This is a genomic window from Aminobacter niigataensis (assembly GCF_014200015.1).
In the GTDB taxonomy this organism is placed as follows: Bacteria; Pseudomonadota; Alphaproteobacteria; order Rhizobiales; family Rhizobiaceae; genus Aminobacter; species Aminobacter niigataensis.
This window is the reverse complement of sequence record NZ_JACHOT010000013.1, coordinates 1-40,804: the sequence shown is the minus strand read 5'-3', so window position 1 is coordinate 40,804 and position 40,804 is coordinate 1. Positions and strand designations below refer to the sequence as shown.

Annotated in this window: 36 protein-coding genes and 2 pseudogenes; 13 read left to right on the top strand and 25 right to left on the bottom strand. The window is 58.5% G+C overall.

The window, feature by feature from the left end; translation table 11 throughout:
• The 3 genes from GGQ99_RS25450 to GGQ99_RS25440 form a co-directional block, all read left to right on the top strand.
• A partial coding sequence (locus tag GGQ99_RS25450) for a response regulator transcription factor (protein ID WP_183264717.1) occupies positions 1-365 on the top strand: 365 nt, incomplete at its 5' end.
• A 220-nt stretch (positions 366-585) separates the two neighbouring features.
• Entirely contained in the window at positions 586-2,301 is a 1,716-nt protein-coding gene (locus GGQ99_RS25445; RefSeq protein ID WP_183264716.1) for an ATP-binding protein, read from the top strand.
• Entirely contained in the window at positions 2,291-3,541 is a 1,251-nt protein-coding gene (locus GGQ99_RS25440; RefSeq protein WP_183264715.1) for an ABC transporter substrate-binding protein, read from the top strand. The genes GGQ99_RS25445 and GGQ99_RS25440 overlap by 11 nt, the downstream gene beginning before the upstream one ends.
• Positions 3,542-3,572: 31 nt before the next feature.
• On the opposite strand, the pseudogene GGQ99_RS25435 reads toward GGQ99_RS25440, so the two are convergent.
• Positions 3,573-3,734, bottom strand: a pseudogene (locus tag GGQ99_RS25435) (IS66 family transposase); the annotation flags it as partial.
• On the opposite strand from GGQ99_RS25435, the gene GGQ99_RS26245 reads away from it, so the two are divergent.
• The gene (locus GGQ99_RS26245; RefSeq protein WP_246389750.1) at positions 3,661-3,876 is read left to right on the top strand and encodes a hypothetical protein; all 216 of its coding nucleotides are present in this window, start codon (positions 3,661-3,663) and stop codon (positions 3,874-3,876) included. The pseudogene GGQ99_RS25435 and the gene GGQ99_RS26245 overlap by 74 nt on opposite strands.
• 70 nt (positions 3,877-3,946) lie before the next feature.
• On the opposite strand, the gene GGQ99_RS25425 is transcribed toward GGQ99_RS26245, so the two are convergent.
• Both GGQ99_RS25425 and traA read right to left on the bottom strand, forming a co-directional pair.
• Positions 3,947-4,711, bottom strand: coding sequence for a DUF6118 family protein (locus tag GGQ99_RS25425; RefSeq protein ID WP_183264714.1), 765 nt, complete (start codon positions 4,709-4,711; stop codon positions 3,947-3,949).
• A 3-nt stretch (positions 4,712-4,714) separates the two neighbouring features.
• Positions 4,715-8,536 (bottom strand): Ti-type conjugative transfer relaxase TraA, encoded by a 3,822-nt coding sequence (gene traA, locus GGQ99_RS25420; RefSeq protein ID WP_183264713.1) that lies wholly within the window; start codon positions 8,534-8,536, stop codon positions 4,715-4,717.
• 271 nt (positions 8,537-8,807) lie between these two features.
• On the opposite strand from traA, the gene GGQ99_RS25415 reads away from it, so the two are divergent.
• Both GGQ99_RS25415 and GGQ99_RS25410 read left to right on the top strand, forming a co-directional pair.
• Positions 8,808-9,110, top strand: coding sequence for a mobilization protein (locus tag GGQ99_RS25415; RefSeq protein WP_183264712.1), 303 nt, complete (start codon positions 8,808-8,810; stop codon positions 9,108-9,110).
• Entirely contained in the window at positions 9,107-10,771 is a 1,665-nt protein-coding gene (locus GGQ99_RS25410; protein ID WP_183264711.1) for a type IV secretory system conjugative DNA transfer family protein, read from the top strand. Before GGQ99_RS25415 ends, GGQ99_RS25410 begins: the two co-directional genes overlap by 4 nt.
• A gap of 161 nt (positions 10,772-10,932) precedes the next feature.
• On the opposite strand, the gene GGQ99_RS25405 is transcribed toward GGQ99_RS25410, so the two are convergent.
• The 7 genes from GGQ99_RS25405 to GGQ99_RS25375 form a co-directional block, all read right to left on the bottom strand.
• Positions 10,933-11,265, bottom strand: coding sequence for a helix-turn-helix domain-containing protein (locus GGQ99_RS25405; RefSeq protein WP_183264710.1), 333 nt, complete (start codon positions 11,263-11,265; stop codon positions 10,933-10,935).
• Positions 11,246-11,578 (bottom strand): type II toxin-antitoxin system RelE/ParE family toxin, encoded by a 333-nt coding sequence (locus GGQ99_RS25400; RefSeq protein WP_343061782.1) that lies wholly within the window; start codon positions 11,576-11,578, stop codon positions 11,246-11,248. Before GGQ99_RS25400 ends, GGQ99_RS25405 begins: the two co-directional genes overlap by 20 nt.
• A 99-nt stretch (positions 11,579-11,677) precedes the next feature.
• Positions 11,678-11,998, bottom strand: coding sequence for a chromosome partitioning protein ParB (locus GGQ99_RS25395; RefSeq protein ID WP_183264719.1), 321 nt, complete (start codon positions 11,996-11,998; stop codon positions 11,678-11,680).
• Positions 11,995-12,654, bottom strand: a complete 660-nt coding sequence (locus tag GGQ99_RS25390; protein WP_183264709.1) for a ParA family protein — start codon at positions 12,652-12,654, stop codon at positions 11,995-11,997. The genes GGQ99_RS25395 and GGQ99_RS25390 overlap by 4 nt, the downstream gene beginning before the upstream one ends.
• Positions 12,655-13,093: 439 nt before the next feature.
• Positions 13,094-13,972, bottom strand: a complete 879-nt coding sequence (locus GGQ99_RS25385) for a helix-turn-helix domain-containing protein (RefSeq protein WP_183264708.1) — start codon at positions 13,970-13,972, stop codon at positions 13,094-13,096.
• A 191-nt stretch (positions 13,973-14,163) separates the two neighbouring features.
• Positions 14,164-14,373 carry a ribbon-helix-helix protein, CopG family gene (locus GGQ99_RS25380; protein ID WP_183264707.1) on the bottom strand — a complete coding sequence of 70 codons (210 nt, stop codon included), beginning with the start codon at positions 14,371-14,373 and terminating at the stop codon, positions 14,164-14,166.
• Between the two features lie 138 nt (positions 14,374-14,511).
• Positions 14,512-15,093, bottom strand: coding sequence for a recombinase family protein (locus GGQ99_RS25375; protein ID WP_183264718.1), 582 nt, complete (start codon positions 15,091-15,093; stop codon positions 14,512-14,514).
• Positions 15,094-15,256: 163 nt separating this feature from the next.
• Between GGQ99_RS25375 and GGQ99_RS25370 the strand changes: the two genes are divergently transcribed.
• Complete coding sequence (locus GGQ99_RS25370; protein WP_183264706.1) at positions 15,257-18,223, top strand: Tn3 family transposase; 2,967 nt, start codon at positions 15,257-15,259, stop codon at positions 18,221-18,223.
• Positions 18,224-18,335: 112 nt separating this feature from the next.
• Here the strand turns inward: GGQ99_RS25370 and GGQ99_RS25365 are convergent, their stop codons facing one another.
• The 3 genes from GGQ99_RS25365 to GGQ99_RS25355 all read right to left on the bottom strand — a co-directional run bounded on the left by GGQ99_RS25365 (position 18,336) and on the right by GGQ99_RS25355 (position 20,578).
• Positions 18,336-18,902 carry a recombinase family protein gene (locus GGQ99_RS25365; RefSeq protein WP_183264705.1) on the bottom strand — a complete coding sequence of 189 codons (567 nt, stop codon included), beginning with the start codon at positions 18,900-18,902 and terminating at the stop codon, positions 18,336-18,338.
• Positions 18,903-19,035: 133 nt separating this feature from the next.
• Complete coding sequence (locus GGQ99_RS25360; protein WP_183264704.1) at positions 19,036-20,199, bottom strand: MFS transporter; 1,164 nt, start codon at positions 20,197-20,199, stop codon at positions 19,036-19,038.
• Positions 20,108-20,578 (bottom strand): MerR family transcriptional regulator, encoded by a 471-nt coding sequence (locus GGQ99_RS25355; protein ID WP_183264703.1) that lies wholly within the window; start codon positions 20,576-20,578, stop codon positions 20,108-20,110. The genes GGQ99_RS25360 and GGQ99_RS25355 overlap by 92 nt, the downstream gene beginning before the upstream one ends.
• Before the next feature lie 429 nt (positions 20,579-21,007).
• Between GGQ99_RS25355 and GGQ99_RS25350 the strand changes: the two genes are divergently transcribed.
• The 5 genes from GGQ99_RS25350 (at position 21,008) to GGQ99_RS26410 (ending at position 27,923) form a co-directional block, all read left to right on the top strand.
• The gene (locus tag GGQ99_RS25350; protein ID WP_210308013.1) at positions 21,008-21,166 is read left to right on the top strand and encodes a ribbon-helix-helix protein, CopG family; all 159 of its coding nucleotides are present in this window, start codon (positions 21,008-21,010) and stop codon (positions 21,164-21,166) included.
• A 2-nt stretch (positions 21,167-21,168) separates the two neighbouring features.
• The gene (locus GGQ99_RS25345; protein ID WP_183264701.1) at positions 21,169-24,339 is read left to right on the top strand and encodes an Eco57I restriction-modification methylase domain-containing protein; all 3,171 of its coding nucleotides are present in this window, start codon (positions 21,169-21,171) and stop codon (positions 24,337-24,339) included.
• 14 nt (positions 24,340-24,353) lie between these two features.
• Positions 24,354-24,557, top strand: coding sequence for a hypothetical protein (locus GGQ99_RS25340; protein ID WP_183264700.1), 204 nt, complete (start codon positions 24,354-24,356; stop codon positions 24,555-24,557).
• On the top strand, positions 24,547-27,060 hold the full coding sequence (locus GGQ99_RS25335; RefSeq protein ID WP_183264699.1) for an AAA family ATPase: 2,514 nt from the start codon (positions 24,547-24,549) through the stop codon (positions 27,058-27,060). The genes GGQ99_RS25340 and GGQ99_RS25335 overlap by 11 nt, the downstream gene beginning before the upstream one ends.
• Before the next feature lie 107 nt (positions 27,061-27,167).
• Complete coding sequence (locus GGQ99_RS26410; protein ID WP_343061781.1) at positions 27,168-27,923, top strand: recombinase family protein; 756 nt, start codon at positions 27,168-27,170, stop codon at positions 27,921-27,923.
• Between the two features lie 120 nt (positions 27,924-28,043).
• Here GGQ99_RS26410 and GGQ99_RS25325 read toward each other — a convergent pair whose 3' ends face one another.
• The 12 genes and pseudogenes from GGQ99_RS25325 to GGQ99_RS25275 all read right to left on the bottom strand — a co-directional run bounded on the left by GGQ99_RS25325 (position 28,044) and on the right by GGQ99_RS25275 (position 39,581).
• Positions 28,044-29,321 carry an MFS transporter gene (locus GGQ99_RS25325; RefSeq protein ID WP_183264698.1) on the bottom strand — a complete coding sequence of 426 codons (1,278 nt, stop codon included), beginning with the start codon at positions 29,319-29,321 and terminating at the stop codon, positions 28,044-28,046.
• A gap of 218 nt (positions 29,322-29,539) precedes the next feature.
• Complete coding sequence (locus GGQ99_RS25320) at positions 29,540-30,304, bottom strand: SDR family NAD(P)-dependent oxidoreductase (RefSeq protein WP_183264697.1); 765 nt, start codon at positions 30,302-30,304, stop codon at positions 29,540-29,542.
• 88 nt (positions 30,305-30,392) lie between these two features.
• A complete protein-coding gene (locus GGQ99_RS25315) occupies positions 30,393-30,854 on the bottom strand; it encodes a hypothetical protein (protein WP_183264696.1) in 462 nt (153 codons plus the stop codon).
• Positions 30,851-33,208, bottom strand: a complete 2,358-nt coding sequence (locus GGQ99_RS25310) for a N,N-dimethylformamidase beta subunit family domain-containing protein (RefSeq protein ID WP_183264695.1) — start codon at positions 33,206-33,208, stop codon at positions 30,851-30,853. Before GGQ99_RS25310 ends, GGQ99_RS25315 begins: the two co-directional genes overlap by 4 nt.
• Positions 33,209-33,237: 29 nt before the next feature.
• Entirely contained in the window at positions 33,238-33,660 is a 423-nt protein-coding gene (locus GGQ99_RS25305; RefSeq protein ID WP_183264694.1) for a N,N-dimethylformamidase alpha subunit family protein, read from the bottom strand.
• A 32-nt stretch (positions 33,661-33,692) separates the two neighbouring features.
• Entirely contained in the window at positions 33,693-34,730 is a 1,038-nt protein-coding gene (locus GGQ99_RS25300) for an oligopeptide/dipeptide ABC transporter ATP-binding protein (protein WP_183264693.1), read from the bottom strand.
• Entirely contained in the window at positions 34,727-35,857 is a 1,131-nt protein-coding gene (locus GGQ99_RS25295) for an ABC transporter ATP-binding protein (protein ID WP_343061783.1), read from the bottom strand. Before GGQ99_RS25295 ends, GGQ99_RS25300 begins: the two co-directional genes overlap by 4 nt.
• Before the next feature lie 2 nt (positions 35,858-35,859).
• Positions 35,860-36,189, bottom strand: a complete 330-nt coding sequence (locus GGQ99_RS26345; protein ID WP_183264691.1) for an ABC transporter permease subunit — start codon at positions 36,187-36,189, stop codon at positions 35,860-35,862.
• A complete protein-coding gene (locus GGQ99_RS25285) occupies positions 36,144-36,869 on the bottom strand; it encodes an ABC transporter permease (protein ID WP_183264690.1) in 726 nt (241 codons plus the stop codon). The genes GGQ99_RS26345 and GGQ99_RS25285 overlap by 46 nt, the downstream gene beginning before the upstream one ends.
• Before the next feature lie 5 nt (positions 36,870-36,874).
• Complete coding sequence (locus GGQ99_RS25280; protein ID WP_246389748.1) at positions 36,875-37,579, bottom strand: ABC transporter permease; 705 nt, start codon at positions 37,577-37,579, stop codon at positions 36,875-36,877.
• A gap of 27 nt (positions 37,580-37,606) precedes the next feature.
• A pseudogene (locus GGQ99_RS26475) lies at positions 37,607-37,888 on the bottom strand (hypothetical protein); the annotation flags it as partial.
• A gap of 28 nt (positions 37,889-37,916) precedes the next feature.
• Positions 37,917-39,581, bottom strand: a complete 1,665-nt coding sequence (locus GGQ99_RS25275; protein WP_183264688.1) for an ABC transporter substrate-binding protein — start codon at positions 39,579-39,581, stop codon at positions 37,917-37,919.
• A gap of 848 nt (positions 39,582-40,429) precedes the next feature.
• On the opposite strand from GGQ99_RS25275, the gene GGQ99_RS25270 reads away from it, so the two are divergent.
• A partial coding sequence (locus tag GGQ99_RS25270; RefSeq protein WP_183264687.1) for a response regulator occupies positions 40,430-40,804 on the top strand: 375 nt, incomplete at its 3' end.

The window sequence follows — 40,804 nt, the reverse complement described above, 5'->3', positions numbered from 1 at the left end:
TCGAAGAAGGTGTCATCGCTTATATTCCCAAAAGCGCCGGGGGCGACGAACTAGCGAAGGCGCTGACTCTCGTTGTAAACGGAGGCGTTTATTTTCCGCGCGACATCCTGCAAGGAAACCGGTTTGGCAGTGTATTGCCAACCGCGTCCGATTACGCTGCTAAACCGTCCGAGGCTTCCTCTGCTCTCACAGCAAGGGAGGAGCAAATCCTAGATCTAGTTGTGAGAGGTCGCTCGAACACCGCAATAGCCAACGAGCTTAGATTGAGTCCAAACACGGTGCGCGTCCATATCAGAAACGCCAGTCTTAAGCTAAACATCAAAGATCGCGCCAAGTTAGCGACCTATAAGTCGGCGCGCGCGTGAGGCGACCGGCGCAGTGACAGAACTCCCACTAAAGCCTCATCATGCTAGCGCTTCGGACGCTGAACTCTTATGCGAATCCTTGGATTGCGTCGGATACGCCTTTGACGTCAGCACCGCTGGCGCGCCAATTTTTGCCTGGGCGACCGGGACAGTTCAGAGGCAGTTAGCGGTTCCGCTACGCTCCTTTCTGGAGGGCTCGCTTGGTGACCAACAGACCCGGGTGAAACTCCACCTTGAAAAGCTACTTGGCGGCAATCGTTCGGAGATCGAGTTGATCTGGAAGCGGGAAGGAACTGCCTTCCGGATTCGTGATTCCGCACAACCCGCTTTCGATCGACATGGTCGGGTGGTGCGTATCGTGGGCACTGTGCGTCATCTTGGTGCCGTGATATGGGATAGCTACGCTGGCGAGAACTTCTGGAAAGAGCAAGCCTACGATCACATCGACTTCGGAATCGCGTGCTGGAACACTGCGGGTCGACTAGTCTTGGTTAATCGAAAATTCCGTGACCTTCATGGGCTCATTGCGAATTCGGTCGCCCCTGGAACTAAGATTGAAGCCCTTGTGACTATGATTGCGCGATCGGGTGAGGTCATGATTGACGGGCCTCGTCACAAGTGGGTCAACGAAACGCTAAGTGATCTCAAAAACGAGCGTTCGCGCGATCACCGCCTTGCCGACGGCAGATGGATCGAAGCCTCGACGATTCACTTTGCGGAAGGAACGATCCTGCGAGTGCACGATGTAACGCAGTTGAAGAGCAGCGAGCATTCTCTGCGCCAAGCAAAGGAAGCCGCCGAAACCGCAAATTTTAAGAAAAGTAGGTTCCTTCGTGCCGCGAATCATGATTTAAGACAACCTCTTGCGACCCTAAAGATACTTGTTTACAGCTGTTTTGGCGTAAAAGACGAAGAAAAACGTCGAGAACTTTTGCATTCCATGGATGTTACTATTGGAATCATGGATGAAATTCTTGGCTCGCTGGTTCAGATCGGGCAGCTCGATGCGGGGCGGATCGAAACCCGAATCACTCACTTTCAACTCCGACAGGTGCTGGAGCCGTTGGCGATCGAGTTCAGACCACAGGCTGAGGCTAAGGGGATCAAGATGGGCGTTGTCGCAAGCTGCGAGACAGTCCAGTCTGATCGCGCCCTGCTAGGTCGCATACTGAGCAATCTGATAGCCAACGCAATCCGCTTTACAGAGACAGGCAAGATCGTCGTCGGGGCGCGCAAACGCGATGCGATGCTGAATATCGAAATTTGGGATACCGGCTGCGGAATTGCTGAAGATCAACTTGAGATGATCTTCGAGGAGTTTCATCAGGTCGCCGAACAGAGCCACGACAGGCAGCGAGGATTGGGACTAGGCCTCAACATTGCCCACCGCCTTTCAATACTCCTGGATCACGACATCAATGTGCGCTCATGGCCGAGCCGCGGCTCGGTTTTCTCCGTTAGCGTTCCACTGGGCAGCATCTGGAAAAGTGACCTTGGTGAGCCGGAGATATCGGAACGAATCGGTGGTGAATTCCTGGACGTCAAGATGCTTGTTGTGGAGGACAATGAGCCTCTCCGCCGTACAGTGTGTGATATGCTTGACGGCTGGGGCGTTCAGGTAACCGAAGCGAGTGATAGCGAGCAGGCCATCGCCTTATTTGAACGCGGCGCTTATCACTTTGATCTGGCGTTGGTCGATTTTCGCCTGCCTAACGGTCGAGCCGGAACAGATGTCCTGAAGGAGCTTTGCGAAATTGCAGGGCGCGAAATCCCCGGTATCGTGGCGACGGCTGACAACGACCCTACGCTTATCAAGCAGATACGAGCTCAAGGTCTTCCAGTCCTGATCAAACCCATCAATCCGACGCGCCTTAGATCAGCGATGCATCATCTTCTTTACGAACACGGCCGAGATTTACTGTCACATGATCACTGAAGCTTCATCTATTCCAATAGGCAGCATGGTTCCGCTCTCGGGCGCCTCGGCGGCAGACGGGCGAGAGTTTCGCAATGGTATAATCCTCGCCATCGAAGAGATTAATGCGTTCGGCGGAATTCATGGACGGTCACTTACCCCCTTTTTTTATGATACCCGCAATCAAAGCGCCGATGAAGTCACTTCGGCAGCACGTTACCTTATAAACAAACATTCTGTCCATGCAATCATTAATGGTTACAATATTGGCTCTCAAAATGCTGAGTATGAACCTGTTGCTGACTCTGGTATAATTTATATACATCATAATACTCTTATTCAGCATCATGATACGTTTATGGGAAATCCTGAACGTTATTTTGGGTGTTTTATGAGTGATCCGGCAGATTACTGGTATGGACAAGGATTTATAAAATTTATTTCCTGGCTCCGAGACAGCGGTCGCTGGCGACCGGAATCGAATAGGCTTGCGATCATCTCCGGCTCGCGGTCCTACAGCATCGTTACCGCAAACGCGATGCGTTCGTCGGCGGCAGACTTCGGATGGTCCGTCTGTTTTGGACCAGAAATCGTTAGAACGCCAACGACGGAGTGGCAATTGGCCATCGATCGGGCGCGCGAAACGCGGCCAGCAATCCTGGCCAATACTCATTTCTATGCGAGTGACCTCGCACATTTTCAGAGGCAATTCGCTCGTAAACCCATAAATTGCCTAGTTTACCTCCAGTGGGGAGGCATGCATAAGACGTTCCTTGACATTGCAAACTCATCGGCTGAGGGCGTGATCATCGGAACGGTGGTGGGACTCGTGCATGATTCCGAAGGCATCGCGTTTAGCCACCGGTATCGGGCGCGTTTCGGGCCGAACTCGACACCTGAGGTCGGCGCACTTTCGTACAGTTCCATGCATCACTATGCATTGGCAGCGGGCATTGCAGGTGGCACCGGCGCTCCTTACGAATTCAATCAAAACAGGAAAGTTGCCCAACGCCTGAAATCCTTAATATATCGGAGTGTCCTAGGCACGATCCATTACCATCCAGACTGGCAAGCTGCGGTGCCCTATCCCGACGCAATAAGCGACCCTTCACGTGGCATGCCACATCTATTCTACCAAGTTCGGGACAATGGAACGAAATTAGGCATAATCGCACCTGAGCCTTATACCACCGGAAAATTTCAGATACCGCCATGGTATCGTTCAACCTCCACACCGGATAGTGGAGTGCGCCCCGATTGACCGCACAGGCGACGGGCTGCATTAAGCACCAATCGCGAGCATAAACCCAGAGCTGTTCGGTCTTGGTCTCTCTGCGGCCGAGATCAAGCACCGGTGCCGTGGTCTCATCGGTAAAGAGCTTGGGCGAGGCCTTCAGCTTCTCGTGGATTGGCCGCAGATGTCAAGCGGCGGGGCCAACCCAGTCGGCCAACGTTCGAGCGGTGGTCTACCGCCGGTTCTGTCGCTCCATGCTCGGTCTGAACGTGCGCGAAGCGGCGGCCCGCGTGAAAGTCGGAAAAACCGCGCTTTACGATGCGCTCAAGCAGGAAAAGTTAGGCGAGGCGGCATGTACATGAAGTTTGACGCGGAAAATGACGCTCTGTTTGTCGAATCCATTGCCGGTTGATCGGTCGGATCAAATGAAGATCATTGCGCCGGCGTAGCCAGCGGTGCCACGATGATCGTGCAGGGTTGGTCCTTCTTCGCCGTGGCGGCCAGCTCGGCGCATACCGTCAGCGCCGGTCGATTGTCTCGCACCAGGTCATTGGCCGAAATCAGAGTATTCCAGTCCCTGGGGTGTCCCGATCTCATCAACGAGACGCCTGCGTTCCAGCGATCAGCGTTCATGGCCGTGGAGGCCACGGCCATGTCAATGGAACCGGGCAGCACACGCGGGGCGAACAGCGTCAGCAGGATGCCAAGGACCAGGCCCGTCCCGCCAACGATCCACAAACGACGGTTCTGAACATGACGCTCGCGCGCACTTGCGACATATAGGGAAAGAACGCGGCCGGCGCGCTCAAGGTCGGATGCCTGGCGCTCGAACTGCTGCGCGGCGGTGCGAACAAGACTCTCGCCGCCGCGCTCCAGCGCCGCCGCATAATGCTGCGCGCCCTGCCGGAGAATGGGCGACTGCTCGACGCCCTGCACGCGCTCACCGACATAGGCGAGCTGCTGCACGATCTGCGCCAGTTCCGGCTTGTAGTCCGCTGGCGGCCCATACCGGTCAAATTCCTCAAAGGCGGCTTCGACGCCCTTGCGGATAGTTGTCATTTCCCGCGTGAGGTCGCCGGCGAAGTCTTCCACCGTCAGCCGTAGCGCGTCGAACGCGGCTACCGGGTCGCCAGCGGCCTCGTCCAGTGCTTCCGGCTCGATTCCTTCCCTGTCATCATGGTCGCCCGGTTCCGTCATGATCTACCTTTCTATGCCGATGCCCCGGCTAAGGCGCTGTCCGCGCGTGATGCTCTCTTGCAACTCATGGGCGATGGTCTGGCCCTTGCGCAAATGCTCGCCTATCCCGAGTTCCTGACGGCGATTGCGCAGAATGGAATCCACCTGCGGGTCGCGTTCCAGGCTCTTGGTCAGGCCGTTCATCTGGCTTTCGACCTTGCCGCGCACGTCGTCATGCTGCCAGCCGCGAAGTTGCTTGTGCTGCGCTCTCAAGTCCTGCCAGCGCTCAACGAACCGCTCGGCCCTGACATTCGGGTCTTGCAGCGCAGCCTTTTCGCGCTTCATCCCGTCGATTACATGCGCGACACGCTCCCGGCCGGAAAGCTCCGTCATGGCGCGCGCCGTCGCCGGGTCATTTTGCAGGGTCGAGCGCATCAAATCTTTCATGCCGGGCTGCACCTGCTCGAGCTGCTGCCCGGCCGCGCGTATTTCCTGGCGTTGCATATCAAGGACCGGCAAACCCTCGCGATGGTGCTGCGCGACCGATTCATAGGCCCGCGCGTAGCGGTCCACGGCCGCCTCAAGCGGCGACTGTCGCCGCGCCCGTTGGGCAAGCCGGGCGGGCGCCGATGGCGGCCGCAAGCCCCCATCCCTTTCCGGCTGTTGCTGCATACGCGATACCTCGCTGCGCTCCTGCGAGGGTGCAGGAGCTGCATTGAGCTTCAGGCCAGCGAACATGCCGCGCCGCTGCTTCGCGGCCTGCTGCGGCTGTTGCTGCTCGATCTGCGAGCTGTTTTCTGCGGCCCGGTCCTGCTGTGGGCGCTCGGCCGCCGCGCCGCGTGACAGTTTCAGGCCCTCGAACGGATTGCGGCGCTGTTGTCGATCGTCGGCGAGATCCTCGCGAGGATCTGCACGAAGATCCTGCGCGAGATCCACGCCCTTGTTTTTCTCTGCCGGAGAACGCAATCTGTCCGCACTCGCATCGCGAGCCTGGTCCCGGCCCTCGCCCCCAATATCCCCTATGCCTAACGAGGCCGGGACCATATTTTCGGACTGCGACAGATTTTCGCGTTCTCGCCCAACCCGGATTTGCTCCTGTGCCGGCCCCCTGTCCGGACGTAGCTCAATCTCGCTGCGGACGCCCATTTGCTCCGCGATCCCGCGCCGCTCGGCAAAGTCGCGCGTATAATCGAGCGTCGTTTCCTTCATCCCCGACCGGGAAAGGCGCTTTTCAAGCTGCTCAGGGGCCAACTCGCCGGCGTCCCGAACCTTCCATGCGTTGCGCTCGGCCATCTGGCCGTCTGGAAGGCGAACCGGCTCCGACCCGCGATGCTCAAGGCCGATCTTGTCGCCAATCTCGGGCGCGGCCTCCTTCATGGCGCGCTCAAGATCGACCCCCCAAATGGTATTCCGCTGGCCCTTGTCGTTCTCCAGCGTCACGAAATAGCTCTGGCTGTTGCCTTCCTTATGCTCATAGGGCGCGGCCCCATGCTCGACCAGGCGGCCCGAAGCCAACGTTTGGCCGGCCTGCCGATCGCTGAACTCGTCCTGCGCCGCATAGAGCTGCGCCCCGTCGCGATGCCGGGTCATGGCGACATAGGTCAGATGCCGGTCCATCGTCCCCGACGCCAGCACATAGGAACGATCGACCGTCGCGCCCTGATTTTTGTGAATCGTCGTCGCATAGCCGTGGTCGATCGCCTGATAATCGTTCATCGGCACGGAAACGCTGTCGCCCCGGTCCAGCGTGGCCATGATTCTGCCCGGCTCGACATGATCGACCGTCGCCAACATCCCGTTTTTGACGCCAAGGTCGCGGCTGTTTTCGAGGAATACGATGCGGTCGCCCGTCGCAAAGTCACGCTTACCGTCATTAGTTTGGAAGGTCAGCGCCAGACCAGGACCTTCACGCTCCTGCCCTTCTCGTTCATGCGCCACATCGCCCGGCGTGCTGTCGGCCTCTCTGACGCGCGCCAGCTCGCCCCGGTCCTGTAGCTCGGTCCTGATCGCGTCATTGATCGCCCGAACATCGGCCCGGCGATGCGCCATCGCAACGCGGGTTCCCTCCGGCCGCTCGTCGCGGTCGGCAAGATAATCGCGCACGATCAGGCCGCGCGCGTCCTCGCCGGTTTCGGTAAAGCTGATATTGCCATGATCCCGATAGGCCGCCAGTCCCTCGGCCGTCCGGTGCGTGGCGAAGTCAACGGAAGCCTCCCGCTGCCAGTCCACGCGCTGCCGGCGTATCTCGGAAAGCTCGGCATGGCCGATTTCCTCCGCGATCGCCCGGAACGGTGCGCCGGCCCCGATCGCCTGCAACTGCTCATGGTCGCCGACTAGGACGATCTTCGCCCCGCGCGCCTCGGCCTCGCCAACGAAGCGGGCGAGTTGGCGGCTCCCGACCATGCCCGCCTCGTCGATCACGAACACATCGCCGCGGCCGATCGTGCCGCAGTCGTTTTGCCAACCCAAATCCCATGACGCCAGCGTCCGGCTCTGGATGCCGGAAGATTCCTCCAACCCCTCGGCCGCCTTCCCCGACAAGGCTGCGCCGTGGACCGTGTAACCCTCGGCCTCCCACGCCTCGCGCGCTGCGGCGAGCATGGTGGACTTGCCCGCACCGGCATAGCCAACAACGGCCGCAATACGCTCCCGGCCGGTGATATGCTCGATCGCCCGGCGCTGCTCGTCGGACAGCCGGGCGGAAGCATCGCCGGCGCTGCGCTGAATGGCGGCGTCCTGCCGCTCTATCGCCCGCTCGACATGCCGGCGATCGACGCCATGACCATGCGTGCCGTACATCCGCTGCGCGCTCTCGATCATGCCGGATTCGATCTCGACCATTTCGCGGGTCGAATACCGGGCAAGCTCAACCTGCCCCCTTGGCTCGCCCGTTGCTGCCGGGTCCCCCACTACGTGGGCGCGCTCGGGCTGCAACTCGACCAGCGCCGGCGAGGCCATGACGGCCGCAAAGGCGTTCCGGAACTCCTGCGGATCGTCGTTGATGTAGCGATGCAGCGCCCGCGCAACGTCGTGCCGGTCGAATACGCTCTTTTCCCCGGTGATGAGGGTTAGAACCTGCTCGGGCTTCTCCCGGATCAGCTCGGCATTGCGCCGGGCCGCATCCTCGTCCAGCCGCAACCGTGACACGTCGAGGCCGCGCCGCTCCATCTGCGTGGCATGGACGCCCATATGATCGGTCGGCGCGATCTCTAGCCCGCGCTCCATGTGCGAACGATGGTCGATGCGAATATCCAGCCCGGCCATCGCAAGCCGCTCGTTGGCGATCCCTTCCCACCGCTGGCGAAGGTCACGGAGCTGCATATCGGTCGTCGGCAGGTCGTGCGCCAGCAGCCATTTGTTTTCGCGTTCAAGATAGGTCTTGTCGCCTAGACCGTCCTCCGTCACCTGCCGCGTAGTCATAAGAATATGGGCATGGTGATTGCGAACGTCGCTCGCCTCGTGCGGCGCGTGAATGGCGAAGTCCACGGCCGCGCCGTATCGGTCGGCCAGCTCCTGCGCCATCTCCCGCGCCGCCTCTAGCCGCTGTTCGGCCGATAGCTCATGCGGCAAGGCAATCTCGAACTCACGGGCAACGCGGGCATCCTTGCGCTTCTCGGCAAACTCGGCGGCGTTCCACAAGGTTGACCGATCCCGCGCCCAATCGGCGTTGACGCCTTGGGGCAAGACGATTTCCGCATGTTCCACGCCCTGCTTTGCCGTGTAGTCGTGCGTGATCCCGTCACGCTCGTTGGTCAGCTTCTCCCCGGCGCGATAAGCCATTGAGGCGACGGCGCTACGGCCGCTCGCCCGCGAAACTGGCTTCATGCTCAAATGGTAGATCGCCAACCCGTTGCCTCGATCCCGTTTCAGCCTTTCCTGCCAGCCTCCAAGCTGGCGGCGCGCTGAGTTACGCAGTAACTCGTAAGTGCGCCCTTATCAACTCATTCGCTCCGCTCTTTCGTCGCTCGGTATGGTGCTTGCGGCAAGCTCTGTGCTATGAACTGAGGCCGCAACTGTGCTGCAAGGTCGCTAAAAATTCAAGCGTACCGGCCAAACAACTGGAAATGACAGCCGGGAACGATAGTCTGGGCGAACGATCGGAAAAGGAGATTTGAGGATGGCACGCAAATCCATTGAAGAACGGCTAGCTCAATTGGACGCACAAAGGGCTTCGCTTAAAGCACGGTTGGGAAAGCAGGAACGCGCCAACGACACACGCCGGAAGGTGCTGCTCGGCGCGCTTGTTCTCCATCGCCTTGAGAACGGGCGTGACGATTTTTCAAGAAACCTTGGCGACTGGCTGCGCCGCGAACTGCCCGGCTTCCTCACGCGCGACGGCGACAAGGAACTGTTTGCCGATCTGCTCGGTGCATCATCGGCCGGACAAACGGCAGGGAGCACCGGGGAAGCTACATCGTGAACCGGGCGACGCTCGCATGGGGCGCTTTCAAGAACATGCTGCGCGCCGCCGCGCATGATCCTGTATGGGCGTTTGTCTCCCTGATAACTCTACCGTTCCGCATTTGGCAAACGCTGCTGCGCGTTCTGTTCATCCTTATCGTTGCGCTTTTCGTCGTTGGCATGGGTGGCCGGTTTGCGCTTAACGATCTCGGCTATGGTCCCGGCACGATTCCGTTCATTGCGCTCGATCTCGTCACGCTGCTGGTGCTGGCCGCCATCGTCTTCCGCGTCGTCACCAATCCGCTGATTATCCATTTCGGGGACATGGAAGGCGAAACCCACGGCTCGGCACGGTTCGCCACGTCAAAGGAAGTCGCTCCCCTCACCCGCGCCGATACCGGCCTGCTGATCGGCCGGGACGCCAAAACGAAAAGGTTGCTGCGCTATAACGGCCCGGCCCATCTGCTGACGATGGCACCGACCAGAACCGGCAAGGGCGTGGGAACCATCATCCCTAATCTGCTCACCGCCGACCGTTCCGTGATCTGCATCGATCCCAAAGGCGAGAATGCCAAGATCGCCGGCCGCGCCCGCGAAAAGTTCGGGCCGGTCCATGTTCTCGACCCCTTCGGTGTCACCGGCATGACCTCGGCCGCCTTCAATCCACTCGATGCCCTCGACCCGGCCGGCCTCGATGTCGCGGAAGATGCAAGCACCCTGGCCGACGCGCTCGTGTTCGATGAACCGGGCATGGCCGGCGAAGCGCATTGGAACGAGGAAGCCAAGGCGCTGATTGCCGGCCTGATCCTCCATATCGCCGCCCAGGAGCTGCGTGAACGCCGGAACCTCGCCACCCTGCGCGACTATCTCACACTCGCCCCGGAAGCCTTCGCCGCGCTCCTGAAGGACATGCAGGCATCCCCTGGAGCGGCAGGCCTGGTCGCCCGCGCCGCAAACCGTCACCTCGGCAAATCCGATCGCGAGGCGGCCGGCGTGCTGTCGGCCGCGCAGCGCCATACCCATTTCCTCGACAGCCCGCGTATGACCGCCGTCCTTGGCCGCTCCGATTTCCGCTTTGCCGATCTCAAGCGCCGCAACGTCTCCGTCTTCCTCGTCCTGCCGCCCGATCGCCTGTCCACCTATTCGCGCTGGCTGCGCCTGCTCGTCGCGCAAAGCCTCACCGACATGGCACGCGATCCGGCCAAGCCCGCCGTGCCGGTCCTATATCTGCTGGATGAGTTCGCCGCGCTCGGCCACCTGGCTCCCGTCGAGCGGGCCATGGGCCTCATGGCCGGCTACGGCGTCCAGCTCTGGCCGATCCTGCAAGATGTTCACCAGCTCCGTGCCACCTACAGGCAGCGCGCCGGCACCTTCCTGTCAAATGCCGGCGTCCTGCAAGTCTTCGGCGTCAACGATCACGACAGCGCCCACCTCGTCTCCGATCTTCTCGGACAAGAGACGGTTGTGTTCCAGACCATGAGCCGCGCCCTCGATTCCGATAAATCCGGGATTTCCTACGGCGAGCAACACACGGCCCGGCCGCTGTTGACACCCGATGAGGTTCGCAACCTGCCGCAGAATCTCGAATTGCTGTTCCTAGCCGGGCAACGGCCGATCGTCGCCGGCAAGCTCGCCTATTACGCCGATGCGGAATTCAGGGGGCTGTATGACGCTCATTGAGGCCGGGTTCTGGCAGGGAACTTTAGCCCTGCCCTCGACGTGACTCTGGCGTGATTTGCGGTCCCGACGCTGCGCGCCAGGACTTGGTCACTGACGGCCCTCCGGTCACTTCGGCGCGGGCTGATTACACATTTACATGCAATCATGATTGTTCTGCTCTATTAATGCAGCACGTCAATGCCTCGCCGGCGAATGACGTTTAACAAGGCCAGCGCCGGTCCCTTGGCCAGCGCCTCGCCACGCTCAAGCTGCGACACATAGCCGGGTGTCACATTGAGATAGCGGCCGAGTGCGGCTTGGCTAAGGTGCGCCTGCTCACGCACGGCCCGCACTTCTGCGCCCGTCATCGGCGCTTCGGTCGGAAGGGTCTTCTCGCCAAGGTGCCGCGCAGTAATCTTCTCATAGGTCGCCTCGTCCATGATCCCGAGGCGGTGCTGCGCGCCAGCCATTTCAGCGATTTCGCGGGAAAGGCGGCTAGGCTTCGTCGTCGTCATGCTCGATCTCCTTCAAATCTTCGTCCTCAATGGCTTGCCCGACCAGTTCGGCCGACGCGGCAAGCCAATTCGCGCCGATCGTGCGCAGGGCTTCCAGCTCGTCAGCATTGATGTTGTCACGGTCACTCTTGGCGAACGCATACAGAAACACAGCGCGGCCAGCGGCCCGATAGGCGACGATCATCCGAAATCCGCCGGAACGGCCCTGACCCGGCCGCGCTACGCGCTGCTTAATGAGGCCGCCGCCAAGATCGGCGTCGATCGTGCCGCGCTCGGCCCGCTCGATCGCCTCGCCCAAGCTGGGCGTCAGCAATCCGTTGCCTGCGAGCGAACCGCACAACGCCTCTGGTCAAAAAAATTCGCACGGAACCTCACTATAGCACGATAAACTATAGTGCATATTGTTATAGCTTCAATCCCCATCCTCACGGACAACCGGATAATTGTATTTGGCGAAAAGCAGATTCAGCGCCTCGGCAACAAGGCGCTCCTTTGAAATCCGCTTGCCCTTCTCGTCCCTGCTGCGAAAGTTGATTTCGTCCAGCGTCTCCCAATAGGAGGGCGGCAAGAAATGCGTTCTGGCGACTTTCTTCGCGCGTGAGGGCGCAACATAGCTCACGGGCGGCTGCGGACTTGGCGCGATGTCTTGCGGTTCTCGCGGAGCCTCCGGCGCAGATACGGGTTGTTCTGCGGTCTTGATGGCTGTGGCGAGAAGCGAAGGCTTACGGCTCATGCTTTCATCCTTTCATGCTTTCCTGTCATCATGCTTGCCTGCTCTGAAAGGAACGCAAACAGTCCGGCAACTTCCTGGGCCGCGCGGCCTTGCGGTTCCAGCTCTTGCGGCGTCTGCCCCAAGGCCGGGGCGTCCTCATAGGTTTTCAGGCGTGACATATGGATGGGCGCAACCGACATACTGAACCGGTCCGCGATCGCGGCAGCGTCATCGGCCGCCCTACCCCCGGCGTTCGGATGCACCAGATTCAGCACCACGAAGGCCAGCGGTTTGCCCGCCATGTCGAGAAGCCGCTTTAGTGGCTCCAAGGTGTCGATCGCGAATATCTGCGCCTGCGTCGGGATCAGCACAATATCGGCGTGGTTGGCCGCCTCCGTTGAGGCACTGTCCATCTTGCCGGGCGTATCGATGAACACCCAATCCATACCAAGGCCGCGATAGGCATCCAGCGAGCGCCGGATAGCACCGGGCTGAATCGACGCAACGTCCGGGCCGTCACCCTCGCGCCGGTCGAACCAGTTGACCGCGTTAGTCTGTGGATCGAGGTCGAGCAGGGCCGATTTTTTCCCGGCCAGGTGAGCCGCAACCGCCAGCGCCGTCGCGATCGTAGTCTTCCCGGTCCCGCCCTTCTGTGTGCAGAACGCTACTGTGATCATGATTGCATCCTTTCATGAAATAAGGGCTACATGCTTTCCAAAGTACATGAAAACATGTTTTCATGTAAGAACGGTTAACTACTCCGTTTCCGTCACGAGGCAAGCCGGCAGCTTACCATCGAACAGGCGGCCATTGAAAAAGTCGAACGCTTGATTAGCGCGGCGTAGGTTTTTGCGGTCGGATTGGTGGGGGACATGGCGACCTCTGCTGTATCGTACAAAACAACAATCGCACATTTCAGGCTGACATGTAATCATGATTACATGTTTTCATGTTTCGCGCTGCCCTTGCCGCCTTCTTTCTCTCGGAAGCCCATGCGACGTTGGCCGCAGGCGAGGCGGTTGGGATTTTCGCTCTGTTGGTGCCGAACCGGACCGCCTATTACGCGGTCCGGAACCGCCGCAGGGCTGCGTTAGCAGCCCGAACAGCGGCGACCGCTTATGTTTTCACATAAAGAATAGAACTAGAGGGGGATTCAGTCTGGTTATCGGACTCACGTTTCATCAAGCCTTTAGCGATGCTGACAAGAGCTTTCCCAAGCGGGCCATCACCAACGTCGAGCTGCGTCCACTCATCGAGGGGTAGGGACTGGCGGTAAGCGTCGATTTGCTCGCTCCACGCCTGCTGATCTTGCCCATGATCCTCGGGCGGGGGAGGGGTCTTGCCGAACCGGCTAAGGAATTGCTGGGCCTTTTCCGGCAACGACAGGCGATAGGCATTGCTCGCCTGCTGCACCTGGGGGCCGCGCCCCTCGTTCCCGGTCGGCTCGTAGCGCCGCAGCCAGTCGATGAAGCCATGCGCCCGCAGGTTCTTCAGCGCCCGCACGATCGCATCACGAGAACGGCCCAGGCGGTCCATGATCGTGGTGATTGACGGCTCTAGCCGGCCGGTGCGAAAGTCGATCAGGTTAACAAACAGCCGCAGCACGTCCAGCGCCACCGATCCGAGCGGACCGCTGCGCTCACCCTTCTCCTGCAAACCGGCTTCGTTGTAGATTTCGGCCGCCTTCAGGATCGCTTGCACATCCTTGCGCGTCGTCGGCCGCCATATGCGGCCCTCCGATCGCCCCTTGAAATGGCTGCGCCGGCGAACCGGCGTCGGGCATCGGGCCGCCGGGGGAGGGAAGGCCAGGCCAAGCACTGTCTGGCCCGATCCTTGCCACGCCGCCCGGCGCTCATGGGCGAGCGTGGAGAGCTGGCCCGCGTCTTCCTCGGAGAGCTGGCCGGCGTTGTAGTGTGTCCAGACCTCCCGCATGAGGTCATCAAGCGCGTGTCTACGCGCACAGCCGATCGCGGCCGCGAACTGCGTCCTCAACATTGTCCTTCGTCCTTCCGTTCGGGAGGACATGACGGTGTGGACGGCGGACACAGTTTCCCGTTCTCGCAAGAATCAATCTTGCGAGTCTGGTGCTGCTCGACTATGTTGGGCGCTGACGTTTAGGGCGCTTCAACAAAGCCGTTCCGAAATCCCAAAACCCCTTGCCGCTGCTAACGGCGAGGGGTTTTTCGTTATGCCCTCGTTTCCTTCTCGATCAGCAACCTCAATGCTTCTTCGATAAGCGGCGCGCGACCCGGCACGCCTCGGCGTTCCTTGATCTGATCGAGTGCTTCGATCAGATCACCCGGAACGTAGGTATTCAGCGCCACGCGACCGGCGGCCGCCTGCCGTGCCCGATGGGCGGCAACGTCCTTCCGAATCTTTTCCGTGTTCTGCTTCATGCTTACGAGTAAGCGGGGATTTGCCCGATTCTGCAACCCCGAATCTCTAAGGTGCAGGAATATCGTGCAAATCGGACACTCTGGCGTCACGACACGAAAGTGATGAATCTGTCCGACATTTGAGAACGCATGAAGAACTCATGCCGGTTTGACGGTGGGTGCGGCTGATTTTTCGGCTTTGAGGGCTTCGTAGAGCGCGGTCTTGCCGATTTTCACACGCGCGGCGGCTTCGCGAACATTGAGGCCGGCAGCCAGATGCTGGCGGGCCTTAGCGAGCTTCTCCGGCGTGACGACAGCTTGCCGGCCTCCGCGCCGACCCCTTTCCTCTGCTGCCTGTAGTCCGGCGCGGGTTCTTTCCCGGATGAGATCGCGCTCGAACTGCGCCAGCGCCCCAAACAAATGGAAGACCAGGCGGCCGCCCGATGTCGTGGTGTCGATGTTTTCGGTGATCGATCGGAACCCGACGCCTCTGGCCTCCAATTCGGTGATGATCTCGATGAGGTGCTTCATCGATCGGCCGAGACGGTCGAGTTTCCAGACCGTGAGCGTATCGCCTTCCCGGACATAGCGAATGGCTTGCGCCAGACCGTGTCGATCGGTTTTGACCCCCGAAGCCCTGTCTTCGAACAGTTTCTCACAACCTGCCTTGCGCAATGCGTCGAGTTGCAGCGCCGTATCCTGATCGCTGGTGGAGACCCGTGCATAGCCGATGGATGTCATAAGGCGTGTGCTGTCCGTTTTCTCATTGAATGCGGACAATGTCCGATTTGCCGTTTCATGGCAAGGTTTGCGGACAAATTCTGTGGAAGCCGCAAAACGACCGTTTGCCGGACAGGTATTTTCCATTTCGGTGCAGCCTCCGCGATGAGATGGATGATGATGAATGGCGCGAAGAGCACTGCTGAGCGAAACATGGTGGAGCCAGGCGACAGCGCTCCCCGACGACGAAAGGGAGATCGTCAAGCATTACACGCTGGACCAGCCGGATCTCGATCTGATCATGCGGCAGAATCGTGCATCGAACCGCCTGGGTCTGGCCTGCGTGCTGGCGATGTTGCGATTTCCGGGCCGACCGCTCGCGGATGGTGAGATCCTGCCTTCCGGCGTCTTGAGGTTCCTGGCCCGGCAGATCGGCGCCGATCATCGCGAGATCGACCGATATTTCGAGCGCCCGCAGACGCGCCGCGAGCACCTCACCCTGCTTTTCGAGAAAATGAAGATGCGCCCATTTGCGGCTTCAGACGTGCGGGCGCTAACCGGCTGGCTGACACCGGCTGCGCAAACCCTGCGCCGGGCCGATGCTCTGGCGGACATGGTCGTCGAGGAATTGCGACGTCGTCGAATTCTCCTGCCGGCGCGCGGAGCGCTCGAAGCCATCATCCAAGTTGCAATCCGGCGCGGAATCCGCATCGCTCACCGCGCCCTGGCTGGCGGGCTTTCGGAAGGCCAGAAGCGTGACCTCGACAAACTTCTCGACCCGCGTGCGGGGACGAACGTGACCAACCTTGCGTGGGCGAGAACACCGGCATTGTCGCCCACCGCCATCAATCTCGACAGGATAGCCGAACGCGTTCAGTTTCTTAGGTCCCTGAATCTGCCAATGGAATTGATGGAGCGCATTCCGGTCAAGGTTTTTGACGAACTCGCCGCGGAAGGGATGCGGATGAGCGCGCAGCATCTACGCGACCTCAACCCCGAACGCCGGCATGCCGTGTTGGCCGCGACGGCTTTACACCTCTCTCGCCATTTGACCGACTGCGCAATCGACGTGTTCAAGAAACTGATCGGCGCCTTGACGCGGCGAGCCGACAATCAGGCGACCGCCCGCATCACCCGTTCCGTCCGGGAAGTTCAAAAGCCGCTCAAGGACGTTTCGAAAGTTTGCCACGCAATCATTGAGGCCAGGGAGAAAGGCGAGGATATCGGCAGGGCGCTCGAACGGGTCATTCAATGGCCGGCCTTCGCGACCAGCGTTCAGGCGGTCGACACGCTGATCGCCCCGGACAGCATCGACGGGAAAATCGAAATGCTCCAGCGCTACCCGACAATCCGGAAAATGGCGCCGGAATTCCTCTCGACATTCGTGTTTCGCGGCCACGCCGTGGCGGCGAATCTCCTGAGGGCGCTATCCATGGTCGCCGATCTGTACCGCAAAGGCAAAAGAGCGATACCCGACAGGGCTCCCATATCCTTTGCGCCGAGAGGCTGGATGCCGCTCATCCTGAAGGATGGCAAGATCGATCGCAGGGCCTATGATCTCTGCCTGTTCAGCGAATTGAAACGCCGCCTCGACGCCGGCGACGTCTGGGTGGAAGGAGCCAAGCGCTTCCAGTCCTTCGAGAGCTTCCTCATTCCGGCGCCGACGTTCGAGTTGATGCGCGAGGAAGGTCCGCTTCCGGTCGCCGTCGATACCGATGTAGAAACCTATCTGAAGCAACAGCGCCAGACATTGAACGACGGGTTGAGCGAGCTTTCCCGTCTGGCAGAAGCCGGTGAGCTCGACGATGTCGAACTGATCGGCGCGGGTTTCAGCATCACGCCGCACAAGGCCATGTTTCCGGACATCGCGAAGGCGCTGAAACGACAAGTGGAAGGCCACCTGCCGGCGATCCGCATCACCGATTTGCTGCTTGAGGTGGACGCCCGAACGGGATTTTCCAACGCCTTCACCCATCTGCGCACTGGGCGGACGGCCGACAACAAGCTTGCCCTGCTTACCGCTGTTCTGGCAGACGGCATCAATCTCGGTCTCACCAGAATGGCGGATGTTTCCCCCGGGCTGACGATGCGCCAGCTCGCCTGGGCGCACGACTGGCATATCCGGGAAGAAGGCTACACCGCCGCACATGCCATCCTCGTCAACGCCCAGAGGCAATTGCCTCTGGCAAGGCTGTGGGGCGACGGAACCACCTCGTCCTCGGATGGGCAGTATTTTCCGGCGGGAGGGCACGGTGAGGCGATCGGCGACCTCAACGCCCGCTATGGCCCTAACCCCGGCGCCAAGTTTTATCGCTTCACCTCCGACCAGTATGGCGCGTTCCACATCATCGCCATGAACGCCAACGCGAGCGAGGCCATCTACGTTCTCGACGGTCTGCTCTATCATGGCAGCGATCTCGTCATCGAAACCCATTATGTCGACACCGGCGGGGTCAGCGACATGAGTTTCGCTCTTTGCCATCTTGTCGGTTTCCAGCTCGTGCCCCGGCTGCGTGGCCTCAAGGATCGCCGGCTCTATCTCTTCCCGGGCGACGCGCCTCCCGAAAATCTCGCCCCGCTCGTCGGCGAACCTATCAACGTCGAGCGGATCAAGGCGAACTGGGATGACATCCTGCGTCTCGTTACCACGATCCGTTCCGGCCAGGTCCGGCCCTCGACCTTGCTGGCGAAATTGTCCGCATTCCCGCGCCAAAACGGACTGGCACTTGCGCTGCGCGATATCGGGCGCATCAATCGATCCATCTTCCTGCCGCAATGGTGGCAGAACCCCGAAATGCGCAGGAACGCCACCGCCGGCCTCAACAAGAGCGAGGCCCAGAACACATTGGCCCGCGCGCTGTTCTTCAACCGCCTTGGAGAGCTGCGGGACAGAACCTTTGAGAGCCAGTTCTACAAGGCGTCCGGGCTGAACCTGCTCATCAACGCCATCGTTTACTGGAACACGCTCTATCTCGAACCGACTTTCGCCGAGCTCAACCGAGAAGGCGTCGCCACACCGCCGGACGTGATCAAACACATCACTCCGCTCGGATGGCAGCATATCAGCCTTACCGGCGATTACATCTGGACTCCGACAGGCAGCCTCGATCTCAGGCCGCTGAGGCGCGAAACCTCCATGCTGGCAGCTTGATCACCCTATGTTCTCAAATGTCGGGCAGATTCACCACTTTCGTGTCGTGACGCCACTCTGGAGGGCGACAGCGAGGACCAGGAGGAAGCGGCCTGACGGCCGCGCCTGCCTGTCAGCTCCCGACCGCTTGACCGCCTAGCGCCCGGTAGAGCGTAGCGCGGTGCACGCCCAGGAGCCGGGCGACTTCGGCCGGCTTCTTATCATCATCGTTGATGAGCTGGCGCGCGTGCGCGATCTGCTCGGCCGACAGGGCAGGGGGACGGCCGAAGCGCACGCCCTTAGCCTTCGCGGCCGCTCGGCCGGCACTCGTGCGCTCATAGATCAGGCTACGCTCGAATTCAGCAACGCCGGCGAAGAATGTCAGCACCATGCGCCCGGCCGGCGTCGTCGTGTCGGCCCACGGCTCGGCCAGTGAGCGCAAGCCGGCCTCGGCCTGGCCGATTCGCTCGGCAATATCGAGAAGATCGAGCGTCGATCGAGCGAGGCGGTCGAGCCGCGTCACCGTCACCACGTTGCCGGGCTGCAAATGGTCCAGCATCTTCGCCAGCTCGGGGCGGCCGCGCTGCGCGCCGGATGCCTTTTCCTCGAATACGCGCTTGCAGCCGGCCGCCTTCAGCGCCGCGCGTTGCTGGTCTAGAGTCTGGCCTTCGGTCGAGACGCGGGCATATCCAATAAGCAAGGCGGTTTCCGTTCGCTGTGGTCTGCCCAAAATCTACCGCGTGCAACTCGTCGCGAAAATCCATATTCTGCGACGGAGTAGAAATCGGGCGCAAAACCCGAACAAAACTCGGGATATTTGCGACAAATCCCGCTTACCCCGCCGAAGCCACTTCGGTTTTGTCGGCGCACACCGGACGCAGCGCCACGATAGCAACAGCTATCAGCCCGACACCTACGGCGGCGACCCACACCGGACCAGCAGGATAGATGCTTGCCGCAAGCGCGGAAGCCCCCGCTACGCCAAGATTCATGCTGCTTCCGGCCAGCGCCATCAATGCCCCCCTACGGGCGGGCGAGAGCTGCGCGATATGGGTTTGCAGGCCCGGAGCGCCCATGCCGCCGAGCACCGCCCAAACTGCGAGCGCGGCCAAGATCATAATCGAACCAAGCGCGTCAAAGACATAGGTAACAACGATCGCCGCCGCCACGAAGGCCATTGCGATCCGCATCAGGGCGCGCCCACTTCCGGCGCGGGCCAGCGCCATCGGCATGGTGAAGTTGCCAACCAGCGTGAGGATGCCGAAGGCGGCATAGACCATGCCGACCGTCGCCGTGTCCCATTCGTAGAGGGAACGAAGCCGCTCGCCGACAAGTGCGAAGCATCCGACCGCGCCGCCGAGACCGAAGGCCATAGCGATAAGGCTTCCCCACGTGCCCGGCACGAAAAGCGGTTCCGTCATGTTGCCAGCAACCGCGTTTGGCCGATTGTCGGGGGCGTGCGTCGTGCGCAGCGACGGCAGGCCAATGAGAACCACGATCAGCGCCAGACCGCCAAGCGCGGAAAAGGCGAAGCGCCATGACCACATTTCCGCTGACAATGCGCCGATGCCGGGACTCAGGATAATGCCGAGTGTCAGGCCGGAGGTAACGAAGGCAATGGCTTTGGGAGCGGCTTTCTCGCCAAGATCGCCGGCCATTGCCATAGCGATGCCGAGCATCCCGCCACTGGCCGCCCCAGTCAGGATACGAGTTGCAATGCCCGTCTCGAATGTAGGGACGAAGGATGTTGCAATCGACGCAATGCCGAACACGAGGGTCGAGGGGACAAGTATGGCAAGCCGGCCGTATCGGTCGGAAACCCCACCAAGGATTGGGGCCATGATCGCCAGCGGCAGGCTATAGGCCGTGATGAATAGAGCAATGCGCTCGGGAGGAACCGAAAGGTCAGTTCCTATCGGCGTGAGGATCGGCCCCAACAGAAATTCGTCGGCCCCCACGAGGAAGGCGATCAGGAAAAGCAATATCAGGTGCAGCATGGTGCGGGTCGTTCCTTTCGTGGTGGGTCGAAAGGGACTCCCGGAACATGGCGAGGCGGCCGAGGACCGCTTCCCGCCGCACGTCGAGATCAGCTCTCAGCCGGTCGATGTGCTCAAGTTTCTCCAACAGTTGCGGAATACCGCCCTCGCATGGTCCTGCCCCCTCATCCGAGAGGCAGGCCGCCATTGCGCGAACCTCGCGTGTGGAAAAGCCTGTCGCAATGAGATCGCGGATGCGTGCCGCGCGGCGTAGATCAGCCTCGCTATAGCTACGATAGCCGTTCTCCGAGCGGCGGGCATCCATGAGGCCCGCCGTCTCGTAATGGCGCAGCATGCGCTGGGTGATCCCGAGCCCTTCGGCCGCTTCCTTGATCTGCATCTTGATCCCTTTCCACACCGGCTTAGCACCTTGACATTAGTGTCAATGTCAAGGGCAGGTTTCAAGGGAACGCGGGTGTCGCGCAAATCCTGAAACCTGCACCGCGTTCGCAGCGACCCGATTCCGGGCCGCGACGTGTCGCAAAATTCAGTCGCGCAATTCTGACTTTCGCACGCGACTTTTGCGACAGCTTTTTCCCTGAAAAATCAGCGTCGGCGATTTTGTCGCAAAATTTAGGAGTTCTGCGACAGATAAATGGCACGATCGAGTAGCAGCCGGCTCGCAGCGGGCACTGTACAAGTTCAGACGGGAAAACTCCCCAACTTGCCGCTTTCCGCGTAGGAAGATGCACCGCTGTGGTGTAACGTGGTGCAACTCCCGAATCGGAGATCACTCACTATGGCGACAAAGGGATCAGGGCGGAAAAAAATGGAACCCGCTACAACGCATCGTGCATCCGTCAGTTTCCCCCCCCAGCTTTACCGCGAGCTGGAGCAGATCGCCAAGGGAAAGAAAGTTTCTCTTGCGTGGGTCGTCCGCGACGCCGCCGAAAAATACGTCGCCAATCATTCGCAGGAACAGGAGTAAGTATGCCACTCACTCCAGAACTGGACGCGCCCTACAAAAAGCTCTGCACTCAGGTTGCAGCGGCCCAGAACGAGGAAGAAATCCGGCTGTCATGGGTAAGGGCACTTGAGGAAGCCCTTGGAATAGTCTTCCATGCCGAGCGCGGAAAGCGAGACCTTAGCTACAACAACGTCGTTATCGAGTTTAAAGGGCCAGGGAAGTTCAACGGCAAGACGACCAGTCCAGCCTTTCAGGAGGCGATGGAAAAGCGCCTGTTGCCCTATATCGTCAAGACCTCCAAATCCGAGCATATCGACCAAAGTGATTACATCGGCATCGCAATCGATGGCCATCACCTAGCTTTTGCCCAAGTAATAAATGGGGTCATTCATCACCAGCACCTGCTTCCTATAACGCAGGTGACGTTCGGCATGGTTGTGGAAGCCTGCCGAAAATCCTACCGGCGCGCCGTCACGGCCGCAAATCTGATTGAAGATTTTGGGCACGATTCGGATAGAGGCCTCGCCCTTATGCGGGCGATGGTGGAGGCGCTTTCGAACGCTTTAAAACCGGGCGGCAACAAAAAAATCCGAATGCTTTTTGAAGAGTGGCGCACACTCTATGGGCAAGTTTCCGCTCTTTCACGGGAACAGCTTAAAGATATCAATGGAACGCTCCGGTTTTCTTATAGCGGAAAACCCGACGATGACGTACCGGCGCGCCTGTTCGTCATTCACACCTTCAACTCGCTGCTAATAAAGCTTCTCGGTGCGGAGATCGTCGCCGCCCACGGCCTGGCGTCAGGAACAGCTTTTGCGCAGGAACTGGCCACCATAGACGACGATGAAGCCCTGATATCCCGCTTGCGTTCAGATATCGAAGAAGGGGGCTTCTTCGAGGCGACCGGCATCTACGGGTTCATCGAGGAAGCGATTTTTAGCTGGTACGTTGATGCAGCCAATCCCAAAAGCCAAAAAGCATCGATTGCCTCAGCAATCCGGGACGTATTGGCAGAGCTTTCTCTCTATCGCACGGACAAGCTCGATCACACCCGAGACGTGCTTTGCGACTTCTATCAAGACCTCGTTCCGGATACTTTGCGAAAGAGTCTCGGCGAATTTTACACGCCGCAATGGCTGGTCGAGATCGCCGTCGATAAGGCCGGCATCAAGGATTGGCTCAAGACGCGCGTGCTCGATCCGACCTGCGGGTCGGGTTCGTTCCTCGTTGAAGTCATTCGCAGAAAACGTGCCGCCGCCGTCGCCGCCGGGCTATCTCCCAGCGATACGGTGGCCATGCTGGCGCAGACCGTTTGGGGTTTCGACTTGAACCCGCTGGCGGTTCAGTCCTCGCGCACCAACTTCCTGATGGCCATCGCTGACCTGCTTAAAGCCGCACCCGGCCAGCAGGTCGAAGTGCCAGTCCTTTTGGCCGACGCCATCTATTCGCCGGCACCGCCACCCGGTTCCGATGACAGCACGGTCGAATACCAGATCGGCAGCCAGGTCGCCAACCTCAAGATTCTGCTTCCGCCAGAGCTTGCCTACGACCGGAAAACGCTCGATGAGGTGTTCCAGGTGATGGGAGAGCTGGTCGAGACAGACGCGGAATATCCGGCTTGCGCGAAGGCCCTCTCCACGCGCGGCATCGTCACTCCTGAAAATCTGAAATTGTGGGTCAAGCCGCTCAAGGCGACCTATGACCAGGTGCTGGAGTTGCATCGCCAGAACTGGAACGGAATCTGGTTCCGGATCGTGCGAAACTTCTTCTGGTCTGCAACCGCCGGAGAATTTGACGTGATTGTCGGCAATCCCCCTTGGGTTCGATGGTCTAAGCTCCCCGACACCTACCGCGAGCGCGTGAAGCCGACCTGCGAACAGTACACGATCTTTTCAGAGACACCGCACCACGGCGGCAATGAACTCGATATCTCCGGGATGATTACGTACACGACCGCTGACAAATGGCTGAAGTCAGGCGGAACAATGGTTTTCGTCATCACGCAAACCCACTTTCAGACGCCATCATCTCAGGGATTTCGCCGCTTTCGAATCAATTCCCAATATCGGTTGGCCCCTGTTTCCGTTGACGACCTGAAGGCTCTAAAGCCGTTTCCAGGTGCAGCGAACAAGACCGCCATCGCTGTATTCAGGAAAGGACCCCGCGCTCCAAAATATCCCGTGCCCTATCATCTGTGGACTGCCGCGAAGGGAAGCAGCCGTGCGATCCCCCCGCATCTTTCCCGAAAGGACGTGCTGAAAGCCGTCACGATTGCACCGCACGAGGCAACGCCCGTTGGTGACGAAGGGTCTCCATGGGCGATCCTTCCTCCTGGGCGGTTCGCGGCGCTGCAAAGCCTTGCGGGAAAATCAACATGGGTGCAGGGCCGCAAAGGCATCACGGCAGACTTGAATGCTGTCTATTTTCTAAACGTGTCTGCCGCGAACAAGCAGACAGGACTCGTGGAAGTTACGACTCGTCCCGAGGCAGGCAAGACCGACATCGGAAAGGCACGGAAATTCTGGATCGAACCCACTCTGCTTTACCCCCTTCTGAAAGGCGCGTCCGACTTTGAATCCTGTTACCTTAAGGCCAAGCGCGATCTTTTCGTGATTGTGCCAAACGACGGCATTACGCGGGATGCCGGAGCGGCGGCTGAAGCGCGAATGAATGCGCATTGCCCGAATACGAAGCGGTATTTCAAAGCTTACGAGAAGTGGCTTCGCGCCCGCTCTACATGGAGCAAGCGAATGCCGAACGCTCCGTATTATGCGGTCTATAATGTAGGAACCTATACGTTCGCGCCTTATAAAGTGGTATGGGCAGAGCAATCCGGCAGTTTCTCGGCAGCGGTTGCAGCAAGTGCGAAAGTGCCTCTTGTGGGATCACGACCTTACGTCCCGGATCACAAGATATTCTTTGTAGAATTTGATGAAGAAGAGCCGGCATATTTCCTATGCGGTCTCCTGACATCGCGTTCCGTGAAAGAGTTCGTTGAAAGCCACAACATCTCTATTCAGGTAGGCGACATATTCAAGCACATGAGCCTTCCGGCCTACAAGAAAGGTAGTGCTGTACATACGAAACTTGCGAAGCTTGCGAAGTCGGCCCATGGCGAGGACAACGCTGCGGCGCGGAGCAAAATCGTCGCCAGTGTGCGGGACTTGGCGGATAACATCATCCAGGGGACGTGAACCGGGGAAGTGGAATGGCGGAAGACGATACCCAGGAGGCACCAGCGGAGACCTTGAGTAATAGCGATCGTCTCTTGCAGCATTTGAAGGCAGACTCACTCGCAGCCCGCCTCGTTCTGGCGCAAAAAAAAGCTGCCAATCCGGCCGCCGCCCTGAAAACGGTCCTCACGGAACGACTTGACCAGGTGAGGAAAGACCTTAGCGGCGATGAGAATTAGAGCGCTCACGGTCAAGGGTTTCCGAGCCTACGGAGCCGCAGAACAGACTCTCAACCTACCCGGTGAGATCGCCGCCGTCTGGGGACCGAACAGCAAGGGGAAAACGAGCCTTGGAGAGGCCTTCGAGTTTCTTTTGACGGGCAGCATCACGCGCCGCGAACTGATGGCGAGCAGCCAGGACGAATTTGCGGATGCGCTCCGCAACGCCCACCTTGCCGCCGGTCAGGACGTGTTTGTTGCCGCGCGGATCACGGCACCGGACGGGACCGATCACGAGATCAAGCGGGTGCTAACCGCCGATTATGCCAAACGGCAGGATTGCACGTCCCGACTCGAGATCGACGGGGCAGAGGCCGCAGAAGCCGATCTTGCGGGGCTTGGCATTGTGCTTTCTCAGCCTCCGTTGCAGGCACCGGTCCTCGCACAGCATACGCTGAGCTACATTTTTTCGGTGCGGCCACAGGACCGCGCGACGTACTTCAAAGCCCTGTTTGAAGTTACCGATCTTGATGAGTTGCGCAACGTCATAGCGGTTCTGGCGGACGAGCTGACGCCGCCCGATAATGACGCTCTGTCCAAGTTCGATAGCTGCGCGGCGCTTGCGCTACTGCAACCGGTGCTCGCAAAAATCTCCCGCACGATCCCGGACCTGTCCGGCCTGGCTGAAAAACTCAACGAGTGCGCCCGCGCCCTCTTGGAAAGCGCCGGCGCGAATGTCCCCGGCATGCCGGCAGAGCGGCTTGCGGCAGTCGAAAAACTGCTGGCCGATCTCCGGAGCAAGACGTTCCCCGTGCGCGGATTTGAGCGCACGCAGCTTGCCGGCTGGAATCCGCCAGCCGGTGTCACGTGGACTCAGCTCGAAACGTACATCGAGGAGAGGGAGAAGGTTTCCGAAGAGACGCGCCGGCTTGTGGCGCTTTTCAATGAAGCTCTCAAACTGCCCGCCGTCGCTGATATCGAGGAACCCGTCGATTGTCTCCTATGCGGCGCGGAGGCCGCTTTGACGCCGGCGCGCGTCCAGCTCATTCGGCAGCACGCGGCGGATACCAAGGATTTCAAAGCGGCCGAGACGGCAGCTAAGACGGCGTTTTCTCAGTTATCGACATCCGCGCACAATCTGATCGAAGCCGTGCAGGCCGCTTTGCCGGAATTTTTCAAAGTGAAGGCCGAAAAGCGCCGCAAGCAGGGCTTCACGATCAGCCGCATCCGTCAGCTTCTAGACGATGATGCCGCTGCCGTGGTGGAGCCGTGGCTCGCCCGGATCAGGCCACTTGTGCGGGCCGGCGCTGCCTTGCGGCGTCAGGCGGAAGCCGCTCAAGCCCTTGTCGAGAAGCAAACCGTCGAAATTGGTGCCGCTTTTGATCCGGACGAACTGACGGCCCTCTTTGCGGAGCTGGTTAAACTCCGCATGGTCTATGCCGCTGCACTTGACGCTTACGACGGGCCTTCGCAGGCACTTGTCATCGCGCTGAATGAGGTTCTAGACGCTCAATCCGACACCGCAGGGTGGCAGAACTTTCTCGACATCGCCCCGGACCCTACAGGGCTTCGGACGCTCCTGATCGAACGCCTGACCCGAGCCACTGTTACCAAGGAGCTTGAGGCGGCGCTTAAGCAGATTGATACCGCCAAAGAGAAGGTTCTCGAAGATAAATTCTCCGATTACAGCGGAGCCATACAGGCATGGTGGGAAAGGCTGAGACCTGACGAGCCGACTTTCTTTTCAGCGGTTCAGCCGCGCAAAGGTGCAAAGCGGACGATCGATTTCAAAGCGGGGCTTTCCGCAAGCGCAGACCGTGCCGCGCCCAAACTGCGTGATGTAATCGCAATATTTAGCCAGTCCCAGCTTCACTGTCTTGGCCTCTCCCTCTTTCTCGCACGGGCCGAGCATGAGGGTGCCGGCTTCATCGTCCTCGATGACCCGGTGCTTTCGAGCGACGAGGATTACCGGGTGCACTTCAATTCGACAGTGCTTACCGAACTTCTCGCCTTGCCTATGCAGGTAATCGTGCTGACGCAGGATCACGACACATGGGAGGAACTAGAAACCCGCTATCGACACTCCGGAATTTCGACCGCGCAGCTCTACATAGACACGCCCGCCGAGGGTACGGTGATCGAGAATACGAGCGATGCGCTGGTTGCCAAATTGAATCGCGCGAAGTCGCTGGCGCGTGGAGGGCACCCGGATAGTCGAAAGGAATGCGGAGTCCAGTTGCGCGACGCCGGCGAGCGCTTCTGTAAGGAAATTCTTGTGAATGATCGTCGCAAGAAGGGCGATACCGCAGCCTCGCTCACTGACTACGACGGGAAAACAATGGAGTGGCTACTGCCGCATGTCGAGCCGCTTCTTGATCGGGACCCGTCTCACCCCGGCAAGTTTACGGTGTTCAAGCAAACTGCGAACGACGCTTGCCATGACAACACCCCGCCGAGCACCGCCGCCATGACGCAAGCACATGGTGAAATCTGGTATCTGGTGAAAGTGTATCTACCGCGATAGAGCGGCTTGAGAGCCATTTAAAACCCGGCGCAGCGTGGCGACATCGGCGCGGGTTTTGCCCGCCTCCATCGTTTCGACCGCCTGTTTGATATGGAAACGGTGAGGCATTGGCCGGGCAACCGATCCTTATTTTGTACCACCCTTTTGCGCGGGTGACTGAAGGACGAACAGGTATCTCCTGCGCGTCGCGATGTCGCAGAAATCGCAAACATGCGACAATTCTTACCGAACCTCATTACCGGCTCAATCCCAGCCCCTGCGAGCGTGAAAGCTCCTGTTTCAGCCGTATGGTCGCGGGTCAGTTCCGCCATTCGGGTGCGTTCCACGACACGAGCAATACCCTTGATCTGCTCGGCCTTCTTCGCCAGCTCGGGATTGCGCTCGAGCTGCTGGCCGAAATCGCGAGGATCGGAGCGGCCGAACCGCGCCTCGAGCGCCTTGCCGACATTCCGCGCTTCCTCGAGCGCGGCTTCTCCTTCGGGTGTAGAGCGAAGCTGAGTGATCCAGCGATTGCGCTCCTGCGTGTGCTGGCCGGAAAGGGCGCTCAGATCGACACCACTACCGCATCCGGCCGCATGGTGTTCGGAATCTTTGCCACCCTAGCCGAGTTCGAACGAGACCTGATCTGGGAGCGCACTATGGCTGGACTCGCTGCCGCCCGGGCGCGCGGCCGCAAAGGAGGGCGGAAATTTGCGCTGACCAAAGCACAGGTCCGTCTCGCCCAGGCCGCCATGGCGCAGCGCGACACTTCCGTTTCCGATCTGTGCAAGGAACTCGGGATCGAGCGCGTCACTCTATACAGATATGTCGGACCGAAGGGCGAACTCAGGGACTATGGGAAGCGCGTTCTTGGCTTAGCGTAGGATTTCGCCCCCTCCCGCAAACGACCCCATGATGTCATCAAGCACGTTACCGAGGTTGCTCGTCAACTGAAGGTTTTCAGAATGACCGTCTACCGTGCATTGGCAGACCAGGACGTGCGCTCAGACCCTACCTGACCGGGATGTTCCCTGTACGTTCTTCAATTTAACCAAAATCGCAGCTTCGGGCCGCCGGGCCGTATCCAGACGACGGGGCTGCAAAAAGGGCGCGATAAGCAGCATCGATGTTGCCACCCCAACCAGACCCCAAAAGGCCAGATCGAAGGAACCCGTCAAATCGCGTAGTCGCCCGACCACGAGCGGTCCCGCAGCGGCGATCACATAGCCAACCATGAGCACGAAAGCGTTCCAAGCATTGGCCTCGTCGACCGTTTGTGTGTTGTCGAGGGGCAGGGTCATGCCCAGAGTAAATGTGCCTCCCAGACCGAAGGCGAAGATCGAAATCCAGAGGAACGGTGCCGTCATCGGAACCGCCGCGATCCCGATGAGCCCCAGCACTGCCAAGCCGGCGCCGGCCGCGAGCCACACCCGTCGATCCTCGTTGCGGCTCAGCGAGCCGAAGACCGGATTGGCGACTGTGAACACCCCGGTGAAGGTTGCAAGGATGAGACCCGCTTCCCCCTCGGGTATGCCCCGCTCCTGATACATCGCCGACGTCCAAGTCAGGACAGAATAGAAAAGTAGATTCACGCAGCCAAAAAACAGGGCCACAAGCCACGCCTTGCGGTTCGCCAACGGCATCTTCTCTCTTGAAGCGCCCGCGTCGATCGATGCGGCGGCCCGGCCTTCACGCACAGCCACCAGCGACCAACCAACAAGACCCACGACGACCACTGCGCTCCACATTCCCGCCGCGAGCCGCCACCCGCTCGGAGCGACTGCGGCGACCGGCCCCGTTACCGCGGCCGCGATCGTGCTGCCGAGCGAAAGCGACGCCGCATAAATCCCCATGAGGAGAGCGGCGCGGTTAGCGAAACGTGCCTTGATGAAGCCAGCAATCAACGCGCCAGCCAGAGCAATGCCAATACCCACGCCGACGGTCGTCGCGAGAAGAGCGAAGATGCTGGTCGCAAAGGCTCGCCCGAGCGTCGAGCCGGCCAGCAATGCAAGAGCCAAAAGGAGCACGGCGTCCCGGCCATACCGGCGCGCCAGCCAGGGTGCCGGTAGTGCGAATATCCCCATGAGCAGGTCCGGCAAGGACGTCAGCAAGGAGCCTGCAGCGTGCGAAAGACTGAAATCCTCAAGGACACGCGGCAGGATCGGGCCAACCGACACCAATGACGGTCGCAACCCAAATGCCACCAGTATAACAGCTGCTACGGCTAAGGGTGCCGCGATTGCGTGCACATCCCTTTGCCGCTGACCATCTTCGTCCGACATTACAAGTCTCCAGGAACAGGTCGAGCAACAAATGGCCTAAACCCGTGTCCACGAAAACGGGGCATCATCAGTCCGAAGCGGGTTTCGGCCGCGGTGATGATGAGGTCGCGCACGCCCTCGCCTTGATGCCTTCGGGGTGGCGTGCCGTGGGCAAAGGCCTCAGTCGCACAGTCGAGTCAAAGAAGGCGGGCCGCTCCTCAGCCATCGACAGCGCTGGCTCAGATCATGATATCACCGCCGTTCGGCGACAGGCACTGCCCGACATAATATGCGCCAGCCTCGCTAGCCAAAAGCAGCGCCGTAGGTGTGATTTCGCTGATCTGGCCAAAATGGCCGATCGGCAATTGCTTCTGTTTCATTTCACGCCATTCTTCGCTCAGCTCCATAAGAAGGTCCGTTTCCACGGGACCTGGTGCGATTGCATTCACCAGCACCCCATGGGGAGCTCCTTCATAGGACAGCGCGCGCGTGAAACCGACAATGCCCGCCTTGGCCGCGCAATAGTGGGTGAGCCTCGGCGCACCCTTGTAGGCCAGCTGTGAAGCTATATTGATGATCCTGCCGTATCTTCTTTCGAGCATGCCCGCAAAGAAGCATCGGCTGACAAGAAATGTCCCTCGCAAATGAACGCTGATCATGCGATCCCAGTCGTCAACGGTGATCTCGATAAACGGCTTGTCACCACCTATACCGGCGCAATTAACGAGGATGTCCACCTGCCCGAGCCGCTCCAAAGCTCCTTTCGAGAGCGCCGCAACCGATTTTTCGTCTGACACGTCGCATTCCAGAGAATGAACGACCGCGCCGTTGGACGACAAGTCTTCCTTCAACTCCCATGCGCGCTCGCAGTCGCCCAAATGGCAGAAGACTATCTCTGCTCCGTGCGCGGCAAATGCACGAACGATGCCTGAACCGATACCACGGCTTCCACCTGTGACGAGCGCCTTGCGACCGACTAGCGTAAACGGATTTGCCTCGCCCATCCTTTAATACACTCCTCGTAGTATTTCCGCCCGCGCGGGCAGCAACCCCTGCGGTGCGCGGGCGGAACTGATGTGCCTGACCTTCCAGTCAGGCCCGCGGCGGGGCGTTCCCTACATCCGCAAGTCTCAATTTTTGCGCTGCCTGTCGGGCTTCATCCTCAGAGGGATAAATCGGATTGCGGAATACCCTGAGTGGCGTCGCTCCGTCGGCGTGCAACTGGCCCACGCACCAACCCGAGCCCTTCACGGTTTCAACGATTACGTAGAAACCAGGCACAGGGCCAGGTTTGTGCCCGTTGATCATGAACAAGATCGCCGCGAGATCGGAAAACTCGCCTTCATCGACTCGAGCCTTCAATTCCTTCGCGGTTTTTCGATCCTCGAGAGATTCAAGCAACTCAAAGCTGCCCTCGGGGAACTCGGCCAATCCGTCGAGGTTGGCCTGCTTTTCCTCGTGGTAGGTATGATCCATCCACCAAGGCCTATGTTTAGGAAAATAGGCGGTGTCTGCGTTCACGGCATCGCCCGTCGTTGCGCAGAGAGTACTCATGGCAGCTCCACCTCCTCAATGAAGCCGCGTAACACGTTTTCCGTGATACGCGAGACGTTATTGTCGTAATCGTTGTGCGAAAGACTACCGCACCACGTCAACGACCCTGGTGCCCAACTCGCGCCGCCATTGGCCGTCTTGTAGTATATCATGTCGGCGCGCACCATTGGATTCTCATCTCCGCCGCCCCAGTAGCCACGCGCGTAGTGGAGGATTTCCTCGTTGACCTGCTGCATCAGGTCACCATGGCCTTCTGAACGTGCAAGCACATAAACTTGGTGCGGCGTACCTACATCGGCCGCATAGCGGTCGATTTCCAGACCGGCCGCACCGCCACCGACAAGGCCGAAATCGCCGATGACCTCATCCTCACCTATTCCGTCGAATATCCACGAACATTCCGGCAGATTGCCTTCGGGCATGCGTCGGTAGTAGGAACTGACATCGAAGCCATAGGCCGCGAAGGTTAGGCCGCACAGTTTTGAAGGTGCTCGCCCTCGAGCTCGCCACATACCGCCGAAGCCGCCATCAAAGGCTTGCGAGTATTCGCCGGGATCGGTGTTGTAGGCACGATTGCCGGCCTCTCCCTTGCGAACCTCTATGATGTTTTCGTTGTCCGGATGGAAGGACGTACACCAGTAAAAGCCGTCACCTCCGACATACATGAAGCGGCCGCCCGAATGCTGATAGTTGGCAAACGCTTCGATCATTTTCTCTGAAACATATTCTGGATGCGTGCCGGTCAGGACCACCTTGTACTTGTTGAGCAGCCCCACACCCTCGCGCTCGAGGTCGGCATCCGTGTGGATGTCGAACTTGAAGCCCTTGGTTTCCATCCAGTCAGTGAGGTGGAGATCGGCGTTGAACTGCCACAGCGACGGCGAAAGCCAGTGCCTGTACTTTGGGCGCATATTCAGGATAGGCCGAAGCCGGGACGAGTAGAACACGCCCGAACCGTCCGAGTGTACAGAGTAAAGGGAAAGACCGTACTCGCGATGCTGGTTCATATGGAGGTCCGACACCTGCATAAGCGGAACCGCACCGCGTAGGAGTTCGGCGATAACCGCGTCCGTGGCAAGATTGTCATTTGAATAGGCAAGATAGCTGCAGATCGGAACGATCAGCGCAACGTCGGCAGTGGTGGTGCCCTTCGGCGGACGCACGAAGAACGGAATGTAGTCTTCGGTATCCGACGATGAGACGCCGCCGATCCGCAATCGCGCCGCATAGATGCCGCTTGGAAGATCATCGGGGATCGTCCATGAGAAATCCGGCGACCAGCGAGCATCGTCAATGTCGTCGTCGTGGAAATGGATCGCGCCATACTCTTCGGGAGCATGGCGAAACGAGATTTCGTCACCGGTCCAGTTATATCCTGTCATGCCGCGAGACGGCATATTAACGGTAAAGCCATCAAGACCGGACTGGGAGGTGTCGATAATCTTCGTCGAAGCAATCGCCTTACCGATGTTCGCCTGGAAATCCCATGCAGCAATCACTTGGCCGCGAAGTGTAGAGTTGCAGGCGCGAACACCGCGAACGAGGGCGTCGATATCGCCACGTCCGAGCGCCAAGCCAGCAAGGCGCGGGCGGTCGATCTTACCGTTGTAGGTATGCGACTGAACCGGGAGCGCGATCGGCTCCTTCGCCTCCTTGTAGTGAGCACCAAAAATGAAACGACCTGAAAGCGTCTTCTTCGTCAACGCACCCATGATGAATGGCGCGGTTCCCTTCTTCGGAGCGCCGACCCGCTTGGTGAACTTTACGACTGCGAGGGATTCCTCGATGGGATGCACCAGCAACATGCCGATGCCCGCGTTGGTCGATGTCGGGGTCGGGATTTGAATCAAGTTGATCTCGCCCGTTTCAGCATCATAGGTCGCAGCGACCTGATACCAGACGCGCTTCAGCATCGGTTTGCCGGACGAGACCTTGGCGACGCCATTTTCGCCGTTGATCCAAAGTCCCAGGCTGCCGTCTTCCTCGACGACCATGCTGTAGCCGGTGCCGTCTTCCTCGGCCCAAGTGCCCATGATGCCCTGGACTCCTTTTTCTGGAGTCGTCGGAAAAACCATAGCCTGCATCGAAAAACTCGACACATCGAAGTGCGGATCGTGCGGAACGATGGCGTATGAACCGATATGAATCTCCTGAGGGCGGCCGGGGTATTCCTTGTCGGAGGTTTTGGCGATTTCCTCTTCCTTATAGCCCGGGCCTTCAGGGTTAGTGTCGCCGTGGATCAGGCGGACGATGTCTGCAGAATAGCTCTCGCTTTCGCTTGAACTGACATGGAAGGTCACGGTTTCACCCGGCGTTACCGAGTGCTTGTCGCTGTATCCGACGATATTCAACATAGATTACACCTCTTGGGTTCTGCCTTGGGTCACTTCTTCGGCGAAGGGTACTTGTCGAGAATATTCTTTACGCGGCGGAGGAAAATCGCGTGCTCGCATTCATCTCCGGTCGCGTAGACTTGATCTTCAAGAATTTCAACGGGCTCACCGCGCTTCCCCGGAAGTATGCCGATTGCGTATTTCTTGAAGGGCTCGATCTCCACCCGAACCTCTTTTCCAGCGAGAGCCGCCCTGCGTAGCTTGTCGAGAACGCGCGCAAGATCGTTACTATGTTGGACTACCGGCTTGCCAGCCTTCCCCGGCTTTCCAATTGGATTTTCGCGATGCTCGTCGATAATTGCCTGCCGGCGCTCCTCATCCCATAGGATGGGCATCACATGGGTAAGAGTGATGAATTCGTCGGTCGCATGCCACGATGCGTTCTGTGACATGCTGGTAGCGTTGCGATGCATCAGATGACTCCTGTTCAGTTGGACGGGGCATATCAGTTGTTCTCAACACCTTCGCTGAGCAATCGTTCGGTCTCGGCCTGAAAGGCTGAGAAGGTATCGCTCGTGTAGTCCATCTCAGCGATTTGCTTGTGTTTGAAACAGCGTACCATGTGGCCGCGATCGACAATGCTGACCGGCGGCATGTTGCTTCTAGTGTGGTCGTCGGCAAAGGGGCAACGCGACGCGAGGAAACAACCCCTCGGAAGGTCGATCGGGCTGGGAATTTCGCCCTTGAGTTCGATTTTCGGCTTGCCCTTGAGCTTCGGGTCCGGAAGAAGGACCGAGGATAACAAGCCGATGCTGTAGGGATGCCGCGGCTTTGCGAATAGCTCGTCAGCGAACCCCTCCTCCACGACCATGCCGAGATAAAGCACTGCGACTCGGTGACTGAGATAACGAACCGTGCTCAGGTCGTGGGAAATGAACAGGTATGCAGTCTCGAGTTCCCCCTGCAACCGAATCAACAGGTCGATAATCTCAGCTCGCGCGGTAGGATCGAGGGCCGAGGTAGGCTCGTCCAACACGATTAGTTCTGGCCGGGTAACGATGGCACGGCCGATGCCGACACGCTGTTGCTGCCCAGCGCTCAGCTCAGCCGGAAAAAGATCGAGGACGGATTCGGAAAGGCCTACGCGACGGATAATCTCAAACACTCGCTTGTCGCGATCCGCGCGACTGAGCTTCAATCCCACAAGCGGCTCGGCGATCGTCCTGCCTATGCGCACGCGCGGATCGAGTGATTCAGCTGGTTCCTGGAACACCAGCTGCAAGCGTCCTCGCAAGGAGGGGCTGCGTATGGTGCGGCGGCCGCCCATACGCTCGCCGGCAAACGTAACGGTGCCCCCGGTTGCTTCGATGAGACCAAGAACGCAACGTCCAATCGTTGTCTTGCCGGAGCCGGATTCACCAACGAGCGATAACGTCTCACCCTTGTCGAGAGTGAAGCTGACTCCGTTCACCGCCTGCACTTTCTTCGATCCGGCGAGCGGGAACGTCATCGCCATATCGTTGACTTCAAGAAGCGCCGTCATGCCCTTCCTCCCACAGGATAGTGACACCGCACCTCATGCCGCTCTCTAAATTTTGTGAGGCCGGGGTGTTCCACCTCGCATTTCTCGCGGGCGCGCACGCAACGATGCCGGAAAGGACAGCCTTCGACAGCAACTTGTGCCGATACCTCTTCCGGATTCTTTGTCCATTTAGCGCGCAACGTTGGATTGTGCGAGAATGCGGATAGAAGCATGACGCTGTAGGGATGCGCGGGCCGGGCGAAAAAGGAATTTGTATCCGCGATCTCGACTATCTCGCCGCCGTACATAACCGCGAGACGGTTGCAGAAATGAGCCGTCACCCCGATATCACGGGTTACGAACAGCATGGAAGCGCCCCGGTCGCGCACAAGTGTGTTCATCAGGTCAAGCACCTGGGCCTGGACCGTCACGTCGAGGCCACTGGTGGCATCGTCTGAAATGATGAATCGCGGCGAGCACATGAGCGCGATGGCGATGATGACACGCTGGGCCATGCCGCCGCTCAGCTCGTGCGGATAAGCGTTGAAACGCCGCTCGACGTCGGGTATCTGCACCGCTTTGAGCATTGCCAGCGCCTTTGCATCAGCTTCCTTGCGAGTCAGCCCGAGGTGCTGGTAGGCCACGTTGGATATCTGCTTGCCGACCGTAAGCAATGGGCTCAGTTCAGAGCGAGGATTTGGAACCATCATCGACAATTCCTTGCCCCTCACCGCACGAAGCACCTTGTCGTCGAGCGTCGAAAGGTCCAACTCATCGAGAATGATGCGACCGCTCTCCACAATTCCGGGTGCCGGTACCATTCCCATTATAGCTCGCGCGAGCGTCGTCTTTCCTGACCCAGACTCGCCCACTAGACCGAGAATTTCTCCGCTGGGGATATCCAACGAAATATGTTTCAAGACCCGATTGGGAGCTTTGCCGTAGGCAGGAAAGACGACGCTCAAGTCGCTTATCGTCATAATCGATTTTTTTTCGACAAGCATCGTGTCCCCGCTGATTGCTTGTGCCGTTAACGATTCATGGCTGTTCGGCACGCTTGCGTTCGTCACGAGAGCCTCGTTTTTTTGGAGGTTCGAGACAGGAAGCGTAGCCTTGCTGGTGACTCCCGCGGATACATGCACACTCACCGTCAAGCCCTCATCCTTGGGTCGATCGCAAAGCAGATGAGATCGACGATAAGATATATGAAGAGGCACAGGACCGCAGAGAACACGACGAAACCGAGCACAGGGTTGATGTCATTGTTCAGCACGCCCTGGATCGCGTATTGGCCTGCGCCGCCCCAAGAAAACACGATCTCCACCAGCACAGCCCCGCCTATGAGGAAGCCGTAGAGAACGCTGATGATCGTAACAATCGAAGGCATCGAATTTCGCACCGCCTGCCACATCACCGTGCGGGGCGAGAGGCCGCTCATCTCCGCGTAGCTGATGAAGTCGGATGAAAGGACGCGCTCCATCGTGGATTGCGTAACCTTGAGAATCGGCCGGCATTGATGAGGCCGAGCGTCGTCACCGGCAAAATAAGATGCCCAAACGTTGAGGCGAGGACCTCGAAATCACCGATAAGCAAGCTGTCGATAATATAGGAACCCGTGACCGCGGGCGGCGTTAGCAGCGCCATGTCGACGCGCCCGAGAGGTGCCGGAACGATGCCGAGGATCGTGTAAAATACGTATACAAAAACGAGCGCCAGCCAGAAGTCGGGAATAGCGCCTGCAATCAGCCCATAATAATCGGTGAACTTGCGAATAGGACCTTTCTTTCGACGCGCCGCCATAATTCCGAGCGGAACCCCGATAATCATTGCCAACAGAAGACCAAGCGTGACTAGTTCCAACGTAGCAGGAAAACGGACGAGAAGATCTTCGACGACAGGCCTTGTCGTTTGCCACGATGTGCCAAAATCACCCTGCAGAACGTTTCCGAAGTAGATCACAAACTGCTCGAGAACGGGCTTGTTGAAGCCCATGCTTTCGCGCAGGGCATCGATACTCGCCTGGCTTGCAACCGGCCCCAGCATCATGACAACGGGATCGCCGGGAATCATTTTCACCAACAGGAAGCTGATAAAAATGATTCCGAAGAGTTGCGGTGCGACATAAAGTAGTCGATTCAGGATGTAGCGGACAAAGGACATGACGATCAGCTCACAGTTCCGGCGAGTACCCGACGCCGGGCGGGATCGGAGAGGATTTCGATACTGCTGCCAATCAACGAGAAGCCGAAAACCGTCACCCCGAGGGCTAAACCAGGAAAGATGGACGGCCACCATTGCCCGGTCACGATGTTCTGATAACCCATCGAGATCATGCTGCCCCACTCGGGCAGCGGAGCAACCACGCCGGCGCCAACGAAGCTAAGACCTGCGGTAAGAAGCACGGACCATCCTATGTTCACGGAAAGCTGACTTAATACCGGCGGCAGTGCATTAGGGATGACATGACGCATGATAATACTGATGTCGGGGGAACCCGCGACATATGCCGCTTCGACGTAACGCATCTTGCGAATTGACAAGACCTGGCTGCGCATTAGGCGCAGATAGATGGGTGTGTTGACGAAGGCGATCGCGGCGATGACGCTGCTAACACCCTGGCCGAACACCGCAACGAGAGCGATCGCGAACACAAAGACGGGAAAGGCCTGCAGTACGTCGGCAGAGCGCATCACCAAGGCGCTCGAGAATTTTCGCCAAGTGCGTCCACCCTCATAAAACCCAGTGATCGCACCGAGTATAGAACCGATCATTGCCGAAATCAGGGTTCCCAAGAGCGCGATCGTAAGATCTATGCGTGGCGCGTAGATGACGCGACTAAAAATATCCATGCCCGCAGAATCGGTACCCATGGGATATGCCCAGCTCGGAGGCTGAAGGTATCGCGATGGGTCTGCCGTCATAGGGTCATAGGGCGCGATCCAAGGCGCAAAAACCGTGATTGCGCAGACGACGCTTACGATTATGTAGCCCAACGCAAAAGACGGGTTCTTGCGCAGAACAGCGAAGAAAAAACGTACCCGTCCGGCTTCACGCCTGCGACGCTCACCAGAAAGGGTCAAGGACTCCGTGTCGCCGGAGCATCCGACCACCTCGGGACCCGACGTAATAGCCGGGTCCGTCGGGCGACTCGATAACGCGTTAGATGTAGTGGCGGTCATCGGTTGATTTCCGTTGTCTTATGCAGCTCTAACTTCTGGACAAATCCTGATAGCGAATATTGTTTGACGTATAATATGTAAGTCCTTTTACACCGGTCTTGTGCGCCCAATGGTAATTCGGATAAGCTACAAAGACCCATGGTGCCTCTTCCATAACAATTTCCTGAACTCTCTGTGACATCTTTACGCGTTCGGATTCATCAGCACTTCTTGCAATTTTATAAAGAAGTTCATCAACTTCTTTATTATTGTAATTAGAGTAATTCACGAAAGATTTCGAGTCAAAATATAAACTCATTGCATAACCAGGATCAGGAGTCCATGGATTATCCTGATAGAAAATCATTGGCTCCTTACGCTCGGAAACAGCATTGTAGAATGTTCCTGCCGGATACTTCTTGAGTTCAAGATTAATCCCGATCTGACGCAGGGCTGACTGGTACAAAATCGCGATTTGCTCGTGCACCGGGTCGCCGGCGTTGTAGGAAAGCGTCGTGCTGAACCCGCTTTCGAAGCCCGCCTCCTTGAGGAGTTCACGCGCCTTTTCGAGGTTTTGCCCGTACTGCCAGTACTGATCCGTGAAGCTTGGATAAAACCAAGGCATCGCACCGATAAGCGGGGCTCCCAGATCCTGGAAGACTGTCTTGATGATTTCCTCCTGAGGGAAGGCAAAATTCATCGCCTGCCGCACTAGCTTGTTGTCAAAGGGGGCTACTACGGCATTCAGTTCGATCCAAAGCATTGAAGTCGCGTCAATGGTGTTCACCTCAACATTCGGTACATTCTTTAACTGAATGACTTCCAAAGGCTGAAGGAACTGGGCGATATCGACAGCGCCACCGCGAAGCAGCGATACGCGAGCTGCCGAGGTTGGAACCTCGCGATAGATCACGCGGTCGAAGAACGGCTTGCCGCCGTAGTAGTCTTCGCGCGCCTTAAACACGGCCTGCTGGCCACGCTCAAGCCTCTCCACAACATAGGGGGCAAAGCTGGCCGTCTCGTTGCGCAGGAACTCCTTCGCCCAAGGGTCTTCCTCACCGCCGACTTCCTTGCACTTCGTGGAGTCGAACACATGGGCGAAGAGGTTCGCCATGATGCGAACCAACATGGGATTCGGATTTTCGGGGCTGAAGGAAACGATGTACTTGTCTTCTGCCTTGATCTGTTCTGGCTTGGTGAGTCCAAGCGTTGCAAGGTAGAAGAGGCCGACGCCGCCGAGCTCAAACTTCCTGCGCCAGCTCCAGACGACGTCTTCAGCGGTAAGTTCGTTGCCCCAGTTACTGATTACACCTTCGCGAAGTTTGAACTTTGCCCACCTTGCCCCGGGATCCATCTCCCAACTTTCCGCGAGCTTGCCAACCGCGTTCACACCACCGGGCTTGTCTGGATAGGACCCGGTATCCTCGCGCATTACACCAGGAACCTTGGGGTCCGGAATCTTTGCAAACTCGATGAGATTCTCATACAGCACACCGTAGGCATCGACGGTGCCGAGGCTGATATCGAATTCGCTGTCGAGGCTCTGCGGAGTCTGCGGCGATGCCACAATGAGAGTAGGAACGCTCTGCCCGAAAGCAGAGGTTACGCCCGCAACACTGGAAAGCGCAGACAGACCAGTGAGCGCTATCCCGCCTTTCATAAGCGAGCGGCGAGATAGACCAAATGCACTTTGGTCCACGGGATTGTTGTCCATTTTTCGTTTCCCTCAGATGTTTTTTATTTCTATTCACGACAACTTCAATTTTGTAACACCCACAGAGTCGCGTGATGCCATTAAGCGACCTCGATATGCTTTTGTGCGGGCTCATTGTTTAGGTGTTACTTTTTCGTTCTTCTAAACACTCTAAACACAACCATTAGGCGTACGATGGTAAAACCCAAGCGTTTGTTTAGTCAAGTTGAAAATGCCCTCTACACGAAATTTACTACCGCTTTAAATGTTTAACCAAAAAAAAGCGCGTGATTTCAGCGGGCTATGATTCCGTCAAATTTTTAGATGCGACGGAGACCACGATGCCCAAACAGCGTTACCTGCACCACGGCATGGCGTTGGCACGCCAAGATCGTCATCTCCAGGCATCCACTGCGGACTTAGCTCATTCCTCTCCCTCGCCCGCTGTCATCATAAAATCCAGATGAATCAACAGGATAGTAGGCGAAGCTTAATTCCAATAATTGTAGCTTGCTGTAGGCACTAGTTTGACCTTGGGACAGATCCTTGGCGCGCCGGCAGCTGTTTGACATTGCAATTTTTATATTAACGTTTAGATTGCTGCCGAAAACCTAAACGTGATCCGAGCGCTCAACAGAAGAATGAGGGAAATGTCTGCTGTTCAGCGGTCCGTCGCGCATGACATGAAGATCGCACGGATTTGGTATGTTTATCTACAGACGCACAACCGAGCAGTGTGGATTTTCCAGTAGTATCGGAATGCCGCGATGCCGATGGGCGCTTCTAAACCGCCGTTCAAAATGGAAGACTGAGCATGCAGGTCGACAGGGAAAGGCAATTATTTAATCAACGCGCCACCGGGGCATTGAATGAAAATTCTTATAGCCGACGATCACTGGATGATCCGAGCATCACTCAAGCATGCGATCAGTAACCTAGACAGTTCACTAGAGACGGTTGACGCATCAACTTTCGACGAAGCGATGGAACTTCTAAACATTCATCATGACATAGAACTTATGTTATTCGACCTGGTGATGCCGGGACTTTCCGAATTCGACGGGCTAAGCACGCTAAGAGCGCGTTATCCCGATATTCCGATCGCAGTGATCTCCGTTCACGAAGATAGAAACCGAATACTGCGCGCGATCGAAGAAGGTGTCATCGCTTATATTCCCAAAAGCGCCGGGGGCGACGAACTAGCGAAGGCGCTGACTCTCGTTGTAAACGGAGGCGTTTATTTT

Excerpts from the sequence above, each read along its gene's own strand:
- GGQ99_RS25440 (WP_183264715.1), top strand. The coding sequence starts at position 2,291 with ATGATCACTGAAGCTTCATCTATTCCAATAGGCAGCATGGTTCCGCTC.
- GGQ99_RS25425 (WP_183264714.1), bottom strand. The coding sequence starts at position 4,711 with ATGACGGAACCGGGCGACCATGATGACAGGGAAGGAATCGAGCCGGAA.
- GGQ99_RS25415 (WP_183264712.1), top strand. The coding sequence starts at position 8,808 with ATGGCACGCAAATCCATTGAAGAACGGCTAGCTCAATTGGACGCACAA.
- GGQ99_RS25405 (WP_183264710.1), bottom strand. The coding sequence starts at position 11,265 with ATGACGACGACGAAGCCTAGCCGCCTTTCCCGCGAAATCGCTGAAATG.
- GGQ99_RS25395 (WP_183264719.1), bottom strand. The coding sequence starts at position 11,998 with ATGAGCCGTAAGCCTTCGCTTCTCGCCACAGCCATCAAGACCGCAGAA.
- GGQ99_RS25390 (WP_183264709.1), bottom strand. The coding sequence starts at position 12,654 with ATGATCACAGTAGCGTTCTGCACACAGAAGGGCGGGACCGGGAAGACT.
- GGQ99_RS25385 (WP_183264708.1), bottom strand. The coding sequence starts at position 13,972 with ATGTTGAGGACGCAGTTCGCGGCCGCGATCGGCTGTGCGCGTAGACAC.
- GGQ99_RS25380 (WP_183264707.1), bottom strand. The coding sequence starts at position 14,373 with ATGAAGCAGAACACGGAAAAGATTCGGAAGGACGTTGCCGCCCATCGG.
- GGQ99_RS25375 (WP_183264718.1), bottom strand. The coding sequence starts at position 15,093 with ATGACATCCATCGGCTATGCACGGGTCTCCACCAGCGATCAGGATACG.
- GGQ99_RS25370 (WP_183264706.1), top strand. The coding sequence starts at position 15,257 with ATGGCGCGAAGAGCACTGCTGAGCGAAACATGGTGGAGCCAGGCGACA.
- GGQ99_RS25360 (WP_183264704.1), bottom strand. The coding sequence starts at position 20,199 with ATGCTGCACCTGATATTGCTTTTCCTGATCGCCTTCCTCGTGGGGGCC.
- GGQ99_RS25355 (WP_183264703.1), bottom strand. The coding sequence starts at position 20,578 with ATGCAGATCAAGGAAGCGGCCGAAGGGCTCGGGATCACCCAGCGCATG.
- GGQ99_RS25350 (WP_210308013.1), top strand. The coding sequence starts at position 21,008 with ATGGAACCCGCTACAACGCATCGTGCATCCGTCAGTTTCCCCCCCCAG.
- GGQ99_RS25345 (WP_183264701.1), top strand. The coding sequence starts at position 21,169 with ATGCCACTCACTCCAGAACTGGACGCGCCCTACAAAAAGCTCTGCACT.
- GGQ99_RS25340 (WP_183264700.1), top strand. The coding sequence starts at position 24,354 with ATGGCGGAAGACGATACCCAGGAGGCACCAGCGGAGACCTTGAGTAAT.
- GGQ99_RS25335 (WP_183264699.1), top strand. The coding sequence starts at position 24,547 with ATGAGAATTAGAGCGCTCACGGTCAAGGGTTTCCGAGCCTACGGAGCC.
- GGQ99_RS25325 (WP_183264698.1), bottom strand. The coding sequence starts at position 29,321 with ATGTCGGACGAAGATGGTCAGCGGCAAAGGGATGTGCACGCAATCGCG.
- GGQ99_RS25320 (WP_183264697.1), bottom strand. The coding sequence starts at position 30,304 with ATGGGCGAGGCAAATCCGTTTACGCTAGTCGGTCGCAAGGCGCTCGTC.
- GGQ99_RS25315 (WP_183264696.1), bottom strand. The coding sequence starts at position 30,854 with ATGAGTACTCTCTGCGCAACGACGGGCGATGCCGTGAACGCAGACACC.
- GGQ99_RS25310 (WP_183264695.1), bottom strand. The coding sequence starts at position 33,208 with ATGTTGAATATCGTCGGATACAGCGACAAGCACTCGGTAACGCCGGGT.
- GGQ99_RS25305 (WP_183264694.1), bottom strand. The coding sequence starts at position 33,660 with ATGCATCGCAACGCTACCAGCATGTCACAGAACGCATCGTGGCATGCG.
- GGQ99_RS25300 (WP_183264693.1), bottom strand. The coding sequence starts at position 34,730 with ATGACGGCGCTTCTTGAAGTCAACGATATGGCGATGACGTTCCCGCTC.
- GGQ99_RS26345 (WP_183264691.1), bottom strand. The coding sequence starts at position 36,189 with ATGGAGCGCGTCCTTTCATCCGACTTCATCAGCTACGCGGAGATGAGC.
- GGQ99_RS25285 (WP_183264690.1), bottom strand. The coding sequence starts at position 36,869 with ATGTCCTTTGTCCGCTACATCCTGAATCGACTACTTTATGTCGCACCG.
- GGQ99_RS25280 (WP_246389748.1), bottom strand. The coding sequence starts at position 37,579 with ATGGGTACCGATTCTGCGGGCATGGATATTTTTAGTCGCGTCATCTAC.
- GGQ99_RS25275 (WP_183264688.1), bottom strand. The coding sequence starts at position 39,581 with ATGGACAACAATCCCGTGGACCAAAGTGCATTTGGTCTATCTCGCCGC.